Genomic DNA, 57,671 nt, shown 5'->3' on the forward strand with positions numbered 1-57,671 from the left:
TGCAGGCCGAACACTATGAAGAAGCTGCCCTGCTCGAAGGTGATCTGTACAGCCAGGGCGGCCTGAATGAGCCCGACCAGGATCGCGCCTTGTCGCTGTACATGCAGGAAGCGCAAAAAGGCTCCGTTAATGCCCTGCTGCGCATCGCGCGGCTGTACACCTACGGCCGCGCTATTTGTCGCGATAACGCCAAGGCCTTCACCTTTGCCTATGCCGCCCACGAACTGGGCGACCAACGCGCCACAGACCTGATGCTAGCCCTGCAGTCGCGCATCACCCCACAGCAGCGTGATGTAGCCACTGCCGACGGCAACCGCCTTATCGAGGAATCAGCACTGTGAGACTCAACATCGCCCTCAGCTCCATGGCCCTGGCACTCACTTGCCTACCGCTGGCTACGTTGCATGCCGAAGAAGCCGCCGCACCCACGCCAGAGCTGGAGCCCGTTACTTCGCTGGTAACCCACAAACTGTTCTTGCGCAGCGGCTACGGCCCTGACGAAACGCGCCTAGGCGAAGATCGCCGCAGCTTCTTCAGCCTCCGTTATGAACCCTCCTACCGCTGGTACTCGCCCGAACAACGCTGGGCAAAGTGGGAGGCGTTCGGACGCCTGTGGCTGAACTATGACACCGACCCGAATGCTCTGCAGGACACCGAGGGCGACAGTGACAACCAGTCAAGCCGGCGTCATGCCTATGCCGAAGCCCGCGAGTTCTATGTGCGCCGCAACCTGCTGGGTGACGACCCGCGCTTCTCTCTGACCTTCGGTCGCCAGCGCTTCAGTGATCGTTTTGGCATCTGGTGGGACGACAGCCTGGAAGCCTTGCGGCTGGACTATAACGACAGTTTTGCCAGTGGTTTTGTCGCGATCGCCGAAAAATTCTATTACTACAACTCGGACGACAACCGACTCGACCCGCGCGACAAAAAGATTCGCTATCTGATGGCCGAGTACGCCTGGCGCTGGCATGCCGACCATTGGGTCGGTGCCCGCCTGCTGCACGAAAACGATTACTCGGGCAGCTCCCGGGATGATCGCCAGGATTTCGATGGCCTGCGCTATGGCGTATTCCTGCGCGGCGACACCCGTCAGCTGACGCCACTGATCAGCGATTACCACCTGGAAATTGCCGCGCTCGACGGCGACCTCGAGAGCACACAAAGCAACGGCTTGCGCGAACGCGGCGATAAGCAAGGCTGGGCCGTGGTGGGCGACATCGGCAAGCGCTTTGACACCCTGCCGTGGACCCCACGCGTAGCCCTCACGGCAGGCATCACTGATCGCCCGGATGACAGCGGCAACGATGGTTTCAACCTCAATCGTATTCAATCCGATCGACGCAACGATCCGCTCAGCTACAGCAGCCGCCTGGTCAGCAACCTGGTCGGAGTCAACCTGAGCAACCTGGCGTTCTACGGCGTGGCTCTGGAAACCCAGCCCACTGACCGCACTGCGTTGGATTTCCGCCTGAGCGACCTGCATCTGCGTAACCGCAGCGCCCAGTTACCCCTGCGCACCATCGCCCCAACCCCCGAAGATGAAGTGCGCGATACGCGCTCATCCCATCTGGGCCAGGCTCTGGACATCAACCATTACTGGCGCATGTTCCCCCTGGCTTATGAGGGCAAGCGCGTGCAACTCAACACCCTGACCAGCCTGAGTTACTTCAGGGCCGGCAGCGCGCTGGAGATCGGTGACGACTACCAGCTGACCATTGGCGTCACCTTGAGCTACTGACCGAGAGAAGCGCCAGCATGATCTTCGCCTCCAACGTATTCCTGTTCCTGTTTCTGCCGGTGTTCCTGCTCTGCTATTACGTAGCCAAGGATCACTGGCGCTCGTACGTGATCGTGCTTGGCAGCTACCTGTTCTACGCCTGGTGGCGCCCGGACTTTCTCCTGCTGTTCGTCGCCATCTCGTACTGGAACTACTGGTTCGGCCTGCGCATCAAGGCGCGGATGGATGCTAGCGAGAAGAAAATTGCCTTTCGCCTGCTAACCGTTGGGGTCATCGGCAACCTGGCCACCCTGGGCTACTTCAAGTACGCCAACTTCGGTGCTGACGTGCTTGTGGCGGTACTGGAACCGCTGGGCATCAATACTTTCACCCTTGAGCACATCATCCTGCCGCTGGGGATCTCCTTCTACGTATTCCAGGCGCTGAGCTATATCGTCGACATCTATCGGCGCAACGCAGAACCCACCGAGCGCTTTGTCGATTTCGCCGCCTACATTGCGATCTTTCCGCAACTGATCGCCGGGCCGATTCTGCGTTACAGCCTGATCGACAAGCAGCTCAAGCATCGCACCCACTCCATGGAGCTGTTTTCCCTCGGCGCCTGCCGCTTCATGCTCGGTTTTATCAAGAAAGTGCTGATCGCCGACTCCCTGGCGCCGATGAACACCCTGTTTATCGGCGGGGGCGGCGAGTTGCAGATGGCCGACGCCTGGTTCGGCCTGCTTATCTCCGCCCTGCAGCTGTATTTCGACTTCTCCGGCTACAGCGATATGGCCATCGGCCTGGGCATGATGATGGGTTTTCGCTTCGCGGAGAACTTCAACCAGCCCTATATCGCGCAGAGCATTACCGAGTTCTGGCAACGTTGGCACATGACCCTGGCCGAATTCCTGCGCGACTACGTGTATATGCCATTGGTGCGCAAACGCCTGGTCGGCATGCTCACCGGGCTGGTGATCACCATGCTGCTGTCCGGACTCTGGCACGGGCCGAGCTTCGCCTTCATCTTCTGGGGCTTGTTCTTCGGTATCGCCATGGTGGTCGAGCGAAAGCTAGGCATCGCCACCAAGGTCAGCACGCCCTACAACTTCTGGCGCAATGTGCGGGCCTGCACGCTACTGCTATCGAGCATGCCGCTGTTCTTCACCGGCAACCTGCCGCACAGCCTGGAGATCTATCAGGCCATGATCGGCCTGAACGGTTTTGGTTCGCTGGACATGTACTGGTTCGGCACCTCAGCCATGACCCTGTCGTTCACCCTGATTGCCTTGCTGTGGATCGTTATCGCCGGCGGCATCAACATCCGCTACTACGCCGGAGCCAACAAGGATCAGTACTTCATGCAGCATGTCGGCGGGGTCAACGCACTGCTGCTGTGGGCTGGCTTCATCCTGACCCTCAGCCGTCTGGCAGCCAACTCCTTCTCACCCTTTCTGTACTTCCAGTTCTGAGGATGCACCCATGTTTCCCGTTATGAACTCGGCCAGCAAGGTCAATGGCATCCTCTTTTGCGTAATGCTACTCGGCATGTTCCTGTATTCATTGCCTGCGGTTTTCGGCTTCGCCGGTACCCAGACCCAAGCCATGTCACTGTTTCTCGACGGCAAGCTGGTGCGCCAGTTCGAGCAGTTCTATGACAAAAATCTGTTTCTGCGCGACCCGTCCGTCAAGCTGTGGGCCAATATCCAGCACACGATTTTCCGTGAAGGAGCCAGCGGCGTCGTACTGGGGCGTGATGGCTGGCTGTTTACCAATCAGGAATATCTGGTACCCAATAATCTGCAACGCAACCTGGATAAGCAGCTGGCGCAGATCAGCAAAGTCCAAGAGCAGCTGGCGCAGCAAGGCAAACGCCTGATTCTGCTGCCCATCCCGATGAAGCTGGACACCTACGCCCAGCATGCTGCCTACGCACCCACTTCGCAGATCACCGGCCTGTATGAGCGCTTTAGCGAAGCGCTGCGCGAACGCGGCATCGACACGGTGAACCTGCGCAGCGCCTATATGTCGGCCGCGGCAGATGAGCCGCTGTTCTTGCGCAACGACACCCACTGGAGCCCGAAGGGCGCTGAGCTTGCCGCGCAAACCCTGGCACTGCAGTTCCCTGAGCTACGTGCGGACACAGCTTATGTCACCCGCGCGGTCAGCGAAAAAGCCGTGGAAGGTGATCTGCTCAACTACCTGAAATTCGATCCGCGGCTCGACCCAAGCTACTTCAAGCCGGTGCATATCAATCTCTACGAGACGCTGAAGCAGAACCAACCCCTGGCGGCAGACAGCCTGTTCGGCGACGAAAGCCTGTCCCTGGCGCTGGTGGGCACCAGCTATACCCGCATCGACGACTGGAACTTCATCGGTTTTCTCAAACAGGCGCTGCAACGTGACCTGATCAGCGTTGCGCTGGAAGCACGCGGGCCATTCCAGTCCATGGACGAATTCCTGGCCAGCCCGGCGGCCGCAAGCAGCGACCTGCAAACGATCATCTGGGAATTCCCCCTGCGCACCCTACTCGCCCAGCGCCAAGTTCCTTCGGCCTTGGCCACTCCAACCACTGCACAGCACTAAGAGGTGTTTTCATGCCGGTTTCCATACGTCGCGCGTTAAGCGTACTGCTACTGACATTCAGCTGGAGCATCAGCCAGGCGGCTCAGGACGGTAATGCCGACCTTTACGACGCGGTAGCTCCAGCGAACTCGGCTTTTGTCCGCGTGCTGAACCTGAGCGAGCGCAATATCGAAGTCACCCTTAGCGGCAAGAACAAACCCCAGGCCGTCACCAGCGGCCAATTTGGTGGCTATCGTTTTGTCGCACCAGGCAAGCACCAGATTGCCGTGGGCGACAAGGCACTGGAAAGCGAACTGAAAGCCAACACGGCCAGCACAGTGATCTACAGTGACGGAGAGCTGCTGCTGATCGCCGACCAGTTCGTCAATGAGCCGCGCAAGGCCCAGATCGCTTTCTATAACCTTACTGACAAGCCAGCCGCCTTAAAGACAGTCGACGGTCAACACGTGGTGGTGGAAATGATCACGCGCGACCAGACCGGCAGCCGTATGGTCAACGAATTGAAGATCGCCTTCGCCGCTTATGCAGAGGCAGACAAGCTGGTCAGCTTCGATGAGTTGTTCCTGAAAAAGGGCCGCTCTTACAGCTATGCCCTGCTGCCAGCAGGCAGTGGCTACCGTGCGATCACCCTGGCTAACAGCATCGACCCCACCGAATGAACCCTGGCCTGGCGGTCATACAAGTGAGCGGACGATGAACCCGACGAACATGAAACAATACGTCTTGCTGGCCTTCGGCGGCCTGCTTATAGCCTGTGCGCAAGTCGCTACGGCTGCCGCGCCGGTAGAGAAAAAAGAAGAATGCATGGACCTGCAGTGTCTGATTTGCCCCGGCCTCAGCTCGCCCGCCGAGTACGCCGAAGGCAATATGAAGCTGCTCAAGGAAATCGTTCCGGGGCGTGACCGCTGGCTGTTTCGCTCGGAAGTCGACCTAACTAACGACTTCGGCATCCCAGCAGCGATGCAGCCAGAGTTCGCCCGTTTGATGCGCGCCTTTGCCAGCCACGGCACACAAGTCACCATGGCAATACAACCGACCCGCGGCCTGATGCACCGCGCCCAGTTGCTGCCAGGGCAAACACACGGGTTCGACTACCCACTGGCCAGCGCCAACCTGAGTCGGTTCCTGCAGCAGATGCGCGATGCCGGAGCCATCGTCCCGGACATCATGAGTTTGGTGGAACAACCACCGAAGGACTTCTTCTTCCGCCGTGACCACCACTGGACGCCTATCGGAGCGCAGACCACCGCAAAAGTCACTGCCGATGCCATTCGCCAGCACCCGGTCTATGCCCAGCTACCGCGCAAGGGCTATAAAACCGAACAGAGCCTGACCCTTTACAAAGACGGCACCCTCAACCTGGGCTTATCGACCATTTGCGGTAACCACTTCGGCTACCAGTTTGTGCCTGGCTACCAGACCGTCCCGGAGAGCAACGATGCGGCCCAGTTGTTCGAAGAGCAGCCAGACCCGGAAATCGTCCTGGTCGGCACCAGTAACTCCGCCGCCCGTGAAGATGAAACCAAGCAGTTCAACTTCGATGGCTTTCTCAAGGACTACCTGGGCAGCGACCTGATCAACTACGCCCTGCCTGGTGCAGGCCAGGACGGCTCGCTGTTGGAATACCTGCTTTCGGCCAACTACAGCCCGGACAAGGCGCCCAAGCTGATTGTCTGGGAACTGCCCGCCAACTACCGTCTGGATGGCGAACTGACCTACCGCCAACTGATCCCGGCCGTGAATGGCGGCTGCAAAGCCAGCGAGAACGTGCTTGAGGGTCGCATTGAGCGGCCAAGCATGGGGCTCAATGATCGCCTGGAGTTGCTCAGCAATGCCGGCGAAGGACGCAAGGCCCTGAAAGGCCTGGACGCGGTGCTCGACATCCGCATCAGCGACCCAAACATCAAGAACTTCTACATCATTGCCTATTACGACAATGGCGCACGCGACAAGGTATGGTTTCGCCGCGAAGCTATCGTCACGGGTGGCCAGTACTACCTGGAGCTCAGTCGCGCAGCTGAATTTCGCGATGCCAACCTGCTCTCGGTGTTCCTCGAGCCGACCCAGGTTGTCGAGAAGCCGTTCCAGGTTGAGACCAAGCTATGTCTTTGAGCAGGTCAACCAGGCACATGGCGGCAGCCCTGATGCTACTCGCCAGCCCACTGAGTGCCAGTGCAGCACAATCGATCTGGGCCAACCAATCGACCGCAGCAGCGCGACTGGTTACGGACTACCGCAGCGAGCACTGCCCGAAAAAACCACCTGCGGCCTATACCGGACACCTGCAACTCGACAGCAAGTACGACCAGAATGACGCGAGCAAAACCAAGCTGGTACAGCGCCAGAGCAAGGACACCCAACGCATCCGCAAGCAGGTGCAGCAGTACATCGGCGGGCTGATCAAAGCCGGTCAGGTGTTCCAACGTACCCGCAAGGCCAGCGAGGCCAATACCGCACTGGCCTGCCTTGATCAGTGGCTGGATGCCTGGGCCAACCAATCCGCACTGCTCAGCGATGATGCCAGCAAGACCGGCGTCGCTTCGCGCAAATGGGCCCTGGCCGCTATCGCCTCGACGTTGCTCAAGGTGCAGGCCCTGAGTGATCAGCGCTACCAGTTGAGCGAGGCCCAAACCCGCTGGCTTGGCCAGTTGTCACGCAAAGTGGTCGAGGAATACGAGCCGCGTCGCTATGACCCTGGCATCTACTTCAACAACCATGACTACTGGGCAGCATGGGCCGTCGCTGCCACGGGCATGTTGCTCAATGATGACAAGGCACTGGCATGGGCCGATATCGCCTTGCGCCGCGCCTTTACCCAGCTCACCCCAGGCCAGGGCGATTACGACTACCTGCCACTGGAAGTCGCACGAGGCCGCTTGGCGGCCGACTACAGCCACTACGCCCTGGTACCCCTGATGCTGTTGGTGGAAGCCGCCGAACTGAACAACCGCGCGCTGACGGTGCAGGAGCGCGAGAAACTCGCCCGCCTTGCCAACTTTGCCGCCCGCACCGTACTTGAGCCAGACACCCTGGTGGAACTGTCAGCACGCCAGGAGGATGTCGGTGAACACAAAATGGTCTGGCTACTGCCCTTCCTCAGCCGCTACCCGCAACACCAATGGGCCCGGCGCTTGTACCAGGAGTACGGCGAAGACATAAACCACTACAGCCAGGTAGGCGGCGACCTCAAGCCGCTTTACCCCCAGCTCAACTGACCCAGGATGGAACCCATGTCACAGGCACTGTCCTTCTGCCGTTTCCTGCTGTTGGCGACCAGCTTCGGCTGCAGCCTGGCGGCCCACTCCGCCCCGGCCGCACTGCACACGCTGGACCCGCAATGGCAGCAACAGCAACAGCAAGAGGTTCGCCAGCGCACCCTGAATGAAAGCCAGCCGCCGACCTTCGACCTGCGTGCGCCAACCGCACGCGGCAGCGCCAGCCTGGAGCCGATGTACTCCGCCCAGGCTGGCAGCTGGCCCTTCGAGCCCTTTGTGCACAACGGTTTGTTCCGCGCGATTGCCGGCTACCAGGCGCAACACCCACGTGCCGTGGTGATTCGTGGTGGCGCCGTGACCCTGGCGCAACTGCAGGCCCAGCTGAACAACCCGCAAGTCCTGCGTCGGCATGAAGACGGTTACCTGCTCAGCTACCCACTGATGATTGCCGAAGATGCTGCCCTACTGATCGACAATCAGGTGCTGTACCTCTTCGGCCCTTCCGGCACCGCGCTGATCAACCAGGGCCTGCTGCGTGTACAAGGATCGCGCCTGGAGAGCTGGAGCGACGGCCGCGCCCCAGCCACCGACCGGCCAACCCGCCCCTTTATCATGAACTGGGCCGGCAGCCGCCTGCAGGTCGATAATTCGCAGCTGGTAAAAATCGGCTATAACGCCAACTTCTCGCGGGGCATCAGCAGTGGTCTGAGCACTCAGCAATCGCCAACCAGCCCGGTAGCCCGCATCCAGGTGAGCAATAGCCACTTCGAAGGCATGTCGACCCCACTGGAGCTGCGCCACAGCAACGTGCTGATCCGCAATAACCAGTTCAACAAACAGCAGCAATACGCCATTGATCTTGGCAACAGCCGTTTCCTGATCGCCGACAACCGTATCGACGGCGTGCAACACAACAGCGGCATCCGCGTCAGTGGCAGCAGCAGCGGACGCGTTCAGAACAACCTGATCCTGCACACCGGCAAGAGCGCTATCGAAGTCAGTGATCAGGCCGGCGCCCTGCTGATCAAGGGCAACCGCCTGGGCGCCTCGAATGGCTATGGCCTGATGCTGCGCCGCCTCAACGGCAGCGCAGCCTTGCTGATCGAGGACAACCTGATCGCCAATAGCCGGCTGAGTGCCATTGATGCCGGTGAGCTGAATGGCGCATTCATCCTCGGTAACCGCATCCTATCGACGCCGGAATACGCCATCAGTCTGCGTAACGCCAAGCTGACTGCCGGGCAACTGGTGATAACCGGCAATACGCTGGAAGGCATCGGCAAAGCCATGATTCGCGTGGAAGGTATGCAGAATACGGTGCTCGGGGACAATCACTACCGCGCCAACCCGCTGCTGCAAAACCTGCTGACCGGTGATCTGCTACCCCTGCAAAGCCAGGTGCTCGACAGCACGGTGCGGCGTAACTGCCACCTGCAGATTTCCCAGAGCCTGGCCGGAGCAGCCGACACCTCAGGTGCGCCCATCTGCAACAACTAAGTTCCTGAGGTAAAGGCGCAGCGACCGCAGGATTGAGCTGCGCCCTGCCCTCGGGCAAGCTGGGCGGCATGGACAACTCCGACTTCCCCGATGACGCCCAGCAGACCGAACGCACCCGCGCTACGGTGATGCGTTATCACTTCAGCTGGAAAGACCGCGACCTCGACGCGGTGATGGCGTTGTATCACCCGGATATCCAGTACCACGACTTCTTCCAGCAGCGCTGCATGGGCCTTGCCGAGCTGCGCGAGTATGTGCGTAACAACCTGCCGCGCCAGCCTGGTGAAGCGCTGGAGCACACCGACCGCATCCGTATCGACGGCCACACCGCATTTATCCAGTACCGCATCAGCCTGCACGGCAGTGGCGGCCTGCTGGCGTTTCGCACCGGCGAGGCGATTACCGTGCGTGACGGCCTGATCTGGCGCATCCATGAATACGCCACGCTGATGCGCGAGGAGCGCGAGCTATCCACCGCCAGTGATTCCCGCCCAGCCCTTAGCCGCCTCGGCCTCAGTGCCCGCCAGCTAGGCCTGCTCGCCCAGGATCTGGAAGACTACATGCAGCGCGCCCAGGCCTACCTCGACCCGCAGCTCAGTCTGCCGCAGGTGGCTGCAGCCACCGGCTACAGCCGCAACCAAATCTCCCACCTGCTCAATCAGGTGCTCGGCCAGAGCTTCTACCGCTATATCAACCACAAGCGCCTGCAGCACCTGCTGACGGGTCTGGAAGCCGGCAACGATCTGCAGCGTATCGATGAGCAGGCCTTCGCCGCCGGCTTCAACTCACTGTCGGCGTTCTACAGCTGCTTTCGCCGGCACACCGGCATGTCGCCCAAGGCCTACCTCAAACAAATTTCCTTGCGGGCACGCACACAAGACACGCCCTGATAGCTCTCCTACTCTCTGCGCAACGCTACTTACTTGCCGGAGATCACGATGAGCCCATGGCGCTCCCTCAGCCTGTGGATGGATCAGCTGGACGAACCGCTGACCGCCCGCCCCGCGCTGACCGAAGACCTGCACGCCGACGTGGCCATTATCGGCGCGGGCTACACCGGCCTGTGGACCGCCTATTACCTTAAACGCCAGGCGCCACAGCTGCGCATCGTCATCCTCGAAGGCGAGATTGCCGGTTTCGGCGCATCCGGGCGCAACGGCGGCTGGCTGATGGGCAACCTGCTCGGCCAGGACCACCTGCTCGCCGACCAGCCCAACGCCGCGCGCCAGAGTGCCTATGCGTTACTGCACGGCATTCCCGATGAAGTCGCCAGCGTGCTGCAGCGCGAACAGATCGCCTGCGATTACCGCAAAGCTGGCGTGCTTTATTGCGCCGCGCGCTACCCGGAACAGCTGACCAGCCTGCGCCAGCACCTGGCCGAGCTACGCGACCTGGGTCTGGATGAAAACGACTACCGCTGGCTGACGCCCTTTGACCTCGGCAAACAGTTGCAGCTGGCCAACGCCTTCGGCGCGATCTACACGCCGCATTGCGCGACCATTCAACCAGCCAAGCTGGTGCGTGGTCTGGCGCGATGCGTGGCGGCCATGGGCGTCGAGCTATACGAACAGAGTCGGGTGATCGACTGGCAAACCGGCCTGGTGCGCACCACCAGTGGCAGCGTGCGCGCTGACTGGATAGTCCCGGCTGTGGAAGGCTATGCCGCCAGCCTGCCGCCGCTGGGTAACCATCAGCTACCGGTACAGAGCCTGCTGGTGGCCACCGAACCGCTGCCCAAAGAAGTCTGGGCCGATATCGGTCTGGAGCGTGGCCAGGCCTTCAGCGAAAACAGCCGGCAGGTTACTTACGGCCAGCGCACCGCCGACAACCGCCTGGTGTTCGGCGCCCGTGGCGGCTACCGCTTTGGCGGCCGCTTACGCACCGACTTCAACCTCAGTGAGGATGAGCGCGACCTGCGCCGCTACCTGTTCAGCGAACTGTTCCCGCAACTCAAGCAGGTGCGTATCACCCATGCCTGGGGCGGCAACCTGGGTATGGCCCGGCGCTTTCGCCCGCACATGCTGGTGGACCGGCGCAATGGTATCGCCCTATCCGGCGGTTACGGCGGCGAAGGGGTAGGCGCCAGCAACCTCGGCGGGCGCACCCTGGCTGACCTGATTCTCGATCAGCAAAGCGAGCTGACCTGTCAGCCCTGGGTGCTCGGTGATCAGCCCCTCAACCAGCTGCCGCGCTGGGAGCCAGAGCCGCTGCGCTGGCTCGGCTACAACGCGATCATCCAGAGCTTTGTGCATGAAGACCGCGTACTCGCCAATCCCCACAGCCCGCCCTGGCGGCGCCAACTGGCCAGCAACCTGGCCGGCACGATGGAAAAATTCATGCGTTAACCCCCGGAGAGTTTCATGAGCATCGAACACTTCAAGAACACCGCGCAGCTAGCGTTGCCAGACAGCAACCCGGTCGCCGTGCCGCTCGGCGAACCTATCGCTATCACCAGCAGCCACGACATCGAACACGCAGATGGCGTTGCCGCCGGTATCTGGGAGTGCACGCCGGGGCGCTGGCGGCGGCAAATCGCCCAACAGGAGTTCTGCCACTTTATTGCTGGGCGCTGCACCTTCACCCCAGATGGCGGCGAGCCCATGCAGATCCAGGCGGGCGACGCCCTGTTACTGCCCGCCAACACCTTCGGCGTGTGGGACATCACGGAAACTGTGCGCAAGAGCTTCGTCCTCCTGAAATAACCCGGCCCAGCGCAGGCCAACACCTTTCACTTGCTACTGCCACTTCGACAACACCGATAAAAACGATGAGGTATTCCCATGCTGAAGAAGTTACTTCCTCTGCTGCTGTTAAGCAGCGTCAGCCAGGCCGCAGAAACCGTGCGTATCTACAACTGGACCGACTACATCGCGCCTGACACCCTCAAGCAATTCGAACAAAACAGCGGGATTACCAGCCACTACGACGTCTACGACAGTAACGAAACCCTCGATGCCAAGCTGATGGCTGGGCGCTCCGGCTATGACGTGGTGTTTCCGTCCAACCATTACATGGCTCGGCAAATCCAGGGCGGCGCGCTGAAGAAGCTCGACAAGAGCCGACTACCAGGCTGGAACAACCTCAACCCGATGCTGATGAAGGCGCTGGAAACCAACGACCCAGGCAACCAGTACGGCTTCCCTTACCTGTGGGGCAGCACCGGCATCGGCTATAACGTCGCCAAGGTGCGCGAAGTGCTCGGCACGAATGTACCGCTCGACTCCTGGGACCTGATTTTCAAGCCTGAGTACCTGGCCAAGCTCAGCCAATGCGGCGTGGCGATTCTCGACAATGGCCCCGAGATGCTCCCAATCGCCCTGCATTACCTCGGCCTGCCGCACCACAGCAAGAACCCAAAGGACTATGCAAAAGCCGAAGCCCTGCTGATGGAGATGCGTAAGAACGTGCGCTACTTCCACTCGTCCAAGTACGTCGGCGACCTGGCCAATGGCGATATCTGTATGGCCGTGGGGTTTTCCGGCGACATCATGCAGGCCGGCAACCGCGCCGCAGAGGCAAACAATGGCATCAGCATCAACTACGTCATTCCCAAGGAAGGCACGCCAATCTGGTTCGACATGGTCACCATGCCGGTCGACAGCAACAACGAACAAGCGGCCTACGCCTTTATGAATTACCTGCTGCAACCCGAGGTAATCGCGCAGATCACCAACCACGTGCAATACGCCAACGGCAACAGTGCCGCCGACAACCTGGTTGACCCCAAACTGAAAGCCGATGCCACGGTTTACCCGCCGCAGGACGCGATGGATAACCTCTACGCCCTGGAGGCCATGCCATTGAAGATCGACCGCGTGCGCACACGCATCTGGAGCAAGGTCAAAAGCGGGATCTAAGCCTCCTAGAGGCTGCATCACGGCCAAAACAAAGCCCCCGTCAACATTGGCTGACGGGGGCTTTTTGTTGGCCGTGGGCGGTAATTAAAGCTCGGCGGCCTGAGTGCTCTCGCGCTGAGCCAAACTCCCCGCACTGGTCTTGGGCTTGATCAGGCTGAAATCAATCAAGCTCTTTGGTTGCGCGGGATTGCCAATCAGTAGCGGCATTGGTTGAAAGTCACTGCTGACCAGACTTTTATGCGCGTCATATTCATCAAAGCGCAGCCCGGCAAGATCAGCCCAGGTGTGGATAAAGTGCGCCGAACTGTAAGGCCGCGACAGCGTGGTCGTGAAATCCCGGGGCTGCTGCGCCTGCCACTGCGGCGAATTCCAGACAATAAACGGCACGGTATACATCGGACTGGTAGGCGCGGCCTCATTACGCCCCAACACATTAGGCTTGGATGCATCGAATACCGCTTCACCGTGGTCCGCCAAGTACAACAACATGCCATTTGGCTCGTGCCCCGCTAAATCCTTGATCAGGCTGGCCACCACATGGTCGTTGTACAGCACCGCATTGTCATAGCTGTTGTAAGTGGGTAACTGATCGCCCGTTACATTTGCCGGCACACCGGCGCGATCAGTAAAGCGCTCAAACTCAGGCGGATAGCGGTACTGGTAGCTCATGTGCGTACCCAGCAGGTGCACCACGATAAATTTGCGCGGCGCCGCATCGGCCAGCACCTTGGCAAAAGGCGCCAGCACGTCACCGTCATACTGGCGGGCGTTCTGTTCACGGTTGTTGTTCAGGTAGAACTGCTCATCAGCCTGCTCAGAGAACGTGGTGAGCATAGTGTTGCGCTTGGTCATGGTCTGCTGGTTGGTGATCCAGTAGGTCTTGTAGCCCGCCTGCTTCATCAGGTTGATCACCGATGGCGTGGTCAGGTAGCGATCCGGGTGCTCCTGATCGGCAAAGGTCAGCACCTGCTGCAACGCTTCGATGGTGTAAGGACGCGGCGTTACAACGTTATCAAACACCTGCAACTGATCACGCAGTGCATCAAGCTCCGGGGTGGTCTCACGCGGGTAGCCATACAGGCTCATGCGTTGGCGATTGGTAGACTCACCGATCACCAAAACCAACGTGGCCGGCTGCCCGGCATGCGCATCCTGCAAATTCGCCAAGGGTGGAATGCTGGCGTTCTCAGCCAACAGCACCTGCATATTGGCCAACTGCTCGCGGTAGTTCTTGTAACCCACAGCCAGCTGCCAAGGCGTCGCTGTTTCGATGCGCTGGGCAAAGTTATCAAACCCTGCCTGCCAAGTATCATGCTTGCTGAACTGGCGCAGCGCCGGATAACCCACAGATACAAACACGGCCAAGACTGCGGCGAATAACGCGCCAGGGCGCGACAGGTATACCGGACGCACCTTGCGCCACAGCAACCAGCCACCCAGGCCGTAGGCGGCAAATGCCAGGAGCATCCACCAGGAGAAGTACTGGATCAGGTATTCGCGACTCTCATTCAGGTTCGACTCGAACATGATGAAAATCACGCTCTGCGAGAACTCCTGACCGTACACCAGGAAATAGCCAAAGCTGCCTAGCGAGCAAAGCCACAGCAGCGCGCCAATACCCGCAGCCAACTGGCGGGCGCGGGCCGGCCACAGTAACAACGGCACCAGCCACAGCGCGCTGGCCAGCAAGGCCTGACGGAAACCGGAAAAGCCGGCTGTACCGGTCAACTGGATCAGTAACTGGGTAACGCCAGAGAAATACCAAAAGAACAAAAAGGCCCAACCTAAACCGGCCCAATCCACGCGCTGACGTGGCGACACTTGCAATGCTGCTGACATGGCGACCTCATGACACCTAAATATCCGTCACCCTTATGCCAGCCAGCCTGTGAAAATTCCGTCAAACACCCTGCCGGAGTGAGCAACTTTTTGCCCACCCAAGAAAAAGCCCCCACGGCACTCACCTGCAGGGGCTTTTCAACCGCGCTACGCCACTAACTCTTGGCAATAGCCATAAAGACATATCGTCAATATGGCTAGTTCAACGGCCCAGCGTTATACAGCCCACTCCATGCGCACTGATAATTTCCCGTATTTAGATTGTAGAAATTGAAGCGACTGCATTGATTGTCGTAATTGTAGGAGCCTACAGAAACACGCAACACTCCCAAGTTAACGCCCTGCAATGAGACATACCTGCCATTGTATAAAAGCGAAAAATGCAGATGCGGCCCTGTTGAACTTCCGCCCTCGCAAAGCGCGGTATTTCGGTTACCCGCATACACCCCTAACTTGGTATTGACCGTAACAGTTTCCCCATTACTCACCCGAATATTGTCCATATGATAATAGTTGGTCGACCAACCATTTGCGTTAGTGACCCTTACCTGACAACGCGACAATACACTGACGCGACCGCCATGTGCCGCCGCCACGCTGTATGTCTGGGCGCCCCAACCCGGCCAGTCGTAGGACACATCGATGGAGGAGTACGGCGAGCCCGAGCCAGTGTGAGAATGCGCGCCATTTGATTGCCAGGAATAACCTTGATACCAGGGTAGTTGCAGCATATTGGTCGGCGGCAACGCATTAGCCGCTAACGCCATTTCACGACTCGATTCAACGCTGCGCAACTGCTCAGGAGGCGTATGAAACAGCTGAGAAAACGCTTGAGTAAAAGTTTGCAGCGACGGCGTTTTCTTGAGTATCGAAGGCTCATCATGCAATAGCCCTAACAGCGCTGCACTGGCTCCATTTAGGGCCGCTACCTCCTCGCCTGATCGCTTAATGCCAGTGTGCGGCTGTTGACGCTGGTAGGCCTCAAAGCCATAGAACCGCTGTGATAGCTGCTGCAAAACATCGCGCAGTTGTTCGGCAAAACCACTCGCAGTGGACAGCTCAGCAAACGGTGCCTGCAATTTCTCCTGGCTGGGCGCAGACATCAGTCCAGTTTTAAGCTCCATAAGCGCCAGCACTACCTTGGGGCTAATACTGTAGTAACCACTCCAGTGGGCTATCAGTTCCTGCTTGTCACGTAGCACAGGCGCATACACCGCGAGATAACCAGCAAGGTCGAACGCCTCGGCATCTCGCCCATATAGAAACAACGCGTTGCTAAAGAGCACGTCGCCGCTTGCTGGCAGTAGGCGCTGTATGTCGCGTGCTGAGTAATTAAATTCTGGCTGATTTATTTCACTGGCAGTAACGCTTGTATTGATTGCAGCTAAGCCCAAGCAAGTAAGCACTACAACGTTAGAAGCCACACAAGTGCGTCCATTCATCACTTTATCCCTCAATGGCTCAACCCAGTATTGCCCCAGAAAATCTCCACATCCATGCATATAACTACGCAAGCAGGCTTAGATCAAAACCTGACGACGATGCAGAGCTTGTATTTCTAGTTACCACACAGGCAACCGAAGAGTAGACAACCTAATTTTTCTGGCAAGAAATAAAACCAGACACAATTACAACAGTTTGGACTAATGGCTAGATTGAAATGATTGTAAATAAATCATGCCGCCACGTTTAGTAAACACACCACAATAAATTACAAAGAGGACGTGGCTGATTTATTTGGCTATGCAGTAATTGCATATTACGCGGTGGTAGCCGTAGGCGCGGCGAACGACCACCGCTGAAGAGAAAAGCAAGAAAGCCCAACGAGGCCAATGCCTGCTGGACTTCGCAGGGGAAATGCTTGGCTTGCAAAGGACTTGAGCGCTATCAGTTCGAGACTTTGCTCACATCCTTGCAAGACGCCCTTCCACATAAAAACCCAGTACAACACCCGCCCCATCAGCGCGCGAAACGAAAAAAACGTTACGCAACAGCTGGCAGATAGATTTTACAAATAGACCATCTAAAAATCGCCAAAAAACGGCGACAAAACAATGACGAGTGGTGATTACCTAACGATCAGCAGCTCGATACTCTCGCCACCTCAGCACCGGGCAGGTATCGCGACAGGCGTCACCAATGGAAGCCACACCAACATGGGAGAGACCAGGTGCATTGACTAGCGTTCTATCCCTTGGAGTAGCGCCATGATCGACCTAACCACTTGGAACCTCACCATCCCCGTAGGTGTTCATGCGACCACCATCGAGACACCCGCACTGGCCGGCGGCTATCAAGACCATTACTTTCAGTCAAAAGACGGCACCATAAGCTTCTGGGCGCCGGTCAACGGCACAACCACCGCCAACTCGGATTACCCGCGCAGTGAAATGCGCGAAACCTACGCCGACGGCACCCTGCGCAACTGGACCTACAGCGCAGCCACTAACGTGCTCAGCGCTACCGCCAAGATCACCCAAGTGCCGTCAACCGGAGTGATCGCCTTCTCCCAGATACACACCAAACAAAGCACATCGCCGCCACTGATGCTGGGCTATCAGTATTCCCCCAGCACCGGTTACGGCAGCGTAGTCATTGCCTTTCGCGGCAAGCCCAGTTATGCGGACTCAAAGAAAATCGTGCTGTCGAGCAAGATCAAGCTCAACCAAGATTTCAGTTACGAAATCAACCTGGGCAAAGACGGCACCCTGAAAATAGGCCTGATTGAACCCAGCGGCACGATCAAGACCTGGCAGGGCAAACTCGACAAAGCCTGGAAAAGCCATTCGCTGTACTTCAAAGCCGGCGTTTACACCCTAGATAACAGCGGCTACGAAACCGAAGCAGGCGCGGCAACGTTCAAGCAATTGAAGCTTGAACACCGCTAAATATCATCACCAAGGGCGGGCAGCAGCTGAATCTGTCAGCCACCAATTTGCTTAGCCCTCATGCGACTCTAGCCCCGGAAACCCCGTATGCCAGATACAAAAAGCCCCCGCAGGCTCTCGCCGGCGGGGACTTTTCAGTTAGCTAGAACCGGTATCAGTACTTGGCCTTCTTGGCTGCGCGGGTGCGCTCGCCTTCGTCCAGGACCTCCTTACGCAGACGGATCGGCTTCGGCGTGACAACTGGAGAAACTAATCGTGGACTACTCCCGATTGTCTTTGTCCTCTCTCAGGCTGCCGCCGTGGCCATAGCCGTTGTACTACGCGCTCGATCACGACGCTTCTTATTCGCAAGGCTATAAGATGCCGTGCCCATCAACGCAATGGCTTCTCGATGGCATCAAGTAACAGCGGGACTTCCTCAGCAAAATCAATCTCGTCCGTTTCATCATGAACGTCCACAAAGAGACGACGCTCAATGGAAAAAAGGGAACGGATTTATTTATTGAGCCAACCTAACTGACTGAAAAATAAATCCGCCCCCTTTTTCTATTGGTCATCAAGCAATAGGCGTAGACCTTTACCCCAAATACATCTTTGAGTTCGCGAAGGTCGGCGAGATAGCGCTGATAATCTTCGGCAGCGGCAAATACCACCTGCCGGTTATGACCACGCTGCACAACATGGTGCGGGCAGTTCGGTAAAACGACTCGGCCCATCCTAGGCATAAGTAACCCTCCATCCGTGGAGCTTTTAGACTAGCCAAGATCAGGAAAAATAAATCTGTCCCATTTTTCTCAGACATATAAACCAGGAAAAATAAATCAGCCCCCTTTTCCTCACTAGGTCAATTAGCCGCCAGTTTTGTTCGAAGCACACCATCGTTCTCAAGATCCTGGAGGAAGTTATCGACCATGGATTTTACTGCATTGTTTTTAGCACTCTGTACATCAATAAAAAGGAAAGTCAGCTCGTCCGAGTCACGGTGATACTCATAGTTCTTCAGGATATCATCACCCTCCATGACGGAAAAACTTGCCTCATATCTGTACTCATATGGCATCGGCAGCAGAAATATCGTAAGCGCTCCTAGCATCATCTTCCCAAAATTGGCGGCTCCAGAGCCCTTCTCCTGACGATCAAAAGCCACCATGACTTTATGTCGCGCCAAGCCGTTATTGATATCAACGCGCTGAAACTTACCAGACGCCCTGAGCGCGCTCAGCACGAACAGATGAGTCTGATCCGTATAGGTACTGCAGCCATACTGCCCGCAGCTTGTACTCTGATGTACATAACCATCATTCACCATTACGGAAATATAGGGATACTCCGCACCCGACGCATAGGCGTGCGTAGAAAACTTGTTAGGTGCTGCGCACCCAGCCATGAGCAAAACCAAAACACCTAAACAAACAACCCTTAGCATTTTAAGCCTCCATGGGCGTTATTTTTTGATAAGCGGAACTGAAAAGGGACCACCAAAAAGGAACGAGAAGTGAGAAAAAAGAGAACGGATTGGTTTATTGAGCCAACCTAACTGACTTAAAAATAAATCTGCCCCCTTTGTTTCTTTTGCACCATTAAACCGGGTGACTTCTTAATAAGCTGTCAATATCCTTAGATGCTATACCCGGAGCCCCCGCATTAAGCCAACTTTCAAACTCGTCAGGGAAAGGCGTCAGGTGTTTTCCATCCCTCTCTCCCTCGACAGCCGAATTGCCAAAATCAGAAACAAATCTTAGGTGATGAGCCGTAACTATCCACAACCGTCGAAGCTCGGGCTCTTGAGGGAAACCTTCCGACGCATCGGAAATATAGGAAGACTCTCCTTCAAGTAAATCCAGTTCGTCTTTTGCGCGCCCAATAGATACAAGAATTTTAATCGCTTCAATCTTTCCCATACTTCGCCCCGCCTGTCAGTGAGTGCATTTCACGCTACTGTTAGACACCCCAACATTCTTGAATCCTAATGAATTCATCGTTTTTCCCAAGAGCGTATTCCATACAGCCTGTTCTTTAGACAGCCCTGATGATGTTCCAGATTTAAATACTTCAAGATTTGTATTGCCTAGCTGAGCCGAAAAATAAATCTGTCCCCTTTTTCTACGGGTAGTTCGGTAAAACTACTCGGCCCATCCTAGGCATAAGCAACCCTCCATCCGTGAAGCTTTTAGACTAGCTAAGATCAGGAGAAATAAATCTGTCCCCTTTTTACTCTACGGCTGTGGCAGCGCCTTAAGAGGCAGTAAATCAGAAGCTTTACCGGCAGATAAAACAACACCGGCGCGAGGCCGGTGCTTGATATATAGCTCAACAACAAAAGCAGTAAGAACTAGTTAATCGGGGTCTGTCCCTTATTGTTCCGAGTCGTCATGGTGTCTCCGGTCAAGTGGGCAGTTTCCTGCCAATTGGCCGTTTACACAAAATCTAGGACACCCTCATTAATCGTGGTCTGACCCCTATTATTCCACGACTATTGCGCTAACCAAGCGTTGACGTGCCGTCGCGAGAGCTTGCCCAGCATTAGCGATACTCTAGGCAAAAGCCCTTCTTGGCGCGAAGCAGCTGAGACAATGGCTTCAAGAAGCCCTGTTGCAACAGCAGTTACAAGATCAGAGTTACTGCTATTCATTGCAGACTCAATCAGGTGAAATCTTCGTTGATTAGCATCCGCTCCAGCAGAGTTAAATTCATCCACCATTCGCTCACCAAGTGCGGCGAACAGTATCGTAACAGGCGGTTCATCAGGTTCCCAATACTCTAATGTTTCCCTAAGAGCGGATTCCAAAGCGGGCGCTTGAGCAATAAGCGCCGCAATAAAGCCGCGACAATCCTCATCCATTAATACCCCCTCAGAGCGTTGCTCATATCACGAATGACATTCTCAGCTGCTGCCCGGTCACCTGGCGCTGCAGTCGAGTTCCGGTCTAGCCACTTCTGCAATGCAACAATACTGTCTGTTGCCTTTTGTGAGTGAAAAGCACCACCAACAGGTTGGCCAGTTGCCAACTCCTGGCGTATGGCAGCTGCTGTGCTGCCACTACCAACCGTCGCATTAGGTCGGTATAGCGGATCAATCAAACTTGCGAGTTTCTTGTCAGAAACAACCGGCTTTTCCATTGCAGCTCGAAGTCCATCTTTGTACATCTCATGCGATGTTCGGTTAGCTGCCTCACCAATCCCTTTTGCATCACCCGAAACCACCGGCTTACTGGCCAACGTTTGATTAGCCAGCTTAACCTCTTCGGCTAGCTTGTTCTCTGCAGCTTTTTTGAACGGTGCCAAATCCTCAGGAGACGGAGCTTTACCCGCCAGCAAATTATTCAGTTTGGTCGCTGTTGCAACCACATCAGCAGAGACCTTGCCAGGCACTTTGCCCATTACGGCAAACATACCGGCGAGCTTGGCAGCTTTTGCAGCGGGGCCCAGTACATCCCAAAGAGCCGGGCTAATGACCTCCGAGAAGATCATCCCGGCCTGCTTCACACCGCTTACCCTATCTAGCCTCTGCTCCTGGTACGCTCGCCAGCCGGGCGCTAGAGCATCTAGTTCCGCAGCAAGATCCGCTGCGTTCTTTTGGGCTAGCTGCTGCACCGCATCACTTGCTAGTAATTTTTGCTCTTGTTCAGTTTGGTAAGCAGCCTTTGCTTGCATATCCGCAAGTTGCTGACGCTGTTCCGGACTTTTCGCAAGCAACTCTTGCGCCGCCGTGCGCTCATGACTCAGTCGAATTTCTTCGGCCTTGGCAGTTTCGACCTGAATATCTAGAGTCCTTAACTCGCCCTTTTGAACATGAGCCATCCCCTCGACGAAGCCTTGCGCATTGCTACTCAGGCCCTTCAAATTGCCCAAGGCATCCAAACCGCCTTGAATTTCCAACCGAATCTCTGAGCAATTTCCGTTCCTGCTACAGTTGTTAAGCCTTTTATTGTTCTCTGCACTGCGCTGATTGAATTCCCGCCTTACCTTATGCTCGCAGTCTGCGTTACCCGCGCAGAGGCTAAGTTTGGCATTCATCTCGTCAACGTCAGTGTGATTCAGAAAGTTGTTCTGCGTCGCATTCGCCGCCACCGCCGCGCCCGCATTGACATCGCCATCAACCGCAACCGCTGCCAGCACTCCGACTACTTGTGAGGCGGCCAACAAGCTCCGCACACCCTGTTCGTATTCTGGAGTGCCTTTGACGAGGTTGTCTGGCAGTAACTTACTTGCAAGCAGGCTGACCAGCGCTTCATTAGCCCCAGCTGCCAATGCGCCAGTGCGGAAGTCGCCACCCATTGCCTCGGCCATTAAGCCGCCGAGTGCCGCGTGCATAACAATCTTCGACAGGCTGCCATTCTGGAACTGGTTGCCGATTTCGTTCGCCCCAACCGCTCCAGCAATACCAATACCAGCCCCCACTGCCGCAGCGCCCAGGTTGTCTTTGAAACTACCGCCATACACAGCGGTTTTGATCACGGCGTCAGACGCGATTTTTATGCCTACGAGTTGGGCACTGTTGGAGTCAAAGCCAAGCTTCGTCGGGTTGTAGCCGAACTGTTCACCAATCCCCGCCGTTGCGCCGGCCACCACATAACCCTTGATGGCATCCGAAGAGGTGACGTCCTTGGCCACTGCCCCAAGATCACCGCGATTATTGATGGTGCTTACTGTGGCCTTGGTAGCCACGCTAACGGTTACAGCCTGAGTAACCGTGCCGCCCAAGCCACCTGCCATTGGACCAATAATGAACGACAGCGCAATCGCAATAATCAACTGCGACGCTGGCCCAAGCCCTGAATGCTCATACTTAAAGGCGTCATGAATCTCCTTCACCTGCCGCCAATCAACATCCCCGCGCGCTTCGGCCTGTTTCAGCCAAGCCAGCTCCGGCTCGGCCTTGACCATGGCATCAATGGTCTGGCTAACGGTTTTCTGATCTACCTGTTTAATGTCGATCTTTAGGCCATCGACGGCCTTAATAACCACGTCGCCTTGGGCGAGCAGCACACTCTGACGAAGGGTTTCGTCTGTTGTCCCCTTTCCTTCCATGGAGGTCCAGAAAGCGTTGTCATCACTCTTCTCGTGACTCTCCTGCTCCAGATCCTTCACCGCCTCGAAGGTGATGCTGCCACCGCTGTCCAGGGTCAGGTCGCCGCCGCTTTCCAAACGGGCTTTTTGATAGAGCTGGTTGCCTTCGCTGACCAAGGTCAGGTCGCCACCAGTGGTGATGCTGGTACCGACATTACGCACGCTAGTGGTTTCATCTCGCTGGGTTTTCTTGCTGCCCCAACTGCCCTTCTTCTTGTAGTCGTAGAGGTGATAGTCGCTGTTTTGCGCGGCCAGCACGTTAATCTGCTCGCCGGCATACAGGTAAGCCTCGTTACCGGCTTTAAGCGTGCTCGCGCTTAACAGCAGATTTTCACCAGCAACCACACTCAGATCACCGCCAGCCTCAATCTCAGCTGCCTGCTGGCGCACAGTCGAGTCTTCTTTGTTGATCTTCTTGCCATTGCCTTTGTAGCGGTACTCGCTGCTGCTTTCGTTGGCCGCAGCCGCGATTACCACATCACGCCCAGCCGCCAGAGCGATATCCCCGTCAGCCTTGACCTTGCTGGCAATGACCGCGATATCTCTGCCCGCCTCGGCCTTGAGGTCGCCGCCTACCTGCACGTCACTGCCGTATTGCGTGGTACTGGAGGTTTCCCAGAAGTGACGCTTGTCTTTACGCATCTGGCCGTTTTCGGCCTGAGCGGAGGCGATTACCACGTCGCCGCCTGCACTCAGATCGGCATTACCACCAGCCTTGAGACTGCCACCAATATTCTGGATATCGCGGCCTGCGGATAGGGTCAGGTTATTGCTGGCTTCAATACCGGCAGCCTTGTCGACCACACTAGTGAGCTGGTTGAAATTGCGGCCGCTGCGCGACTCTTGGGTGATGCTGCGCTCGTTGCTGATATCGCCTGTTAGGGCAATAGCAGTGACGTCCTTACCGGCGATGATGCCGCCTTGGGCGTTGCGAATGCTGTCGGTGGCGAGCAGGCTCAGGCGCTCACCGGCTTGCATCAGGCCACTGTTGCCGATGTTATTGGCGGTAGCGCTGAGGTTCTTACTGGCGCGTAAGGTGCCGCTGTTGATCAGGTTGCTGCCGCTGATCAGCGCCACATCCTGCCCTTGAATCAGTGCACCGCCGGGGGCGAGGCGGTCATTGGCTTGGGCCAAGTACAGCACAGGCACCAATACCTTCTGACCATTTACCACCTGCTCCTGCATCCAGACGATGTCATGGGTCAGGGCGGCAACCTGCTCGCTGCTCAGGGCGATGCCGGGTGCCAGATTGAGCGCTTGTTTGCTGGCGATGGCGTTGTCCATCAGGTACTTGAACTGCGCTTCGTCCGAGTTCAAACCCGCGAGGAAGCGCTTGCCGGTGCGGGCGGCTATGGCCTGCTGGATCAGCCGTTGTTCGTAGAGGCCATCGCCCAAGCGGCGCTGGGTTTGATCCGGGTTGTAACCCACCGCGTCGAGCAGGTAGCCCGAGTTAAGGAAGTTACTCAGGCTGGCGAAAGCCGGGCTGGTTTCTACCAGATAGGGGTAGCCGGGGTCGTTATTAACCTTGAACAGCCCATTTTGCCCTTGCGGCAAGCTAAAACTGGGCAGTGCCAGTGGGTTGACCGCCTGCTGGGCGAGGTCGGCGGGTAGCTGCGCATTGAGCTGCACGACCAATGGCTGGCTACTGCCTGCTACTTGGGTGTCGAGGTTCTGCGCAGGGCCGGCCGCAGCCGCCTGATTGTTCAGTACTGAGGAGTTGGTCAGGCTTTGCGTGGCCTGAATGCTGACATTGCCGCCTGCCTGGATGATTGCCGGTGCCCCGGAACCATCGGGGGTGTTGGTTTCAATGTCGCTGACCAGAGTCCAGCGATATAGCGCGCTCGGCACTTCTTTGGGCAGTGGCTGGGCGTTGTATGGGGTGATGTAGTTGTCGCGAAAACGCTCGTCGGTGCCGTCGGTAACACGGCCAGTGTTGAATCGCCGCGTGCGCTCGATAATGCCGCTGGCCGCGCCCATGTTTTCCAGGGTGATGCCGGTGATATTGATATTGCCGCTAGCACTCAGGCTGCTGTAACGGTTGGCAATGGTGTCGCCCTGGATCGTCAGGTTGCCACCACTGTGGATTCTGGACGCTGCGGAGTCCTCTTCCACAGTGGTAACAAAGCGCTCGCGGGCCACATAGTCGACGTTATGGTGGTCGCCACCGCAGTCGTAGCAAACTACGCTGATGCTGCCAGAAGTGAGTTGCTTACCTGGGGTAAACAGCTCTTTACGGTTGGTCAGAGTTGCCGCTCGCAGGCTCATGTCGCCACTGGACTCGATGCTGCCGGAACGGTTTTCTAGCAGGGCCGACTTGTTGCCAGCAGCATCCTTGGCAATGGTCAAAGCGCCAAGGCTGAAGATATCGGCATAGAGGTTGCTGATGCGGTCAGCCAACAGCTGCATGTCGTTACCGCTGAACAGCAGACCGCCTTGGTTGAGCAATTGCGCTGCTTCAATATGCAATGCCACAGCGCTACCCAGGGTACCGAGGTTGCTGAGGCTGGCCGCTTTGACGTTCACGTCATTGACGGCGGTGATCTTGCCGGCGGTGCTGAACACAGTGCCGATATCAAACTGCGCACCACCCGCACTGCGCACCTCAGCATCACTGCCCAGATCAGCACTGCCAGCTGTGAGGCCCAGGTCACCTTGCGCCAGCAGCTTGCCATTACCGTTGTAGGCATCGGTTAAGGTCAGATTCAGCGTACCGTCGGTTTCGATTGCGCCGTCGTTGAGCCAACGCTCGCCGCTGGTGTTGATGCTGCTCTCAGTAATCAGTGCACCACTGGCCGTTTGCGTGAGGCGATTGATATTGATACTGAGCGTTTTGGCTTGCAGCGAACTGGTATTGGTCCACTCATCAAAGCTGAGATCGACCGCACTGTTGGTGATAAAGCGGCCACCGGCCTGACCGAGTGCCGTCAGGTCCAGGTTAAATCCTTGAGTACCGGTGTGACGCACTGTACCGCCGAGGTTACTCAAACCCACGCTGCTCAGGGTAAATACGCCGCTGCCGATCTCGACTAAGCCGGCGTCGTTATTGAACAGACCACCCAGAGCAAACCGGCTGGCGCTTTCACCACCCAGAGCACGCAACTTGCCGCCACTGTTGCTGAGAGTGTTAGCGGTCAGTTGCAAGTCGCTGGCGGATTCAACCAAGCCGTCTTGGTTATTCAAGGCAGCGCTGAGCTGAAGATCCAGCGCGCTGCCGGCCAGGGTGCCGCTCTGGTTATCCAGGTTGGCAGCCGTTACGGTGATGTTTTGCAGGACCAGGATTTCGCCGCCCTGGTTGTTCAGCTGGGTGCCGCTCAGGTCGAGGCTCTGCTGCGCGACGATACGCCCGCCGCTGTTTTCCAGTGTCTGCGCGTTGAGCGTTGCGTCGCTGGCGCTGAGCAGTTTGCCGGCGCGGTTATCCAGCGTTTGCACATCGGCATTCAAGCTGCCGTGGGAGGTGATGGTGCCGGAGTTAGTCACCTTGCTGGTTTGCAGGCTGAGCGAGGCCGTGTTGTTAAGGCTGCCATCGGCACGCACGCCCGCCTCGACCACGCCCTGGTTGAGCAGCTCGCCACCCTTAACGGTTAGCTGCTGGGCGGCTGCCAAGCTCTCCTTGACCTGGGCCTGGCCACTGGCTTCCACCACAGCACTGCGCCCGGCAAAGGTGTCGGCATTCAGCTCGATGTTCTCGGCCTTGAGCTGCAGGTCACGGCTGGCGGCAGTGCGCGCCATGCTCAGCTGGCCATTGGCGTCGATCTGAATATCGCCGGCACTGGCGGCCATATCACCGGCCAGTTTCACGCCCACGCCGGCTTCGGTACCGACCAGGCGAATAGCCCCGGCGTACATGCCGCCCAGCGCTGAACTGTCGATGGCCAGCAGTGGCTTATCACTGCCGTCATCTGCCTTGGCCTTAGCGTTGAGCGTGGCGGCGTCGACTTCGTTACGCCCGGTAATCACATTCAGCTGGCTGGCATACAGCTCAGCATTGATCTGCGCGCTGCGGGTGATCAGGTCGAACTGGCTGACATTGCGCGCATTAAGGCCCGCGCCTTCGATGTTGATCTGCCCGCCTTCGACATCAAAGCGATCCAGACGCCCGCCTTCGATAATCGGCTTGCCGGTGCTGAGGGTCACGCGCGGTGTATTGATAAAGCCGCAACCGTCGCAGCTGATGCCATGCGGGTTAGCGACGATGACCGCAGCGGACTTGCCGGCCACTTCGGTGTAGCCCTTGAGCTGACTGGGGCTACCGCCGTTGACCTCATTGAGGATGATATTCGCCGCCCCACCCTTGAGGTTGGGGTTACCCATCACATAGCCGCCCAGCTGCGTCTGCACCACCGCCTGAGCGCTGTTATTCAAAATCAGCCCTTGCTGGCTGACGTTGAAGTCGGTGAACTTGTTATGCGACAGACCACTGCCATTGGGCGTGGCGATATTGACCATGGGCACGCCATTGGCTGCCTGGGTCACCGCGGCATTGCCGCCGGCCTGTGCATCCAGCGCCAGTTCAGCCGCCGTGGAAACAATCGGGTTAAGGAACAGTACGCCGATCAGGACACAGGCAATGTTTTGGAAAAATGGCGTGCGAACGTCCATGTAATAACTCCAACCCGTAGGGCTATAAAGCAGAATTCAGAAAAATCAGAAAAACAGGTCGACCCGGAAATACACCGGATGCTCCTGACGCTCGATGGCGTCCGGGCGTTCCAGTGAACGGGCGAAGGTCAGCGAGGCGGCCAAGTGCTGACCACGAGCACTCAGCTCGATGGCATTACCGGAGAGGCGACCATGCTGGTCCGGGTTGTAACGCCCGCCGCTGATCACACCCATGTCGTAGGCGAATGCCACGCCGTATTCACTGACAAAGGGCTGCAGCGGTTGCCAGCTAACCGCCTTGCGCCAGCGCAGCTGGTTACGCCAGTACGCGCCGCTGTCGCCGGACAGCGATTGCTCCTTGAAGCCACGCACCGAGCTGAGGCCGCCCACGCTGATGCGTTGCGGGCTGAACAGCACATCTTCACTGCGCTGGCCGTTGGCCAGGCTGTCGAAGCTGAACGACTCGCCCCACAGCTGAAACGGCTGCAGGTAGCTCAGGGTTAGGCTGTATTTGTTGTAGCGCGCCACGGGCTGGCCGCCTTGCGGGTTGCCACTGCGCTGCGCATCAAAGGCACCGGTGCCGTGTTGCCAGCCGATATCGGCGTTGACGAAAGCGCTGCCAATACGCCGACCATGGTTAAAGCCCAACTGCGCTTCGGACAGTCGCTGGCTGGAGACATCGATCCGATTACCAAGGATAAAGTTGTTGCTGTTCAGGTGACTGACACCCAGGCTCGCGGCGGTTTTACTCAAGCTGTCGCGGTGCAGTACACGTTCGGCACGCAAGGCGTGGGTTTTGCTGTCGCCATCCTGATCGAAGGCGAAGCCATTGGCTTCGCTTTGAGTGCGGTAGTAGCTCTGGCTGTAGCTGTAATTGAAGGTCCACCAGCCGTACGGCAGGCTGTAATTGAGGCTCTGATTGTGGGAGTGGCGGTAGCTGTCGCTGACCGCATCACCGCCGGCGCGCAGGCTCAACTGATCGGCCAAGCCCAAGGGACTGTCCCAGTCCAATCCGAGGCCCCACTGTTGCTCACCGGTACTTAACTGGCCATCGTTGTGCCGCGCCAGGCTGACGCGCCACGGCTTGCTGCGCTGGCCTTGCAGCTGCACGCGGCTGCCACCAACCTGCTCACCCGGCACCAACTCCAATTGCGCCTGACGCGATGGTAGGCGATTGAGTTGCTCGACCAACTGCTCAAGCTCGCGCAGGTTCAGCACGCGCTCGGTCGCACCGGGAAAGCTCATAGCCAGTTCCCGATCCGAAGCCAGCTCCGAGCTGTTCAAGCCTTCAAGCCGACCTTCGACCACAGTGACCTGCAGCGTGCCGCTGGCTAGATCTTGCTGCGGCAGGTAGGCACGCGTGGTGACATAACCACGACCGAGGTAGTGATTGGTGATGTCCTTAAGCAGCTGATTGAGCTGACCAACGCCCAGACATTGGCCGTTGTAGGGTTTGAGAATACTGGCCTGATCGGCTGGGCTGAGCAGCGTGGCGCCGACCAGATTAATCTGTTCGATGGCAAAGCAGCGCTCGTCTTCAGCAACGGGTTGCGCGGGTAGTTGCTCGACCTTGCCAGGCAATTGGCGCAACTCATCCAGGCGGCGCTCCTGCTCTTGCAGCAGACGCTCCTGACGTTCACGGATAAGGTCCCGATCACCTGGCGTTTGCGCCAGCGATACAGCGGGAACAAGGGTACACATCAGCCAGACGGCCAAAAAACGGCCGGGAGCCATTATTAGCGTTGCACAGCGACGGCGCGCAGGGTGGCTGCCAGGGATGGCAGGCCATAAAGGGTTACTACGAAGGGACATGCCTTCAATCCTTTGAATAGCGGATTAACAGAGGAAAATGCGGCGCGCATTAGAACACATGGCGAGTTGCCATCATCCGCGCGACGCGTGACCTACCTCACAGAACCAGCCGTTCATCCTGAACTTCTGACCACTGGTTGCTGTCGCGGCGAGCCTTACACAAGGCGCCCACGATTGAGAAGCAGCGCAGCTAAATGCCAGACATAAAAATCGTTGAGAGCATTATTCAATCGTCGTACAGGGGAGTGGCCACACGCGGCGACAGCCCAATAAAAAAGCCCCCGCAGGCTCGCGCCGGCGGGGGCTTTTTAGTTAGCTAGAACTGGATCAGTTCTTGGCCTTCTTGGCCGCGCGGGTGCGCTCGCCTTCGTCGAGGATCTTCTTACGCAGACGGATCGACTTCGGCGTAACTTCGCACAGCTCGTCGTCCTGGATGAACTCCAGAGCTTGTTCCAGGGTGAATTTCACCGGCGGAACCAGAGCGATGGTTTCGTCTTTACCGGAAGCACGCATGTTGTCGAGCTTCTTGCCTTTGGTTGGGTTAACACCCATGTCGTTGTCACGGCTGTTCAGACCAACGATCTGACCGTTGTAGATCTCTTGACCGTGCTCAACGAACAGCTTGCCACGCGCCTGCAGAGTTTCCAGGGAGTAGGTCAGCGCCTTGCCGGTTTCAACCGATACCAGAACACCGTTCTGACGACCGGACATGTCGCCGGACTTCATGGTGTCGTAGCGATCGAAGATCGAGGTCAGGATGCCAGCACCGTTGGTCAGGGTCAGGAACTGGTTACGGAAACCGATCAGACCACGAGCAGGGATGTTGTACTCCAGACGCACACGGCCTTTGCCATCCGGCACCATGTTGGTCAGGTCGCCCTTACGCAGACCCATCTCTTCCATGACCTTGCCCTGGGATTCTTCCGGGGTGTCGATGGTGACGTTTTCGAACGGTTCCTGCTTCACGCCGTCAACCTGACGGATGATCACTTCCGGACGACCAACACCCATTTCGAAGCCTTCGCGACGCATGGTTTCGATCAGTACCGAGAGGTGTAGCTCACCACGGCCAGATACTTTGAACTTGTCAGCCGAGTCGCCTTCTTCAACGCGCAGTGCCACGTTGTACAGCAGCTCTTTGTCCAGACGCTCCTTGATGTTACGGCTGGTGACGAACTTGCCTTCTTTACCGCAGAACGGCGAATCGTTGACCTGGAAGGTCATGGATACGGTCGGCTCATCCACGGTCAGCGGCTTCATCGCTTCAACGTGGTTGATGTCACACAGAGTGTCGGAGATGAACAGCGAGTCCATGCCGCTGACGCAGACGATGTCACCCGCGGTGGCTTCTTCAACGTCGATGCGGTGCAGGCCGTGGTGACCCATCAGCTTGAGGATTCGACCGTTGCGCTTCTTGCCGTCGGCGTCGATAGCGATCACCGGAGTGTTCGGCTTGACCTTGCCACGCGCAATACGGCCAACACCGATGATGCCGAGGAAGCTGTTGTAGTCCAGTGCCGAGATTTGCATCTGGAACGGACCGTCAACGTCTACAGCCGGGGACGGCACGTTGTCGACGATGGACTGATACAGCGGGGTCATGTCTTCAGCCATGTCGGTGTGATCCAGACCGGCAATGCCGTTCAGGGCCGAGGCGTAGACGACTTTGAAGTCCAGCTGCTCTTCAGTAGCACCGAGGTTGTCGAACAGGTCGAAGATCTGGTCCAGAACCCAGTCCGGACGCGCGCCTGGACGGTCAACCTTGTTGATTACCACGATTGGACGCAGACCGGCTTCGAAAGCCTTCTTGGTCACGAAACGGGTTTGCGGCATCGGGCCGTCTTGGGCGTCAACCAGCAGCAGCACGGAGTCAACCATCGACATCACGCGCTCAACTTCACCGCCGAAGTCGGCGTGGCCGGGGGTGTCGACGATGTTGATGTGGTAGCCGTTCCAGTTGATCGCGGTGTTCTTGGCGAGAATGGTAATGCCGCGCTCTTTTTCCTGGTCGTTGCTGTCCATCACGCGCTCGTCGTTGAGCTCACCGCGCTCAAGGGTGCCGGACTGACGCAGGAGTTTGTCTACCAGGGTGGTCTTACCATGGTCAACGTGGGCAATGATGGCGATGTTGCGTAGATTTTCGATCACGTGTGTATCTCGATCAGAGGATTCGGTGTGCCGCTTAGTCTAGGCGGCGAGTATTAACTAATTGCGATTTCTGCCAGGCGGCGTGAGCGTGTTAATCACGCCGCCTGTATGTCGGGAGGGCGATGGCGGATACTGCCGCCATTCAACCCGGGCGTTTTATGTCGGACGATAAACGCGCACATTGGCATGCCCCTCACTCAGTAAATGGTGGGCATGCAAACGACTCATCACACCTTTATCGCAATACAACAGGTACTGGCGCGCCTCATCCAGCTCTTTGAACTTGCTGTTCAGGGCATAGAACGGCAGCGCCATGACCTCGACGCCTGGCAAGGCGAGTGGCTCGTCCTCGGCGGCATCGGGGTGACGAATATCGATAATCACGTGACTGGCCAGCGCATCACTGACCTCCTCGATCTGCACGTCCTTGCCCAGCTCGTCGATCACTTTGTCGATCGGTAGCAAGGTCGCGCGCTCGAGGGCGCGCCCGAGAATGGCCATGTCGAACTGGCTCTCTTCATACTCGATGCGCAGCTTTTTCGCCTTGGTGGTCGGGTTGACCGAAATCACCCCGCAGTATTCCGGCATGTGCTTGGCGAACTCGGCGGTGCCAATGCGCGTAGCGGTGTCGATGATGTCTTGCTTGTGGCTGGCCAGCAGCGGACGCAGCACCAGCATATCGGTGGCCGAGTCGATTACTGCGAGGTTTGGCAGGGTCTGACTGGAAACCTGACTGATCGCCTCACCGGTGACCAGCGCATCAATTTGCAATCGTTCAGCCATGCGCGTGGAGGCGCGCAGCATCATGCGCTTGAGGATGACCCCCATCTGGCTGTTGTCGACTTTGCCGAGAATCTCGCCCAGCACTTCCTCGAACGGCACGCTGATAAACAGCACGCGCTGCGAGCTGCCGAATTTCTGCCAGAGGTAATGCGCCACTTCCATCACGCCCAACTCGTGGGCGCGGCCGCCTAGATTAAAGAAGCAGAAGTGGGTGACTAGGCCGCGGCGCATCATTTGGTATGCGGCGACGGTGGAATCGAAACCGCCACTCATCAGCACCAGGGTTTGTTCCAGCGAGCCCAGCGGGTAACCGCCTAGGCCTTCGTGCTGATGGTGAATAACGAACAGGCGCTGATCGCGGATTTCCATGCGCACGACAACGTCCGGATCTTTCAGCGAGATGCCGGCCGCGCCGCATTGCTGGCGCAATTGGCTGCCGACATAGCGCTCAACATCCATGGAGCTGAACGCATGCTTGCCGGCGCGCTTGCAGCGTACCGCGAAGATCTTGCCCGGCAGCTGATCGGCGAAGTGCAACTTGCACTTTTCCAGCACATCGTCGAAGTCGCCCAGTGGGTATTCATCGACTTGCAGGAAATGCGTAATACCTGGCGTGCAGCTCAGGCGCTCGACCATCGCCTGCAGGGTTTTCGGCTCACTGATCTGGGTTTCGACTTCCAGGTTGTCCCACACACCGCTGACCTGCAGCTGTGGATCGAACTCACGCAAAACCGAACGAATGTTCTTCGCCAGCTGCCGGATAAAGTGCTTACGCACCGGCCGACTTTTAATGGTGATTTCCGGGAAGACTTTAACGATCAGTTTCATGAAAACAGTGGGTGCCGAGGCCGCGAAAAAACAGGGGCGCGGATTATAGCGGAAATTGCTCACGCTTTGATCAAAAATCCTCAACCACACAAATCGCGCACCACAAAAGTGCGCATGACAAATACGACGACCCATAACGGTGCAAATATTTATCAAGCAGCGCCGCGCAGCCCCCGCCAGCCCTGAGTTTCAGGGCTTACACCCATTCCTGTGCACTGGCATGCAATTTGCTCCCTTGTGAGGCAGGATGCCCTGGCGGAGTATGCCGCCGGCCGTAACATACTATTGAGGGCTCAGCATTCGAGCCTTATCCACCTGGAGGACAGCATGTCGAAGTCGATTCAACTTATTAAAGAACACGACGTGAAGTGGGTTGACCTGCGCTTCACCGACACCAAGGGCAAACAGCACCACGTGACCATGCCGGCACGCGATGCGCTGGACGACGAGTTCTTCGAAGTCGGCAAAATGTTCGACGGCTCCTCCATCCACGGCTGGAAAGGCATCGAAGCCTCCGACATGATCCTGCTGCCGGTTGACGAAACCGCTGTCCTGGATCCGTTCACCGAAGAGCCGACCCTGATCATCGTCTGCGACATCATCGAGCCAAGCACCATGCAAGGCTATGATCGTGACCCGCGCTCGATCGCCAAGCGCGCTGAAGAATTCCTGAAAACCACCGGTATCGGCGACACCGTATTCGTTGGTCCAGAGCCTGAGTTCTTCATCTTCGACGAAGTGAAGTTCAAGTCCGACATCTCCGGCTCGATGTTCAAGATCTTCTCCGAGCAGGCGTCCTGGAACACCGACGCTGACATCGAAGGCGGCAACAAAGGCCATCGCCCAGCCGTCAAAGGTGGCTACTTCCCAGTTCCGCCGTGCGACCACGACCACGAAATCCGTACTGCCATGTGTAATGCCATGGAAGAAATGGGTCTGGTCATCGAAGTTCACCACCACGAAGTGGCGACTGCCGGCCAGAACGAAATCGGCGTGAAGTTCAACACCCTGGTGGCCAAGGCTGACGAAGTTCAGACCCTGAAGTACTGCGTACACAACGTGGCTGATGCCTACGGCAAAACCGCGACCTTTATGCCGAAGCCGCTGTACGGCGACAACGGTTCGGGTATGCACGTACACATGTCCATCTCCAAAGATGGCAAGAACACCTTCGCTGGCGAAGGCTATGCCGGCCTGTCCGACACCGCCCTGTACTTCATCGGCGGCATCATCAAGCACGGTAAAGCCCTGAACGGCTTCACCAACCCGTCGACCAACTCCTACAAGCGTCTGGTCCCAGGTTTCGAAGCGCCAGTAATGCTGGCCTACTCGGCGCGTAACCGCTCGGCCTCGATCCGTATTCCATACGTTTCCAGCCCGAAAGCCCGCCGTATCGAAGCACGCTTCCCGGATCCGGCTGCCAACCCATACCTGGCCTTCGCTGCTCTGCTGATGGCCGGTATCGACGGTATCCAGAACAAGATTCACCCTGGCGATGCTGCTGATAAAAACCTGTATGACCTGCCACCAGAAGAAGGCAAGTTGATCCCACAGGTTTGTGGCAGCCTGAAAGAAGCCCTGGAAGAGCTGGATAAAGGCCGTGCGTTCCTGACCAAAGGCGGCGTGTTCTCCGACGACTTCATCGACGCTTACCTTGAGCTGAAGAGCGAAGAAGAAATCAAAGTCCGCACCTTCGTACACCCGCTGGAATACGACCTGTACTACAGCGTCTAATCCTGCACGCAATACAAGAGGCCACCTTCGGGTGGCCTTTTTGCGCTTGGAGGCACACCCGCAACACCTTTTAACCTGATGATTTCTGCGCTGGTACACGCCCAGCCATCAACGCGCTTGCCAGAGCGCGCGAGCAGTGCAAGGCTAAGAGCACATCACTAGGGAGAGTCAGGCATGCGCCCTCTGCTCATCTGCCTGTTACTGAGCCTGGCATTGCCGGCCAGTGCACAGATCTACAAATACACCGACGCCAATGGCAACACGGTATTCACCGACCAGCCGCCGGAAGGCCAGCCGACGCAGAATGTCGAGCTGCCGAAAACCAATAGCGTGTCGATGCCAGTACCCAGTGTGCCCGCCACAACCAACCCCGACCCAGCCGACAGCGCCGCGCCTTACAGCATGCTGCAGCTGACCGGCATCCCCGACGATGAAGCCATGCGCGCCAACAACGGCACCTTCAGCGTTGGCGTGGACATCCAGCCGCGCCTGGCCAGCAACCATCGCCTGCGCCTGCTTTTGGATGGCAAGCCCTACGGCCAACCGAGCAACGTGCCGCGCCTGCAAGTGAGCAATGCCGACCGTGGCGAACACAGCCTGGCTGTGGAAGTACTCAGCGGCGAGAAATCGATCCAGCAGAGCGCCACCAGCGTGTTTACCGTGCAGCGGGTCAATACCAGCAGCCCAGCCCTGCGCCCACCACCTCCGCCACCAAAGCCCAAACCAAAGCCAGCTCCCTAACTATGCGCAATCTGCTGTTCTGCGGCCTGATGCTGCTCGCTCTACCTGCCTTCGCGCAGGTCTACACCTATATAGATGCCGAAGGGAATCGCGTCTTCACCGATAAACCCCGCTCAGGTGATGCCGAGCGCGTCGAGCTGGCACCCAGCAATTCGATGCCGACCATCCAGACGCAGACCGCACCCACAGTTGAAGCGCCAGAACCCAGCCAGCGCTACAGCCTGCTGCGTATTCTGGTGCCACAGCCCGATGCGACCATCCGCGACAGCGCCGGCAACCTGATTGTCAGCATCAACAGCGAACCGAAACTCTTCCCCCAGCACAGCTATCGCCTGCTGCTGGACGGCGTACAGGTGGGTGAAGCAGGCAGCAGCCCGGTGTTCCCGCTGGAGAACATCGACCGCGGCACGCACCAGCTAGCGGTGGAGATCATCGACCTACAGGGCCGCATCATCGAGCGCACGCCCACTCAACCGTTCCATATGCTGCGCATCTCCCTGGCGCAGAAACGCATGGTCAACCCCTGCAAGAAGGCCGATTACGGCGTTCGCCCGGAGTGCCCGCTGAAGGACAAACCACCGGAAAAGAAAGATATCCCCTTCGTGCCATTTATCTAAACCGACACTGCGCACCAAAGCAGTGCGCATATTACCCAGCATTTCTATACTCTCCCTGTTTTGGGTCGCCATGCGCGGCCCGGCTGCGCTGAAAAGCAGCTAATTCCCGGCATCCCACGGCCAAACACGCTTCTTTTCGGGGCTTTGGTTTGCTTCTTGCATTTTCCAGCTGCATTGCTGGAACCCAAGGGTCTGCTGACATCCCATATGATCATCAACGACGCACTGCATCGCCTGCTGCTGGACAACCTGACCACTGCCACGCTGCTGCTCAACGACGACCTGCGTCTTGAGTACATGAACCCGGCAGCGGAGATGCTCCTGGCCGTCAGCGGCCAGCGCAGCCATGGGCAATTCATCAGCGAGCTGTTTACCGAGTCCAGCGAGGCACTGAGCGCACTACGCCAGGCCGTGCAGCAGGCGCACCCATTCAATAAGCGTGAAGCGGTGGTGACGTCGGTCAGCGGCCAAACCCTGACCGTCGACTACGCGGTGACCCCGGTGCTCAGCAAAGGCGAAACCCTGTTGCTACTGGAAGTGCATCCGCGCGACCGCCTGCTGCGTATCACCAAAGAAGAAGCGCAGCTGTCCAAGCAGGAAACCACCAAACTGCTGGTACGCGGCCTTGCTCACGAGATCAAGAATCCGCTCGGCGGCATCCGTGGCGCCGCGCAGCTGCTGGCCCGCGAGCTGCCCGAGGAAAGCCTCAAGGATTACACCAACGTGATCATCGAGGAGGCCGACCGGTTAAGAAATCTGGTCGACCGCATGCTCGGCTCGAACAAGCTGCCGTCCCTGGCGCTGACCAACGTACACGAAGTGCTGGAGCGCGTCGGCAGCCTGGTGGAAGCGGAAAGCCAGGGCAGCATCATTTTGGTGCGCGACTACGACCCGAGTATTCCGGACGTACTGATCGACCGCGAACAGATGATCCAGGCCGTGCTGAATATCGTGCGCAACGCCATGCAGGCGTTGTCCGGGCAGAGCGACCTGCGCCTAGGCCGCATTACCCTGCGCACCCGCGCCCTACGTCAGTTCACCATTGGCCACTGCCGCCACCGCCTGGTGACCAAGATCGAAATTATCGACAACGGTCCGGGCATCCCAACCGAGCTGCAGGAAACCATCTTCTACCCCATGGTCAGCGGGCGTGCCGACGGCACCGGCCTGGGCCTGGCCATTACCCAGAACATCATCAGTCAGCACCAAGGCTTGATCGAGTGCGAGAGCCATCCGGGTCATACCGTGTTCTCGATCTTTCTGCCGCTGGAACAAGGAGTATCACCGTCATGAGTCGCAGTGAAACCGTCTGGATTGTCGATGACGACCGCTCCATCCGCTGGGTCCTGGAAAAAGCCCTGCAACAGGAAGGCATGACCACCCAGAGCTTCGACAGCGCCGATGGTGTGCTCAGCCGCCTGACCCGCCAGCAACCTGATGTGATCATTTCCGACATTCGCATGCCCGGCTCCAGCGGTCTGGACCTGCTGGCACGCATCCGCGAGCTGTACCCGCGCCTGCCGGTGATCATCATGACCGCCCATTCCGACCTGGACAGCGCGGTGGCGTCCTACCAGGGCGGCGCATTCGAATACCTGCCCAAGCCGTTCGATGTCGACGAAGCCGTCTCCCTGGTAAAGCGCGCCAATCTGCATGCCCAGGAGCAGCAAAGCCTGGCCGTACCGGTCGAGCAACCACGCACGCCAGAAATCATCGGCGAAGCGCCGGCCATGCAGGAGGTGTTTCGCGCCATTGGTCGCCTCTCGCACTCCAACATCACCGTGCTGATCAACGGCGAGTCTGGCACCGGCAAGGAGTTGGTTGCCCACGCCCTGCACCGCCACAGCCCGCGCGCCGCCTCACCGTTCATCGCGCTGAACATGGCGGCAATTCCGAAAGATCTGATGGAGTCCGAGCTGTTCGGCCACGAGAAAGGCGCCTTCACCGGCGCGGCTAACCAGCGTCGCGGCCGCTTCGAGCAGGCCGACGGCGGCACGCTGTTTCTCGATGAGATCGGCGATATGCCGGCCGACACGCAAACGCGCTTGCTGCGCGTACTGGCCGACGGTGAGTTTTACCGGGTCGGCGGACACACCCCAGTCAAAGTGGACGTGCGCATCATCGCCGCCACCCACCAGAACCTGGAAAGCCTGGTGCAGGCTGGCAAGTTTCGTGAAGACCTGTTCCACCGCCTCAACGTAATTCGCATCCATATCCCGCGCCTGTCGGACCGCCGTGAAGACATTCCGACCCTGGCCCGGCATTTCCTTAGCCGCGCCGCGCTGGAACTGGCAGTCGAGCCCAAGCTGCTGAAAAGCGAAACCGAAGATTATCTGCAGCAGCTACCGTGGCCAGGCAACGTGCGCCAGTTGGAAAACACCTGCCGCTGGATCACCGTCATGGCCTCGGGCCGTGAAGTGCATGTCGACGACCTGCCACCGGAGCTGCTCAGCCAGCCGCAGGAAAGTGCACCGGTAAGTAACTGGGAGCAAGCCCTGCGCCAATGGGCCGATCAGGCCTTGGGCCGCGGCCAGTCCAACCTGTTGGATACCGCCGTGCCGGCCTTCGAGCGAATCATGATCGAAACCGCCCTCAAGCACACCGCCGGCCGCCGCCGCGACGCCGCCGTACTGCTGGGCTGGGGCCGCAACACCCTGACGCGCAAGATCAAGGAACTGGGCATGAACGTCGAAAGCGCCGATGACGAGGATAGCGACGACTAAACCGCTCACGCGACGCAGCATGCAAAACGGGCTCAGCAGGGCCCGTTTTTATTTACGCCGACAAACAACTGAAAATGCGCCAGAGCAATGCACTCGCATCGACCCAGTGCACAGCTGCGGTTCACATCCCAGCGTTTACGTACCGCCCTCAGCATCCACTAGAAACGCTGAGACCCAGTATTTACGTGGCCTGCAGCCAACGTAATAAAACTGGCACACAGCCTGCATAGACTCAAGTAATCCCAGTTTTGGGGACCTTGGTACAGGCAGGCCGGGGATTCCCCTCTTTTATTGCTCCACCAAGCTGACCAACAGCCGCCAGCGCCCGTCCACCTCCTCAGCGCGCCACTCACCGCGCAATGGACGGGCCGCCACCACTCTCAGTAGTAAATCCTGTCTCTCACGCTGCAAACGCCAATTGGCCACCCGCCCCTGTACCTGCAACTGACCATGCTGCTGGCGACCAAAACTTTGCAGACGCAGGATAAATACGCCACCGGCGTGCTCTTCGCGCGGCACCGGCTCGACGTTGAACCACAATTCAAGCCCCTGCTCGCGCACGTTTACCTGCTCTAGCCATAGCGGGTCAGGCTGCAGCAGCCGGCCGATCATCAAACCAATCAGAAAACCAAACAGAGCCAATGAAGCAATCACTCGCACCCACGGACGGGGGCGCGGGTCTGTAGAATGCTGCTCGTCTTCAAGCTCGGAGCCGCGCATGTTTCACGTCATCCTTTTTCAACCGGAAATACCGCCCAATACCGGCAACATTATCAGGCTCTGCGCCAACAGCGGCTGCCACCTGCACCTGATCGAGCCGCTGGGCTTCGAACTGGATGACAAACGCCTGCGCCGTGCCGGCCTGGATTATCACGAATACGCCACCCTGCAGCGCCACGCCGACCTCGACAGCTGCCTGGCCAGCATCGGCCAGCCACGGGTATTCGCCTTTACCACCAAGGGCTCGCAAGCGTTCCACCAGGTCAGCTACCAGCCCGGCGACGCCTTCCTGTTCGGCCCTGAGAGCCGCGGCCTACCGCAGGAGATTCGCGACAGCCTGCCGCCCGAGCAACGCCTGCGCCTGCCAATGCGCGAAGGCTGCCGCAGCCTGAACCTGTCCAACACCGTTGCCGTGGCGGTCTATGAGGCCTGGCGTCAGCAGGGTTTTGCCGACGCTCAATAGCGCCCATAGAAATTGTCGGGAGCGCTTTTTAACGTCGTACCGCGACGGCTCGCAGGGTCGCCACCAAGGATGACAGGCCATAAAAAAACGCCCAGTAGGGCGTTTTTTGTTCCAGCCGCAAACCTTAGTGTGCAGTGGCCACTTCGCCAGCCTGCTGCATGCGCTGCAGTTCCTGGGCGTAGAGGGCATCGAAGTTCACCGGAGCCAGCATCAGCGCCGGGAACGAGCCACGCACAACCAGGCTGTCCAGAGTTTCGCGGGCATACGGGAAGAGGATGTTCGGGCAGAACGCGCCCAAGGTGTGGCTCATGGAGGCAGCGTCCAGGCCCTTGATCAGGAAGATGCCGGCCTGCTGCACTTCAGCGATAAAGGCGGTTTCTTCGCCCGTTTTCACGGTAACCGAGAGGGTCAGCACCACTTCGTGAAAGTCGCCATCCAGCGCTTTCTGACGGGTGTTGAGGTCCATCGCGACGCTAGGCGCCCACTCCTGACGGAAGATTTCCGGGCTCTTCGGCGCTTCGAAGGACAGGTCACGTACATAGATACGCTGCAGGGAGAATTGCGGGTTTTGTTCGCCCTGAGCGGCGCCGTTGCTAGCTTGTTCTGTCATGGCAAAGCCTTCTTGTCGTTAGGTACGGATAAACAGGGAATTAAGCCTTGAGCAGCGCGTCGAGCTTACCGGCGCGCTCCAGGGCGTAAAGGTCATCGCAACCACCCACATGGGTGTCACCAACCCAGATCTGCGGCACTGAGGTCTGCCGCGCCTTGCGGGTCATTTCCGCACGCACATCCGGCTTGCCATCAACCTTGATCTCGTTAAAGGCCACGCCTTTATGCGTCAGCAGTTGCTTGGCACGGATGCAGTACGGGCACCAATCGCTGGAATAGATGACGACAGGCTGCATCTCACTTCACCAGCGGCAGATTGTCACCGCGCCAGCTGGCAACACCGCCAGACAGCTTGGCCGCGGTGAAACCGGCCTTTTTCAGGTCGCGGCACACGCCGCCGCTGTGCTGGCCCATGGCATCGACCACGATGATGGTCTTGGCCTTGTGCTTATCCAGCTCAACCATACGGCTGGCGAGTTTTTCGAAGGGGATATTCAGCGCGCCGACGATATGCCCGGCGGAAAAGTCCTTCTGGGCGCGAATATCCAGCACCACGCCCTGCTCGCTGTTAACCAGCGCAGTCAGCTCGCGGCTGCTCAGGCTCTGCCCGCCCTTGCGCGCTTCGGTGAAGATCAGCAGCGCGAGCAGGGTCACGAACAAACCGCTCAGGACATAGTGAGTAGTGGCAAATTCAATCAAGTTGGCAAGCATTGTGCGGTTCCGGGGCGGTAAAATGTCGGCCAGTATACACAGCCGCACAGGTCGGCCAAACCCCGCCCGGCGGTGACGTTTGCCGTACTTGGCCGTAAAATGCCCAGCCTTGTTTCCCGCCCATCGACCCAGAGCGAACCAGCTTTATGAGCGCCACGCCCAAACCCCTGGTACTGATCATCCTCGATGGCTTCGGCCACAGTGACAGCCCCGAATCCAACGCCATCATGGCGGCCAACACGCCAGTCTACGACCATTTGCGCGCCACCCAGCCCCACGGCCTGATTTCGGGTTCGGGGATGGACGTAGGCCTGCCAGACGGGCAGATGGGCAATTCCGAGGTCGGCCATATGAACCTTGGCGCGGGCCGCGTGGTGTATCAGGACTTCACCCGGGTGACCAAAGCGATTCGCGATGGCGATTTCTTCACGAATCCAGCCATCACTAGCGCCGTGGACAAAGCCGTAAGCGCCGGTAAGGCCGTGCATATCCTCGGATTGCTCTCCGATGGCGGCGTGCATAGCCATCAGGACCATCTGGTGGCAATGGCCGAACTGGCCGCCCAGCGCGGGGCAGAGAAGATTTACCTGCACGCCTTCCTCGATGGCCGCGACACCCCGCCGAGAAGCGCACAACCGTCCATTGAGCTGCTCGACGCCACCTTCACCAAACTCGGTAAAGGCCGCATCGCCAGCCTCAGTGGCCGTTATTTCGCCATGGATCGCGACAACCGCTGGGACCGCGTCGAGCAAGCCTACGAGCTGCTGGCCGACGGTAACGGCCAGTTCAACGCCGCAACAGCAGTAGAAGGCCTGAATGCCGCCTACGAACGCGGCGAAAGCGATGAGTTCGTCAAAGCCACCACCATTGGCGAGCCGGTGCGGATGGAAGACGGCGACGCCGTAGTCTTTATGAACTTCCGCGCCGACCGCGCCCGCGAGCTGACCCGCGCCTTTGTCGAGCCAGGCTTCAAGGAGTTCGAGCGCAAGCGCGTGCCGCAGCTGGCTGGCTTTGTCATGCTCACCCAGTACGCTGCAAGCATCCCGACGCCCAGCGCCTACAAGCCGGAAGCGCTGACCAACGTGCTTGGCGAATACCTGGCGAACAACGGCAAGACCCAGCTGCGCATCGCCGAAACCGAGAAATACGCCCACGTCACCTTCTTCTTCTCCGGCGGGCGTGAAGAACCGTTTGCCGGCGAAGAGCGCATCCTGATTCCTTCGCCAAACGTCGCCACCTATGACCTGCAACCGCAGATGAGCGCGCCGGAAGTCACCGACAAAATTGTCGACGCCATCGAAAACCAGCGTTATGACGTGATCATCGTCAACTACGCCAACGGCGACATGGTCGGCCATACCGGTGTTTTTTCTGCCGCCGTGGCTGCGGTGGAATGCCTGGACGGCTGCGTCGGGCGCATCGTCGCGGCGCTGGACAAGGTTGGTGGTGAAGCACTGATCACCGCCGACCACGGCAACGTCGAGCAGATGGCCGATGAAAGCACCGGCCAGGCGCACACCGCGCATACCTGCGAACCGGTGCCGTTTATCTATGTTGGCAAGCGCCCAGCGACTATCCGCCCGGGCGGCGTGCTGGCCGATGTGGCGCCGACCCTGCTAACCCTGATGGGCCTGCCAGTACCAGCGGAAATGACCGGCACCAGCATTGTCGAACTGAACTAAGCCGCTGCTCGCAGCCAGGTGCAACGCCTGGCCTGCGGGCAAACTGTCGGCGGCTTCACGCTGTCGATTTGCCCCCGTGGGCAGCTCCGATGACTTGCAGCTTGCCGCTGCATTTTTAGGCATACTAGGCGCGTCCTTGCCCCAGGTGCTGCCAGCCCCATGTTTCGTGCCCTCGCCCTTATTTGCCTGACCCTCCTGCTGACGCCTGCCCTCGCCGACGAAAAGAGCGATGCGCAGAAACAACTGGACGCCGCCAGCGCCGATGTTGCCGAGCTGAAGCAACTGTTGGAAAAACTGCAGCAGGAAAAATCCGGCGTACAGAAAGACCTGAAAAAAACCGAAAGCGAGATGGGCCAGCTGGAGAAACAGGTCAAAGGCCTGCAGCAGGACCTGAAAAAGAGTGAAGAGGAAATCCAGCGCCTCGATAAAGAGAAAAAAAAACTCGAGGGCGCACGCCTTGAGCAGCAGCGCCTGATCGGCATCCAGGCCCGCGCCGCCTATCAGAGCGGCCGCCAGGAGTACGTCAAGCTGCTGCTCAACCAGCAGAATCCGGAAAAATTCTCGCGCACGCTGACCTACTACGACTACCTCAGTGAAGCGCGCATGGAACAACTAGCAGCCTTCAATGAAACCCTGCGCCAATTGGCCAATGTCGAGCTGGATATCGCCGACCAGAAGAGCCAGCTACTGGAACAGAAAAACGCGCTGGATGGCCGCCGCGAACAACTCGCCAGCGTGCGCAAAGAGCGCCAGCTGGCCCTGGCCAAGCTGAGCAAGGAATTCTCTGCCCGCGACCAGAAGCTCAAGGCCCGCCAGCAGGAACAAGCCAATCTGCAGCGCGTGCTAAAAACCATCGAGGAAACCCTCGCCCGCCAAGCCCGCGAAGCTGAAACCGCGCGCCAGCAAGCCCTGCTCGCCGAACGCGAAGAACCGCGCAGTAGCACTAATCCCGCGTCGACGGGTCCACTGGTGAGCTCCGGCGCCAGCTTTGGCGGCCCGTTCGCCAAAGCCCGCGGCAAGTTACCCTGGCCGGTTAATGGCCGCCTGGTGGCCCGCTACGGCACGCCACGCGGCGGCGATGCCCGCACCAAATGGGATGGCGTGTTGATCGGCGCCTCCGCCGGTAGCCAGGTGCACGCCGTACATGGCGGGCGCGTGGTGTTTGCCGACTGGTTGCGTGGCGCCGGGCTTCTGGTCATTCTCGACCATGGTAACGGCTACCTGAGCCTCTACGGGCATAACCAGAGCCTGCTCAAGGATGCCGGCGACGTGGTCAAAGCAGGCGAAGCCATCGCCACCGTTGGCAACAGCGGCGGCCAGGAAGCCCCAGCACTGTATTTCGCAATTCGCCAGCAGGGCCGCGCGATCGACCCCGCTCAATGGTGCCGCGCACAAGGATAGCGGGCCGTTTAAAAACGTTAGCGAGGCAGCCGAGGCTAGGCAAAAACAGGCGAAAAGCGGAGTTTACGAGCTGTAAATGAGCATTTGAGACGCCGCGTCTCGGCCTGTTTTTAACGATGCATCGGCAACGCAGGTAGTTTTTCGACGAGCCCGCGTGCTGTGATTACCGATTTAGGACAGGAGTAAGTTCGACATGCCGCATCTGTTCCGCCTCACCACCCTTGCGCTGGCCGTTACCCTGCTGGGCAGCACCGCCGTGTTTGCCGCGCCAGCTGCAGCACCGGCCAGCGCCAACGACAGCGCACCACTGCCGCTGGACGACCTGCGCACCTTTGCCGAGGTAATGGACCGCATCAAGTCTGCCTACGTCGAGCCTGTCAGCGACAAGACCCTGCTGGAAAACGCGATCAAGGGCATGCTCAGCAACCTCGATCCACATTCGGCCTACCTGGAACCGGAAGCCTTCCGCGATCTGCAGGAAAGTACCAGCGGCGAATTTGGCGGCCTGGGTATTGAGCTCGGTACCGAAGATGGTTTTCTCAAGGTGGTCTCGCCGATTGATGGCACTCCGGCGTCCGCCGCAGGCATCCTGCCCGGCGACCTGATCGTGAAGATCGATGGCCAGCCAACCAAGGGCCTGTCGCTGATGGAAGCCGTCGAGAAGATGCGCGGCAAAGCTGGCAGCGATATCGAACTGACCCTGGTGCGCGAAGGTGCCAAGCCTTTTGATGTTGAACTGACGCGCGCAGTAATCAAGGTCAAGAGCGTGAAAAGCCAGCTGCTCGACGACGGCTATGGCTATGTGCGCATCACCCAGTTCCAGGTCAACAGCGGCGAAGAAGTCGGCAAGGCCCTGGCCAAGCTGCGCAAGGAAAACGGCAAGAAGCTGCGCGGCCTGGTGCTCGACCTGCGCAATAACCCCGGCGGCGTGCTGCAGGCGGCCGTAGAAGTCACCGACCACTTCCTCAAGAAGGGGCTGATCGTCTACACCGAAGGGCGCATCGCCAACTCCGAACTGCGTTTCAATGCCGACCCGGCTGACGCCAGTGAAGGCGTGCCGCTGGTGGTACTGATTAACGGCGGCAGCGCCTCGGCCTCCGAAATCGTCGCCGGCGCCCTGCAAGATCACAAACGCGGCGTGCTGATGGGCACCGACAGCTTCGGCAAGGGCTCGGTGCAGACCGTGCTGCCGCTGAACAATGACCGCGCCCTGAAGCTCACTACAGCGCTGTACTTCACGCCTAACGGCCGCTCGATTCAGGCTCAGGGCATCGTGCCGGACATCGAGGTGGCGCGCGCCAAGCTGACCCGCGAACAGGGCGACGAAACCATCAAGGAAGCCGACCTGCAAGGTCACCTGGGCAATGGCAACGGCGGCGCCGATAAGCCAAGCAAAGGCAAGACCAGTTCGCCGGTACGGCCGCAGGATGACGACTACCAGCTCAGCCAGGCACTCAACCTACTCAAGGGCCTGAGCGTTACCCGCGGCGACTGAGCCACGGCTACGCAATAAAAAAGCCCGACCCTGATCACTCAGGCCCGGGCTTTTTACTGCGCAACGCTTAGAACCTGCTCACGAGCTCGCGAGCTAGAGTCATGCAAGGCTAAAACAGACGAGGAAGCGGAGTGTACTTTTGTACATGAGCATTCCGAGCCTGTTTTTAACGCAGCAGGGCCGACGCACAGCAGATCGTAAACAGGTTCTTACAGGTAGTTATTGGTCATCTCGTCAATAAAGCCTTCGGCACGCAACTCGTCCAGAGCCTTCTGCAAACGCTGCACCACTTCATCCGGTGTGTCTTTGTTCAGCGCTAGATAAAGCTCGGCGTCATTGAAACGCAACGCGGTATTCAAGCCACTGACGCCTTCCTGCTTGGCCAGGTAGCGCCCCACCGGATCAGTGGTGGCCCACAGGTCGATCTTGCCGCTGAGCAGTTTCTTAATGTTCTCCTGGTCACGCAGCGCATTAATCGGACTCAGACCCTGGCTTTCCAGATGCTGGCTGACCGCGTCGTTCTTGTAGGCACCGATCTGATACTGCGCGGCATCCTTGAGGCTGGCGACGCTGAGGTTATTACCCGGCGCAGCCAACAGCACCCAACCGGTTTTCGCCAATGGCCCTACCCACTTGAACAGTGGCTGACGCTCTGCGGTGAAGGTGGTTGAGAACAGGCCGTAGCTGGGCTTGTCCAAGGTCAGGCGATACAGGCGATCCCAGGGGAAGCGCAGGGTCAGGGTGTAGTTGATGCCGGCACGCTTGAACATCGCCCGTACGATCTCGGCACTGATACCGTCAATACCGTCGTCACGGGCAAAGTTCTTGTCATCCACCGCCATGTTGAACGGCGGGAAGTTCTCGGTCAGCAACACCACTTTGTAATCAGCTGGCAGCTCTGCGCGGGCTGCACAGGCACTCAGGACAAGCCCGAACAACAGGCTGGCTTTCAGGATTTTCAACATAAGTCATTCCGCTCGCATGAATTGTGATTATGGCTAGCGGCATCCCTGCTCGGGCGATGCCCGGCGACGTATGGTACTTGGCGTCAACCATCCATGGCCGCGAGCCGGTTTGTGACCGACCCGCTGGTGCTACGTATTACAGGTAGTTGTTCAGAATATCGTCGACAAAGCCTTCGCTGCGCATCTTGTCCAACTCGGCTTGCAGCTTCTGTACAACCTCGTCCGGCACCTCTTTGTTCAGCGCCAGATACAGTTCTGCGCTATCGAAACGCAGAATGGTTTTTAGACCGGAAATACCGTCTTGCTTAGCCAAGTAGCGGCCCGCAGGGTCACCGGTGGCCCACAGGTCAATTTGACCTGCCATCAGTTTCTTGGCGTTTTCCGTGTCGCGCAAGGCAGTAATGGGCTCAAGGCCTTTCTCCACCAGGTGCTCGGCAATCGCGTCGCCCTTATAGGCGCCGACCTTGTATTGCTTGGCGTCTTCCAAGTTGTTCAGGGTAATGCTGCTATCGGCCTTGCCGAGCAATACCCAGTCATCCGGACCGATTGGGCCAACCCACTTGAACAGTGCTTCACGCTCCGGCAGTCGCGCGGCAACAAACACGCCATAGCCCGGCTTTTCCAGTGCTAGCTTGTAGATACGATCCCAGGGGAAACGCAGGGTCATGTTGTATTGAATGCCAGCGCGTTTGAACATTTCGCGGATGATATCCACGGCAATGCCGTCGATATTGTCTTCCTGGGCAAAGTTCTTGCCATTGATCGCCATGTTGTAAGGCGGGAAATTCTCGGTCAGCAGGACCATGCGGTAGTTCGGGTCAATTTCGGCCCGAGCACTGCCCGCGAGCACCATAACTGTGCCAGCGAGGGCGACTAGTAATTGTTTGAACATGATGTCTCACATCGATAGTTGGGCTGAGCATGCAAGCATACCCAGCACGTCCGACTATGCCCAGCCCAGGTTTTACGCAGGTAGGGACGCAAGAGGCTTACAGATAACCGTCTTTGATCTTACCCAGCTCACCTTGAGCGCGCATATCGTCCAAGGCTTTCTGCAACTTTTGCACCACATCATCGGGCGTCTCTTTATTCAGCGCCAGATAAAGGTCAGCACTGTTGAAGCGATGCACCACCTTGAGCGCGCCCAGAGGCGACAGCTTGGCCTGATAACGCCCGCCGGCTTCATCGGTGGCCCACAGATCGATCAAGCCCTTTTCCAGCTTGTTAAGATTTTCCTTGTCTTGCAGGCTAGTTTGCACCGTAACACCACGCTCGATCAGGAACTGCGAAATCGCATCATCGCGATAACCGCCAATCCGATAAGCACTTGCCTGCTCCAGACTGTTCAACGAAATGGTGCTATCGACCTTGGCCAGCAACACCCAGTCACTCACCGCAATCGGCCCAACCCACTTGAACAGCGACTCACGCTCCGGCGTGCGGGCAGTGGAGAATACTCCGTAGCCCTTGTTTTCCAACGCCTGCTTGTACTGGCGATCCCAGGGGAAACGCAGGATCATCTGACATTCAAGCTGCGCCTTGCTGCACAGCGCGCGCATCGTATCGCTGCTAATGCCACGCACATCAGCATCCTTGGCAAAATTGCCGCCACTGGCCGCCATGCTGAACGGCGGCAGGTTTTCGGTAAGCAGAACCAGAGGCTCCGCGCGAGCCAGGCTGACGGCACACAACAGCCAAACCGCGGTGAATAGCCGGATAGCGGACATAAGAACTCCGTGTATGGAAAAACCATTTATTAGAAGGATGAGCGTTCACAGGGGTGTCAAAAGCATCGACCTGAACGCAAACATTATGATTTTAGCGGGCTAGTCGACATTTTGCTGTCGACTCGCCCGCAGCAGTGGCCAGCAGGACTACCGGCCAGCGAGGTTTAGCGCACCACAATCCCGCGAGCAGCCATATAAGCCTTGGCTTCCGGCACGGTGTATTCACCAAAGTGGAAGATGCTCGCGGCCAGTACGGCAGCGGCTTTGCCTTCGATAATACCGTCAGCCAAGTGTTGCAGGTTGCCGACTCCGCCGGAGGCGATCACCGGGATACCGACCATTTCGCTGATGGCGCGGGTTACGCCGAGGTCATAGCCGCTCTTTACGCCGTCCTGATCCATGCTGGTCAGGAGAATTTCGCCGGCGCCGAGGTCTTCCATCTTTTTCGCCCAGAGCACCGCGTCCAGGCCGGTAGGCTTGCGCCCGCCGTGGGTGAAAATTTCCCAGCGCGGGGTTTCGCCCGGCTTGGAGACCTTTTTCGCGTCGATGGCGACGACGATGCACTGCGAGCCAAAACGCGAGGCGGCTTCGCCAACGAACTCCGGGGTGAAAACCGCAGCAGTGTTGATCGACACCTTGTCGGCGCCGGCATTGAGCAGGTTGCGAATGTCCTGCACGGTGCGCACGCCACCACCGACGGTCAGCGGGATAAACACCTGGCTGGCCATGCGCTCAACGGTGTGCAGGGTGGTGTCGCGACCATCGACGCTGGCAGTGATGTCGAGAAAGGTAATCTCGTCGGCGCCCTGCTCGTCGTAACGCCGGGCGATTTCCACCGGGTCACCGGCATCGCGGATGTTCTCGAACTGCACGCCCTTGACCACGCGGCCGTTGTCGACGTCGAGACAGGGGATGATGCGTTTAGCCAGCGCCATGAGTTTGTCCTCAGCCCTTGTAGGCATCGCAGAAGGCTTGCGCCTCCGCGACATCCAGGGTGCCTTCATAGATCGCCCGACCGGTGATGGCGCCGATGATGCCCGGAGCCTTGGCGTCCAGCAGAGCTTTGATATCGCCCAGGTTGTGGATGCCGCCAGAAGCGATAACCGGAATCTTGGTCGCCGCCGCCAGGGCAGCGGTGAAGGGCACGTTGCAGCCCTGCATCATGCCGTCTTTGGCGATATCGGTATAAACGATGGCGGACACACCGTCAGCTTCGAAACGCTTGGCCAGGTCGATCACCTGCACGGTGCTGACTTCGGCCCAACCGTCGGTGGCAACGAAACCGTCTTTGGCATCCAGACCGACAATTACTTTGCCTGGAAACGCCTTGCAAGCTTCGGCAACGAACTCCGGCTGTTTAACCGCCTTGGTGCCGATGATCACGTAGCTGACGCCGGCTTTGACGTAATGCTCGATGGTTTCCAGCGAGCGGATACCACCGCCAATTTGAATCGGCAGGCTCGGATAACGCTTGGCGATGGCTGTGACCACCTCACCGTTGACCGGCTGGCCTTCGAACGCGCCATTCAGATCGACTAGGTGCAGACGACGGCAGCCGCCCTCGACCCACTTGGCGGCCATACTCACCGGGTCATCAGAGAACACCGTGGAGTCTTCCATGCGGCCCTGGCGTAGACGCACGCAAGCGCCATCCTTCAGATCGATAGCGGGGATAATCAGCATCGGTTGAACCTGCTCAAGTCGTGTGAATTCGGTGGGTCAGCTCTTTTCGAGTGCCCATAGGTCGCTTTCAATGCTCTCGAACCGTTCTTTCAGGTGAGTCTGCACATCGAAAATCGCCCGATTGTAGTAGTGCGGCGCAATCTCACGGGTAAATAGCTCAAGCACCTCGGCTGCTTCAAAGCTACCCAGTTCCAGTTCGAAGCGATCAGTCATAAAGCGCTTGATCGCCAAACAGGCTTCACGCTCCTGCTCAGCGCTCAAGGTCATGATCGGCGGCTTGCTTTTGGCCCGACTCATTTACCAGCGACCATCCCAGGCGGCAAAGTTCTGCAGCAGTTGCAGGCCGTGGGTATGGCTCTTTTCCGGGTGGAACTGCACGGCAAAGCGCGAGCCGTCAGCCAGGGCTGCCGCGAAATCCTTGCCGTAATGACCGCGACCAACCACCTGCTTCGGATTGCCGGCCTCGATGTAATAACTGTGCACGAAGTAGAAGCGCGCCAGGTCCGGAATGTTGTGCCACAGCGGGTGTTTGACCGACTGCGCCACCTCGTTCCAGCCCATGTGCGGCACCTTCAACGGCTCGCCATCTTCGACCATGCTCTTGCCGAAGAAACGCACCTTGCCGGGAAACAGACCGATGCAATCAACGCCATCGTTCTCTTCACTGTGCTCCAGCAACGCCTGCATACCTACACAGATGCCGAGAAACGGACGGTCAGCGCTGATTTCACGCACCAGGCTGTCGAAACCCAGACGCTTGATCTCGGCCATGCAATCGCGGATCGCGCCCACACCGGGAAATACCACGCGGTCGGCTTCGCGAATCACCTGGGCATCGCTGGTGACCAGCACCTTACCGGCACCCACGTGCTCAAGCGCCTTGGCCACCGAGTGCAGGTTGCCCATGCCGTAGTCGATTACTGCAACTGTCTGCATTTACAGACAACCCTTGGTCGACGGCATCTGCCCAGCCATGCGCGGGTCCAACTCGACGGCCATGCGCAGGGCGCGGCCGAAGGCTTTGAACACCGTTTCGATCTGATGGTGGGTGTTGGTGCCACGCAGGTTGTCGATGTGCAGGCTGATCAGGGCGTGATTGACGAAGCCCTGGAAAAACTCCTGAAACAAGTCCACATCAAAACCACCGACCACGGCGCGAGTAAACGGCACGTGCATTTGCAGGCCCGGACGACCGGAGAAGTCGATCACCACACGCGACAACGCTTCATCGAGCGGCACATAGGAGTGGCCGTAACGAGTCATGCCCTTCTTGTCGCCAATGGCCTTGGTGAAGGCCTGGCCGAGGGTGATACCGACATCTTCCACGGTGTGGTGGTCGTCGATATGCAGGTCGCCCTTGCACTGGATGTCCAGGTCGATCAGGCCGTGACGGGCAATCTGGTCGAGCATGTGTTCAAGGAACGGCACGCCAATATCGAACTTAGCCTTGCCAGTCCCATCCAGATTGATCGAGACCTTGATCTGGGTCTCCAGGGTATTGCGCTCGACGGATGCCGTACGTTCGGCCATCACCAGCTCCAGAAAATCGTTGGGCGAAAGGGCCGACATTATAGGCCGATAAGCCGCCAACACTGAAGCCAGGACAGCAGAGACAAAAAATCCCGCCGACGCATGGGGCGCTGGCGGGATTTTCAGGGGAACGGCGGTTTACTGGAACAGCACAACCGTCTTCTGCAGAGTAATCCACACACCCCACGCCAGCGGAATACCGACCGCCAACCAAGCAGCAATAGCCATTGGCTTGCTTGCAGGGTCAGCTGACCATTCCAACTCGTGCGCGGCCAACGCTTTCTTCTCACCGTGAGCACGCTCAGCGGCCAGCTCGGCATCGGTCATGAAGTACTTAGGCGCAACCGGACGCACCAAGGCGTTGCAGATGAAACCCAGCACCAGCAGACCGGCGAGGATATACAGGGTGATGTCGTAGGCCGCAGCCTTCGGCACGCCAATGCTCAGTTGGTATTCGCGCAGGTAGTTAACCAACACCGGACCCAGCACACCTGCCGCCGCCCAAGCCGTCAGCAGACGACCATGGATTGCACCGACCATCTGCGTACCGAACAGGTCCGCCAGGTAAGCCGGCACGGTGGCGAAGCCACCGCCGTACATTGACAGGATCACGCCAAACGCCAGCACGAACAGCGCCAGACTACCCAACTGACCGAGCACCGGCACGGCAGCGTAGAGCGCGAAGCCCAGGCCGAAGAACACGAAGTAGGTGCCCTTGCGCCCGATGAAATCCGAGCAGGAAGCCCAGAAGAAGCGGCCGCCAATGTTGAATAGGCTCAGCAAACCGGTAAAGCCCGCGGCAATCGCGGCAATTTCTGCCAGTTGCGCAGCGTTCAGCTCGTTAAACGACAGGTCAATCCCGATCAGCTTGCCGGCAAACACTTCCTGCAACAGCGGCGAAGCCATGCCAATGATGCCGATACCCGCCGACACGTTCAGGCACAGCACGGCCCAAACCAGCCAGAACTGCGGAGTTTTCGATGCGGTATTAACGTGCACATGTCCCTGGGTGATCATCGCATTGTTGGCTTTGGCCGCCGGCGCGACCCAACCTGCTGGCGTCCAGCCGGTTGGTGGCACGCGATACGACAGCGCACCGCCGATCATGAAGACAAAGTAGATAGCCGCCATCACCACGAAGACCTGCCACACGCCCACGCTAGTGTCGCTAGCAAAATGGTTCATCAGCAGCGCCGCCAGGGGGGCGCCAACCATCGCGCCGCCCCCGAAGCCCATGATCGCCATACCCGTGGCCATGCCGCGCCTGTCCGGGAACCACTTAATCAGGGTCGATACCGGAGAGATGTAGCCCAACCCCAGTCCGATACCGCCAATTACCCCCGAACCTAGCCACAACAGCCAGATCTGGTGGGTATAGATACCCAATGCGGAAATCAGCAGACCACCACACCAGCACAGTGCGGAAACCACACCTGCCTTGCGTGGACCGGCATGCTCAAGCCAGCCACCCCACAGAGCAGCCGAGCAACCGAGGAAGACGAAGAACAGGGTGTAGATCCAGCCCAGCATGGAAATCTGCCAGTCGCAATTGCTGGCAAATATCTGCTCGAAGAAGCCTATATCCGCCGCACAGGCGAGTGGTGCATCAATGCCGATCGCTTTCGACAACGGCAGCCAGAAGACCGAAAAGCCATAGGCCATACCAATACACAAATGAATGGCCAGGGCGGCCGGTGGAACGATCCAGCGGTTGAAGCCGGGCTTCGCGATGATGCGCTCCTTGGAGAGGAACGCAGGCATCGCCGAGGCGCCGTCAAGGACGAGGGCGTCAGTCATAGAATTTTCTCTTATGTTTTCCAGGCAAGGCAGTACCTTGAAGCGCGCGCAGAATAGCGCGCACGTCGACGAGAGTAGCACTGCAATTTTTCACCCCAGCCCCACAAACCACTACCCATTAGTCGAATAGACCAATCCAAACAACACCGGTGCGCGGCCTTGATCTAGCAGTTACCTGTCTCTCGCACACAGAAGCTGCACCTAGGCAAAACCTTGCATGCCAGCCGCTTCAAGACTTACGCAAGCGACGTACGCATCGCTGGCAGAAGAACCGTAAACGGCCAGAAACAAGCAACCAAGACGCCAGCCTGCAACAGCAGCCGGCTGTAACGGAATCGCTCAAAAACCATGGAATAAGGGGAACCGACTGCCGGCTTCATTATCCAAACGGCCAACGCCCACAACCGGCAGAGCCAAACCACTCGGCTACGAGCCTCCAGGTTTACCGCCAACCTGGCCACTGCTGGGAGCGTTGCGCGGCCGCCGTAAAAGCTGCTTGCAAAATCACAACGTAAACGGGACTGTCGGCGGTCCATGTAAAAGCGCTGGCGCTATACTCGCTGGCTTGAATTGCTGCTCTTCACCATTCAGTTTCGAAACAAGGATTCGCACATGAAAGCGCTCGGCAAAATTCTCGGCCTATTTTTTCTCGGGCTATTGCTGATCATCGTGGCGCTGGGCTTTGCCCTCACCCACCTGTTCGATCCCAATGATTACAAAGACGAAATCCGCCAGATTGCGCGCGACAAGGCCAACCTGGAACTGACCCTCAAGGGCGATATCGGCTGGAGCCTGTTCCCCTGGCTCGGCCTGGAGCTGACCGACGCCACGCTTGCCAGCGCCAGCACCCCGGACAAACCCTTCGCCGACCTGCGCCTGCTCGGCCTGTCGGTGCGCGTGCTACCGCTGCTGCGCAAAGAAGTGCAGATGAGCGATATCCGCATCGACGGCCTCAACCTCAACCTGCAGCGTGACGAAAAAGGCCACAGCAACTGGGAAGATGTCGGCAAACCGGCCAACGCCGCGACCACAACAGCCGACACCCAACCAACAACCGGCGACAGCACGCCGACGGCAAGCGCTACAACGGAAGCAAAAGGCAGCAGCCAGCCGCTGAAACTGGACATCGACAGCCTGATCGTCAACAGCGCGCGCATCGACTACCACGACGCGCAGAAAGGCCAGCAATTCAGCGCTGAAAGTATCCAACTGACCACCGGAGCGATACGCGAAGGCGCCGGTATCCCGATCAAACTCAGCGCGTTCTTCGGCCTCAACAAACCAGTGCTACGCGCCCGCAGTGAGCTGCAGGGCGAGTTACGCTTCGACCGCGCGCTCAAGCGCTATCAACTGGAAGACGCCAAACTCTCCGGCGAAGTGTCCGGTGAACCCTTCGACGGCCAGACCCTGAGCTATTCAGCCCAAGGCCAGTTGCTGGTCGACCTGGCAGCCCAGGTCGCCGAGTGGAACGGCCTGAAGTTCTCCGGCAACCAGCTACGTGCCCTTGGCGAGCTGAAGGTGCGCGACCTCGACAAGCAGCCCAAGCTCAGCGGCGGCCTGTCCATTGCACCGCTCAACCTGCGTGAGTTCCTCAGCACCATCGGCCAGAAACTGCCGCCGATGACCGATGAGAAAACCCTCAGCCAGTTCGAACTGGTCAGCCGCCTTAGCGGCACCGACAACAGCCTGACCTTCGAAGACCTCAAACTGACTCTGGATGACAGCCACTTCAGCGGCCAACTGGCAATTTCCGACTTCTCCAAGCAAGCCCTGCGCGTGCAGCTCAAAGGCGACCAGCTGAACCTCGACCGCTACCTGCCGGCGCCACCCAAAGACGCTAAGGACTCCGGCGCTGCACGCAAGGCCGAGGTCAAGGCCAGCGTCGCCAGTGCCGGGCAGAGCGGCAGCACACCGCTGCCCGATGCACCGACCCAGCACGCTTGGAGCAGCAGCGAAGTGCTGCCGATCGAACTGCTGCGCAAGCTCGACGTACAGTTCAGCCTTGGCCTGGATCAGCTCACCGCCCAGCAGCAGGTCATCAGCAACTTCAGCGCCAAGGCGCAGAGTAAAGGTGGCCTGCTGACCCTGCAGGATGTGCGCGGCACTATCGGCAACGGCAGTTTCGACGCTAAGGCCAGTATCGACGTGCGCCCGGCTATCCCACTGCTCAGCGTGCAAAAGAATCTCAGCAACATTCAAGTAGAGCCCTTCCTGAAAAAGCCCGACCAGCCTTCGCCGGTCAAAGGCCTGCTGGATTTCAAAGCCAACCTGACCACCAGCGGCAACAGCCAGCGTGCCTGGATTGATGGGCTAACTGGAGATGCCAGCTTCCTGCTCAACGACGGGATGCTGGTCGACGCCAACCTGGAACAGCAACTGTGCCGCGGCATCGCCACGCTCAACCGCAAAGCCCTGAGCAGTGACCCGCGCGGCAAGGACACCCCCTTCGAAACCCTGCAAGGCAGCCTGAGCCTACGCAACGGCGTCGCCCACAACCCCGACCTCAAGGCCGTTATTCCGGGCCTGGCAGTTAGCGGCAATGGTGACCTGGACCTGCGCATCCTCGGCCTCGACTACCGCGTCGGTATCACCATTACCGGTGACCAGCGCGAAATGCCCGACCCAGCTTGCCAGGTCAACGAGCGCTATGTCGGCATCGAATGGCCAGTACGCTGCCGCGGCCCGCTGGAAATGGGCGGTAAAGCCTGCCGCCTGGATCAGGATGGCCTGGGCAAGGTCGCCGCGAAACTGGCCGGCAACAAGCTCAGCGAGAAGATCGAAGAAAAACTCGGTGACAAGGTCAGTCCCGAGCTGAAAGACGCACTCAAAGGCCTGTTCAACCGATGAGCCCCGAGCAATTTTCCGCCGCGGTACTGAACTGGTACGACAGCCACGGACGCAAGGACCTACCCTGGCAACAGGGCATCACGCCATACCGCGTATGGGTCTCGGAAATCATGCTGCAGCAGACCCAGGTCAGCACCGTGCTCGGCTACTTCGATCGCTTCATGACCGAACTACCGACGGTTAATGACCTGGCCGCCGCACCGGAAGACGAAGTGCTGCACCTGTGGACGGGCCTCGGCTACTACACCCGCGCACGCAACCTGCAAAAGACCGCACAGATCGTCATGCGTGAACATGCCGGCGAATTCCCCCGCGATGTCGACCAGCTTACCGAACTTCCCGGCATCGGCCGCTCCACCGCCGGCGCCATCGCCAGCCTCAGCATGGGCCTGCGTGCACCGATACTCGACGGCAACGTCAAACGCGTACTGGCGCGCTATGTCGCCCAAGAAGGCTATCCGGGCGAACCGAAAGTGGCGAAGCAGCTATGGGATGTGGCCGAGCGCTTTACCCCGCAAGCCCGAGTCAACCACTACACCCAGGCGATGATGGATCTGGGCGCCACGCTCTGTACCCGCAGCAAACCCAGCTGCCTGCTCTGCCCACTGAAAAGCGGCTGCCAGGCACACCTGCTCGGCCTAGAGATTCGCTACCCAATCCCAAAACCACGCAAGGCACTGCCACAGAAGCGCACGCTGATGCCGATCTTCGCCAACCGCCACGGCGAAGTGCTGCTCTATCGCCGCCCGTCCAGCGGCCTCTGGGGCGGCCTGTGGAGCCTGCCGGAGCTGGACGAAGCAACGGCCATCGCCTCGCTCGCCAGCCGCCACACTCTGCAGCTCGGCGCACAACGCGAGCTGAGCGGCCTGACTCACACCTTCAGCCACTTTCAGCTGGCCATCGAACCCTGGCTGATCCAGGTCGACGCCGCGCCAACCGCCGTGGCCGAGGCTGACTGGCTCTGGTATAACCTCGCCACCCCGCCGCGCCTGGGCCTTGCTGCCCCGGTGAAGAAGTTGCTGAAGCGCGCGGCCGATGCACTCGCAGCAAATACTGGAGAAACGCCATGACCCGCACCGTACAGTGCCGCAAACACAAGCAGGAACTCCCCGGCCTGGACCGCCCGCCGTATCCGGGCGCCAAAGGTGAGGACATCTTCAATAACGTCTCCAAACAAGCCTGGGACGAATGGCAGAAGCACCAGACCCTGCTGATCAACGAACGTCGCCTGAACATGATGAACGCCGAAGACCGCAAGTTCCTCCAGGCTGAAATGGACAAGTTCCTCTCCGGTGAGGAATACGCCCAGGCTGAAGGTTACGTACCGCCCAGCGAGTAACAGCCTCAGTTACCTGCAGGGGCAAACCACCCCTGCAGGTCACAATAC

Annotated in this window: 47 protein-coding genes and 1 pseudogene (1 of these 48 cut by a window edge); 25 read left to right on the plus strand and 23 right to left on the minus strand. The window is 58.5% G+C overall.

What is annotated here, in order from left to right; translation table 11 throughout:
- The 12 genes from ACIGEK_RS01060 to ACIGEK_RS01115 all read left to right on the plus strand — a co-directional run.
- Nucleotides 1-341: the end of a sel1 repeat family protein gene (locus ACIGEK_RS01060; RefSeq protein ID WP_397491552.1), read on the plus strand. 1,135 nt of this gene lie to the left of the window's left edge; the window shows 341 of its 1,476 coding nt (coding positions 1,136-1,476); the start codon falls outside the window, past its left edge; the stop codon is at nt 339-341.
- A complete protein-coding gene (locus ACIGEK_RS01065; RefSeq protein WP_397491553.1) occupies nt 338-1,738 on the plus strand; it encodes an alginate export family protein in 1,401 nt (466 codons plus the stop codon). Before ACIGEK_RS01060 ends, ACIGEK_RS01065 begins: the two co-directional genes overlap by 4 nt.
- Nucleotides 1,739-1,755: 17 nt before the next feature.
- Entirely contained in the window at nt 1,756-3,189 is a 1,434-nt protein-coding gene (locus ACIGEK_RS01070) for an MBOAT family O-acyltransferase (protein WP_397491554.1), read from the plus strand.
- A 10-nt stretch (nt 3,190-3,199) separates the two neighbouring features.
- On the plus strand, nt 3,200-4,303 hold the full coding sequence (locus ACIGEK_RS01075; RefSeq protein ID WP_397491555.1) for an alginate O-acetyltransferase: 1,104 nt from the start codon (nt 3,200-3,202) through the stop codon (nt 4,301-4,303).
- An 11-nt stretch (nt 4,304-4,314) separates the two neighbouring features.
- On the plus strand, nt 4,315-4,962 hold the full coding sequence (locus ACIGEK_RS01080) for an alginate O-acetyltransferase AlgF (RefSeq protein ID WP_397491556.1): 648 nt from the start codon (nt 4,315-4,317) through the stop codon (nt 4,960-4,962).
- 49 nt (nt 4,963-5,011) lie between these two features.
- Nucleotides 5,012-6,415, plus strand: a complete 1,404-nt coding sequence (locus ACIGEK_RS01085) for an alginate biosynthesis protein AlgX (RefSeq protein ID WP_397491557.1) — start codon at nt 5,012-5,014, stop codon at nt 6,413-6,415.
- Between the two features lie 17 nt (nt 6,416-6,432).
- Nucleotides 6,433-7,518, plus strand: a complete 1,086-nt coding sequence (locus ACIGEK_RS01090) for a polysaccharide lyase (protein WP_397491558.1) — start codon at nt 6,433-6,435, stop codon at nt 7,516-7,518.
- Between the two features lie 15 nt (nt 7,519-7,533).
- On the plus strand, nt 7,534-9,015 hold the full coding sequence (locus tag ACIGEK_RS01095) for a right-handed parallel beta-helix repeat-containing protein (RefSeq protein ID WP_397491559.1): 1,482 nt from the start codon (nt 7,534-7,536) through the stop codon (nt 9,013-9,015).
- A gap of 68 nt (nt 9,016-9,083) precedes the next feature.
- Complete coding sequence (locus ACIGEK_RS01100; RefSeq protein WP_397493057.1) at nt 9,084-9,905, plus strand: helix-turn-helix domain-containing protein; 822 nt, start codon at nt 9,084-9,086, stop codon at nt 9,903-9,905.
- 48 nt (nt 9,906-9,953) lie between these two features.
- Nucleotides 9,954-11,360, plus strand: a complete 1,407-nt coding sequence (locus ACIGEK_RS01105) for an NAD(P)/FAD-dependent oxidoreductase (protein WP_397491560.1) — start codon at nt 9,954-9,956, stop codon at nt 11,358-11,360.
- A 15-nt stretch (nt 11,361-11,375) separates the two neighbouring features.
- A complete protein-coding gene (locus ACIGEK_RS01110) occupies nt 11,376-11,717 on the plus strand; it encodes a cupin domain-containing protein (RefSeq protein ID WP_397491561.1) in 342 nt (113 codons plus the stop codon).
- A gap of 78 nt (nt 11,718-11,795) precedes the next feature.
- On the plus strand, nt 11,796-12,872 hold the full coding sequence (locus ACIGEK_RS01115; protein WP_397491562.1) for a polyamine ABC transporter substrate-binding protein: 1,077 nt from the start codon (nt 11,796-11,798) through the stop codon (nt 12,870-12,872).
- Nucleotides 12,873-12,956: 84 nt separating this feature from the next.
- Here ACIGEK_RS01115 and cptA read toward each other — a convergent pair whose 3' ends face one another.
- Together cptA and ACIGEK_RS01125 are read right to left on the minus strand one after the other, a co-directional pair.
- The gene (gene cptA, locus ACIGEK_RS01120; RefSeq protein ID WP_397491563.1) at nt 12,957-14,711 is read right to left on the minus strand and encodes a phosphoethanolamine transferase CptA; all 1,755 of its coding nucleotides are present in this window, start codon (nt 14,709-14,711) and stop codon (nt 12,957-12,959) included.
- 197 nt (nt 14,712-14,908) lie between these two features.
- Nucleotides 14,909-16,153, minus strand: a complete 1,245-nt coding sequence (locus tag ACIGEK_RS01125) for a M23 family metallopeptidase (RefSeq protein ID WP_397491564.1) — start codon at nt 16,151-16,153, stop codon at nt 14,909-14,911.
- Between the two features lie 765 nt (nt 16,154-16,918).
- On the opposite strand from ACIGEK_RS01125, the gene ACIGEK_RS01130 reads away from it, so the two are divergent.
- On the plus strand, nt 16,919-17,599 hold the full coding sequence (locus ACIGEK_RS01130) for a polysaccharide lyase family 7 protein (protein WP_397491565.1): 681 nt from the start codon (nt 16,919-16,921) through the stop codon (nt 17,597-17,599).
- 548 nt (nt 17,600-18,147) lie between these two features.
- On the opposite strand, the pseudogene ACIGEK_RS01135 reads toward ACIGEK_RS01130, so the two are convergent.
- From ACIGEK_RS01135 to thiI, 8 genes and pseudogenes are all read right to left on the minus strand, one after another.
- Nucleotides 18,148-18,324 (minus strand): annotated as a pseudogene (locus tag ACIGEK_RS01135) (transposase); the annotation flags it as partial.
- Between the two features lie 119 nt (nt 18,325-18,443).
- Nucleotides 18,444-19,025 carry a hypothetical protein gene (locus ACIGEK_RS01140; RefSeq protein ID WP_397491566.1) on the minus strand — a complete coding sequence of 194 codons (582 nt, stop codon included), beginning with the start codon at nt 19,023-19,025 and terminating at the stop codon, nt 18,444-18,446.
- A 154-nt stretch (nt 19,026-19,179) separates the two neighbouring features.
- The gene (locus ACIGEK_RS01145) at nt 19,180-19,500 is read right to left on the minus strand and encodes a hypothetical protein (RefSeq protein WP_397491567.1); all 321 of its coding nucleotides are present in this window, start codon (nt 19,498-19,500) and stop codon (nt 19,180-19,182) included.
- Between the two features lie 572 nt (nt 19,501-20,072).
- Nucleotides 20,073-20,441, minus strand: a complete 369-nt coding sequence (locus ACIGEK_RS01150; RefSeq protein ID WP_397491568.1) for a hypothetical protein — start codon at nt 20,439-20,441, stop codon at nt 20,073-20,075.
- The gene (locus tag ACIGEK_RS01155; RefSeq protein ID WP_397491569.1) at nt 20,441-27,268 is read right to left on the minus strand and encodes a DUF637 domain-containing protein; all 6,828 of its coding nucleotides are present in this window, start codon (nt 27,266-27,268) and stop codon (nt 20,441-20,443) included. The genes ACIGEK_RS01150 and ACIGEK_RS01155 overlap by 1 nt, the downstream gene beginning before the upstream one ends.
- Nucleotides 27,269-27,313: 45 nt before the next feature.
- Entirely contained in the window at nt 27,314-29,002 is a 1,689-nt protein-coding gene (locus tag ACIGEK_RS01160; RefSeq protein WP_397493058.1) for a ShlB/FhaC/HecB family hemolysin secretion/activation protein, read from the minus strand.
- Nucleotides 29,003-29,407: 405 nt separating this feature from the next.
- Nucleotides 29,408-31,228 (minus strand): translational GTPase TypA, encoded by a 1,821-nt coding sequence (gene typA, locus ACIGEK_RS01165; RefSeq protein ID WP_397491570.1) that lies wholly within the window; start codon nt 31,226-31,228, stop codon nt 29,408-29,410.
- A 156-nt stretch (nt 31,229-31,384) separates the two neighbouring features.
- Nucleotides 31,385-32,839 carry a tRNA uracil 4-sulfurtransferase ThiI gene (gene thiI / locus ACIGEK_RS01170; protein ID WP_397491571.1) on the minus strand — a complete coding sequence of 485 codons (1,455 nt, stop codon included), beginning with the start codon at nt 32,837-32,839 and terminating at the stop codon, nt 31,385-31,387.
- A gap of 327 nt (nt 32,840-33,166) precedes the next feature.
- Here thiI and glnA point away from each other — a divergent pair, with 327 nt between their 5' ends.
- From glnA to ntrC, 5 genes are all read left to right on the plus strand, one after another.
- A complete protein-coding gene (gene glnA, locus ACIGEK_RS01175; protein WP_275962192.1) occupies nt 33,167-34,573 on the plus strand; it encodes a glutamate--ammonia ligase in 1,407 nt (468 codons plus the stop codon).
- A gap of 174 nt (nt 34,574-34,747) precedes the next feature.
- Complete coding sequence (locus ACIGEK_RS01180) at nt 34,748-35,314, plus strand: DUF4124 domain-containing protein (protein WP_397491572.1); 567 nt, start codon at nt 34,748-34,750, stop codon at nt 35,312-35,314.
- A 2-nt stretch (nt 35,315-35,316) separates the two neighbouring features.
- Complete coding sequence (locus tag ACIGEK_RS01185; protein WP_397491573.1) at nt 35,317-35,931, plus strand: DUF4124 domain-containing protein; 615 nt, start codon at nt 35,317-35,319, stop codon at nt 35,929-35,931.
- Between the two features lie 210 nt (nt 35,932-36,141).
- Nucleotides 36,142-37,224, plus strand: coding sequence for a nitrogen regulation protein NR(II) (gene glnL, locus ACIGEK_RS01190; RefSeq protein WP_397493059.1), 1,083 nt, complete (start codon nt 36,142-36,144; stop codon nt 37,222-37,224).
- Complete coding sequence (gene ntrC, locus ACIGEK_RS01195; RefSeq protein ID WP_397491574.1) at nt 37,221-38,654, plus strand: nitrogen regulation protein NR(I); 1,434 nt, start codon at nt 37,221-37,223, stop codon at nt 38,652-38,654. Before glnL ends, ntrC begins: the two co-directional genes overlap by 4 nt.
- 288 nt (nt 38,655-38,942) lie before the next feature.
- On the opposite strand, the gene ACIGEK_RS01200 is transcribed toward ntrC, so the two are convergent.
- Nucleotides 38,943-39,374, minus strand: coding sequence for a hypothetical protein (locus ACIGEK_RS01200; protein WP_397491575.1), 432 nt, complete (start codon nt 39,372-39,374; stop codon nt 38,943-38,945).
- Between ACIGEK_RS01200 and trmL the strand changes: the two genes are divergently transcribed.
- Nucleotides 39,373-39,837 carry a tRNA (uridine(34)/cytosine(34)/5-carboxymethylaminomethyluridine(34)-2'-O)-methyltransferase TrmL gene (trmL, locus tag ACIGEK_RS01205; RefSeq protein WP_339730176.1) on the plus strand — a complete coding sequence of 155 codons (465 nt, stop codon included), beginning with the start codon at nt 39,373-39,375 and terminating at the stop codon, nt 39,835-39,837. The genes ACIGEK_RS01200 and trmL overlap by 2 nt on opposite strands.
- 124 nt (nt 39,838-39,961) lie before the next feature.
- Here trmL and secB read toward each other — a convergent pair whose 3' ends face one another.
- From secB to ACIGEK_RS01220, 3 genes are read right to left on the minus strand one after another with little or no spacing between them, the layout of a single operon-like run.
- Nucleotides 39,962-40,447, minus strand: a complete 486-nt coding sequence (gene secB / locus ACIGEK_RS01210) for a protein-export chaperone SecB (protein WP_275962187.1) — start codon at nt 40,445-40,447, stop codon at nt 39,962-39,964.
- Nucleotides 40,448-40,487: 40 nt separating this feature from the next.
- A complete protein-coding gene (gene grxC, locus ACIGEK_RS01215) occupies nt 40,488-40,742 on the minus strand; it encodes a glutaredoxin 3 (RefSeq protein ID WP_397491576.1) in 255 nt (84 codons plus the stop codon).
- Between the two features lies 1 nt (nt 40,743).
- A complete protein-coding gene (locus ACIGEK_RS01220; protein ID WP_397491577.1) occupies nt 40,744-41,157 on the minus strand; it encodes a rhodanese-like domain-containing protein in 414 nt (137 codons plus the stop codon).
- A 146-nt stretch (nt 41,158-41,303) separates the two neighbouring features.
- Between ACIGEK_RS01220 and gpmI the strand changes: the two genes are divergently transcribed.
- The 3 genes from gpmI (at nt 41,304) to ACIGEK_RS01235 (ending at nt 45,735) form a co-directional block, all read left to right on the plus strand.
- On the plus strand, nt 41,304-42,839 hold the full coding sequence (gene gpmI, locus ACIGEK_RS01225; protein ID WP_397491578.1) for a 2,3-bisphosphoglycerate-independent phosphoglycerate mutase: 1,536 nt from the start codon (nt 41,304-41,306) through the stop codon (nt 42,837-42,839).
- 159 nt (nt 42,840-42,998) lie between these two features.
- A complete protein-coding gene (locus ACIGEK_RS01230; protein WP_397491579.1) occupies nt 42,999-44,240 on the plus strand; it encodes a murein hydrolase activator EnvC family protein in 1,242 nt (413 codons plus the stop codon).
- Between the two features lie 193 nt (nt 44,241-44,433).
- On the plus strand, nt 44,434-45,735 hold the full coding sequence (locus ACIGEK_RS01235; RefSeq protein WP_397491580.1) for a S41 family peptidase: 1,302 nt from the start codon (nt 44,434-44,436) through the stop codon (nt 45,733-45,735).
- A 209-nt stretch (nt 45,736-45,944) separates the two neighbouring features.
- On the opposite strand, the gene ACIGEK_RS01240 is transcribed toward ACIGEK_RS01235, so the two are convergent.
- The 9 genes from ACIGEK_RS01240 to ACIGEK_RS01280 form a co-directional block, all read right to left on the minus strand.
- Complete coding sequence (locus ACIGEK_RS01240) at nt 45,945-46,700, minus strand: substrate-binding periplasmic protein (protein ID WP_397491581.1); 756 nt, start codon at nt 46,698-46,700, stop codon at nt 45,945-45,947.
- 136 nt (nt 46,701-46,836) lie between these two features.
- On the minus strand, nt 46,837-47,592 hold the full coding sequence (locus ACIGEK_RS01245; RefSeq protein WP_397491582.1) for a substrate-binding periplasmic protein: 756 nt from the start codon (nt 47,590-47,592) through the stop codon (nt 46,837-46,839).
- A 97-nt stretch (nt 47,593-47,689) separates the two neighbouring features.
- Nucleotides 47,690-48,427, minus strand: a complete 738-nt coding sequence (locus ACIGEK_RS01250; protein ID WP_397491583.1) for a substrate-binding periplasmic protein — start codon at nt 48,425-48,427, stop codon at nt 47,690-47,692.
- A 164-nt stretch (nt 48,428-48,591) separates the two neighbouring features.
- Complete coding sequence (hisF, locus tag ACIGEK_RS01255; RefSeq protein ID WP_090379512.1) at nt 48,592-49,362, minus strand: imidazole glycerol phosphate synthase subunit HisF; 771 nt, start codon at nt 49,360-49,362, stop codon at nt 48,592-48,594.
- A gap of 10 nt (nt 49,363-49,372) precedes the next feature.
- Nucleotides 49,373-50,110: a 1-(5-phosphoribosyl)-5-[(5-phosphoribosylamino)methylideneamino]imidazole-4-carboxamide isomerase gene (gene hisA, locus ACIGEK_RS01260; protein WP_397491584.1), complete on the minus strand. Its 738-nt coding sequence runs from the start codon at nt 50,108-50,110 to the stop codon at nt 49,373-49,375.
- A 36-nt stretch (nt 50,111-50,146) separates the two neighbouring features.
- Entirely contained in the window at nt 50,147-50,407 is a 261-nt protein-coding gene (locus ACIGEK_RS01265; protein ID WP_397491585.1) for a DUF2164 domain-containing protein, read from the minus strand.
- Nucleotides 50,408-51,046 carry an imidazole glycerol phosphate synthase subunit HisH gene (gene hisH / locus ACIGEK_RS01270; RefSeq protein ID WP_397491586.1) on the minus strand — a complete coding sequence of 213 codons (639 nt, stop codon included), beginning with the start codon at nt 51,044-51,046 and terminating at the stop codon, nt 50,408-50,410. It lies immediately after the preceding gene.
- On the minus strand, nt 51,047-51,640 hold the full coding sequence (gene hisB / locus ACIGEK_RS01275; protein ID WP_136664474.1) for an imidazoleglycerol-phosphate dehydratase HisB: 594 nt from the start codon (nt 51,638-51,640) through the stop codon (nt 51,047-51,049).
- Nucleotides 51,641-51,778: 138 nt separating this feature from the next.
- Nucleotides 51,779-53,437, minus strand: coding sequence for an OFA family MFS transporter (locus ACIGEK_RS01280; protein WP_397491587.1), 1,659 nt, complete (start codon nt 53,435-53,437; stop codon nt 51,779-51,781).
- 612 nt (nt 53,438-54,049) lie between these two features.
- On the opposite strand from ACIGEK_RS01280, the gene ACIGEK_RS01285 reads away from it, so the two are divergent.
- The 3 genes from ACIGEK_RS01285 to ACIGEK_RS01295 are packed head-to-tail and all read left to right on the plus strand — an operon-like array spanning nt 54,050 to nt 57,623.
- Nucleotides 54,050-56,284, plus strand: coding sequence for an AsmA family protein (locus tag ACIGEK_RS01285; protein WP_397491588.1), 2,235 nt, complete (start codon nt 54,050-54,052; stop codon nt 56,282-56,284).
- A complete protein-coding gene (gene mutY / locus ACIGEK_RS01290; protein ID WP_397491589.1) occupies nt 56,281-57,354 on the plus strand; it encodes an A/G-specific adenine glycosylase in 1,074 nt (357 codons plus the stop codon). Before ACIGEK_RS01285 ends, mutY begins: the two co-directional genes overlap by 4 nt.
- Entirely contained in the window at nt 57,351-57,623 is a 273-nt protein-coding gene (locus ACIGEK_RS01295; RefSeq protein ID WP_090379491.1) for an oxidative damage protection protein, read from the plus strand. The genes mutY and ACIGEK_RS01295 overlap by 4 nt, the downstream gene beginning before the upstream one ends.
- Nucleotides 57,624-57,671 lie beyond the last annotated feature (48 nt).

Origin of the sequence: Pseudomonas sp. NPDC079086, assembly GCF_044542155.1 — a bacterium.
In the GTDB taxonomy this organism is placed as follows: domain Bacteria; phylum Pseudomonadota; class Gammaproteobacteria; order Pseudomonadales; family Pseudomonadaceae; genus Aquipseudomonas.

Coding starts and splice junctions, on each gene's coding strand:
- ACIGEK_RS01070 (WP_397491554.1), top strand. CDS start 1,756: ATGATCTTCGCCTCCAACGTATTCCTGTTCCTGTTTCTGCCGGTGTTC.
- ACIGEK_RS01075 (WP_397491555.1), top strand. CDS start 3,200: ATGTTTCCCGTTATGAACTCGGCCAGCAAGGTCAATGGCATCCTCTTT.
- ACIGEK_RS01080 (WP_397491556.1), top strand. CDS start 4,315: ATGCCGGTTTCCATACGTCGCGCGTTAAGCGTACTGCTACTGACATTC.
- ACIGEK_RS01085 (WP_397491557.1), top strand. CDS start 5,012: ATGAAACAATACGTCTTGCTGGCCTTCGGCGGCCTGCTTATAGCCTGT.
- ACIGEK_RS01090 (WP_397491558.1), top strand. CDS start 6,433: ATGGCGGCAGCCCTGATGCTACTCGCCAGCCCACTGAGTGCCAGTGCA.
- ACIGEK_RS01095 (WP_397491559.1), top strand. CDS start 7,534: ATGTCACAGGCACTGTCCTTCTGCCGTTTCCTGCTGTTGGCGACCAGC.
- ACIGEK_RS01100 (WP_397493057.1), top strand. CDS start 9,084: ATGGACAACTCCGACTTCCCCGATGACGCCCAGCAGACCGAACGCACC.
- ACIGEK_RS01105 (WP_397491560.1), top strand. CDS start 9,954: ATGAGCCCATGGCGCTCCCTCAGCCTGTGGATGGATCAGCTGGACGAA.
- ACIGEK_RS01110 (WP_397491561.1), top strand. CDS start 11,376: ATGAGCATCGAACACTTCAAGAACACCGCGCAGCTAGCGTTGCCAGAC.
- ACIGEK_RS01115 (WP_397491562.1), top strand. CDS start 11,796: ATGCTGAAGAAGTTACTTCCTCTGCTGCTGTTAAGCAGCGTCAGCCAG.
- cptA (WP_397491563.1), bottom strand. CDS start 14,711: ATGTCAGCAGCATTGCAAGTGTCGCCACGTCAGCGCGTGGATTGGGCC.
- ACIGEK_RS01125 (WP_397491564.1), bottom strand. CDS start 16,153: ATGAATGGACGCACTTGTGTGGCTTCTAACGTTGTAGTGCTTACTTGC.
- ACIGEK_RS01130 (WP_397491565.1), top strand. CDS start 16,919: ATGATCGACCTAACCACTTGGAACCTCACCATCCCCGTAGGTGTTCAT.
- ACIGEK_RS01140 (WP_397491566.1), bottom strand. CDS start 19,025: ATGCTAAGGGTTGTTTGTTTAGGTGTTTTGGTTTTGCTCATGGCTGGG.
- ACIGEK_RS01145 (WP_397491567.1), bottom strand. CDS start 19,500: ATGGGAAAGATTGAAGCGATTAAAATTCTTGTATCTATTGGGCGCGCA.
- ACIGEK_RS01150 (WP_397491568.1), bottom strand. CDS start 20,441: ATGGATGAGGATTGTCGCGGCTTTATTGCGGCGCTTATTGCTCAAGCG.
- ACIGEK_RS01155 (WP_397491569.1), bottom strand. CDS start 27,268: ATGGACGTTCGCACGCCATTTTTCCAAAACATTGCCTGTGTCCTGATC.
- ACIGEK_RS01160 (WP_397493058.1), bottom strand. CDS start 29,002: ATGGCTCCCGGCCGTTTTTTGGCCGTCTGGCTGATGTGTACCCTTGTT.
- thiI (WP_397491571.1), bottom strand. CDS start 32,839: ATGAAACTGATCGTTAAAGTCTTCCCGGAAATCACCATTAAAAGTCGG.
- glnA (WP_275962192.1), top strand. CDS start 33,167: ATGTCGAAGTCGATTCAACTTATTAAAGAACACGACGTGAAGTGGGTT.
- ACIGEK_RS01180 (WP_397491572.1), top strand. CDS start 34,748: ATGCGCCCTCTGCTCATCTGCCTGTTACTGAGCCTGGCATTGCCGGCC.
- ACIGEK_RS01185 (WP_397491573.1), top strand. CDS start 35,317: ATGCGCAATCTGCTGTTCTGCGGCCTGATGCTGCTCGCTCTACCTGCC.
- ntrC (WP_397491574.1), top strand. CDS start 37,221: ATGAGTCGCAGTGAAACCGTCTGGATTGTCGATGACGACCGCTCCATC.
- trmL (WP_339730176.1), top strand. CDS start 39,373: ATGTTTCACGTCATCCTTTTTCAACCGGAAATACCGCCCAATACCGGC.
- ACIGEK_RS01200 (WP_397491575.1), bottom strand. CDS start 39,374: ATGCGCGGCTCCGAGCTTGAAGACGAGCAGCATTCTACAGACCCGCGC.
- secB (WP_275962187.1), bottom strand. CDS start 40,447: ATGACAGAACAAGCTAGCAACGGCGCCGCTCAGGGCGAACAAAACCCG.
- grxC (WP_397491576.1), bottom strand. CDS start 40,742: ATGCAGCCTGTCGTCATCTATTCCAGCGATTGGTGCCCGTACTGCATC.
- ACIGEK_RS01220 (WP_397491577.1), bottom strand. CDS start 41,157: ATGCTTGCCAACTTGATTGAATTTGCCACTACTCACTATGTCCTGAGC.
- gpmI (WP_397491578.1), top strand. CDS start 41,304: ATGAGCGCCACGCCCAAACCCCTGGTACTGATCATCCTCGATGGCTTC.
- ACIGEK_RS01230 (WP_397491579.1), top strand. CDS start 42,999: ATGTTTCGTGCCCTCGCCCTTATTTGCCTGACCCTCCTGCTGACGCCT.
- ACIGEK_RS01235 (WP_397491580.1), top strand. CDS start 44,434: ATGCCGCATCTGTTCCGCCTCACCACCCTTGCGCTGGCCGTTACCCTG.
- ACIGEK_RS01240 (WP_397491581.1), bottom strand. CDS start 46,700: ATGTTGAAAATCCTGAAAGCCAGCCTGTTGTTCGGGCTTGTCCTGAGT.
- ACIGEK_RS01245 (WP_397491582.1), bottom strand. CDS start 47,592: ATGTTCAAACAATTACTAGTCGCCCTCGCTGGCACAGTTATGGTGCTC.
- ACIGEK_RS01250 (WP_397491583.1), bottom strand. CDS start 48,427: ATGTCCGCTATCCGGCTATTCACCGCGGTTTGGCTGTTGTGTGCCGTC.
- hisF (WP_090379512.1), bottom strand. CDS start 49,362: ATGGCGCTGGCTAAACGCATCATCCCCTGTCTCGACGTCGACAACGGC.
- hisA (WP_397491584.1), bottom strand. CDS start 50,110: ATGCTGATTATCCCCGCTATCGATCTGAAGGATGGCGCTTGCGTGCGT.
- ACIGEK_RS01265 (WP_397491585.1), bottom strand. CDS start 50,407: ATGAGTCGGGCCAAAAGCAAGCCGCCGATCATGACCTTGAGCGCTGAG.
- hisH (WP_397491586.1), bottom strand. CDS start 51,046: ATGCAGACAGTTGCAGTAATCGACTACGGCATGGGCAACCTGCACTCG.
- hisB (WP_136664474.1), bottom strand. CDS start 51,640: ATGGCCGAACGTACGGCATCCGTCGAGCGCAATACCCTGGAGACCCAG.
- ACIGEK_RS01280 (WP_397491587.1), bottom strand. CDS start 53,437: ATGACTGACGCCCTCGTCCTTGACGGCGCCTCGGCGATGCCTGCGTTC.
- ACIGEK_RS01285 (WP_397491588.1), top strand. CDS start 54,050: ATGAAAGCGCTCGGCAAAATTCTCGGCCTATTTTTTCTCGGGCTATTG.
- mutY (WP_397491589.1), top strand. CDS start 56,281: ATGAGCCCCGAGCAATTTTCCGCCGCGGTACTGAACTGGTACGACAGC.
- ACIGEK_RS01295 (WP_090379491.1), top strand. CDS start 57,351: ATGACCCGCACCGTACAGTGCCGCAAACACAAGCAGGAACTCCCCGGC.